The following is a 57,671-nucleotide window of genomic DNA, read 5'->3' as shown; positions in this document are numbered from 1 at the left end:
CGACGTGATTTTCGGTTCTATCATGGCGGTGATCTTTACCGGTATCTGGGCCCAACGGGCCTACACATTCTGGCGTATCAGATTGTCAGATGCCCTGATAGCATCACTGAAGATCTACCACACCGGGTTGTCTCCCAATTTGCTGGAAAAGCCGCGGCTGAATAAACCGATTCAGAAGTTACTGACTGAGGTTGTTAAAATGCGTTCGCTGCTGGAACCGGCCAATAAAGAGACCCGGATCCCTAAGTCAGTGTATGAAGCCATACAGACCCTTCAGCGTAATATGGTCTATACCCTGGAAATGCAAATCAATGCGTGGTGGGCCTCCCGCGAAAGTCATCTGCTATTGCTGAATGCCCCGACGATACGGAGGACGCACGCGCTGACCGAAAATCTGTTCCGGACGCTGGCTGAGATGCTGGTCAGTGGTATTCCGGAGAACGTTGCTGCCACTGCAGCGGAACTGGAAGAGGTTGACCGGGAACTGAAATTACTGCTTTCCAAAGCGGAACATGCGAATGCCGAGGCTGCTCAGGTGTATGGCTATGTGTGGCTGAGCCTCGAACTACACGGTCAGCTGGTCAGAATGAATGATCTTATCCGCATGGTGCTGAGAAAGTAATCGACAGTCTGAATGTGAAATGCAGTTGCTTTGCGCTAAGATAAGGCACTGAAAAGTTTTAGAAGTCACAGTAAAGCAGCAGAGACTTCATCTGAACCGATGGATTCTGAAACTCACACGCCTGCCAGAACGGGCGTCAAACTAAGGTGTTATCATGGAAAATGCCAAACAGTCATTCCAGGACGTACTTGAATTTGTACGCATGTTTCGCCGTAAAAATAAGTTACAACGTGAGATAACGGATAATGAGAAGAAAGTCCGTGACAACCAAAAGCGTGTACTGCTACTGGACAACCTGAGTGAATACATTAAGCCGGGCATGAGTATTGAGGCAATTCAGGAAATTATTGCCAGTATGCGTAGTGACTATGAAGATCGTGTCGACGAGTACATTATTAAAAACGCAGACCTTTCTAAAGAACGTCGGGAAATCTCGAAAAAACTTAAACTGCTGGGTGAACAGAAAGCACCGTCAGTGGATGAAAAGAAATAAACCGACAGTTCAGAATCAGCCCGGTACCCTGACCGGGCTTTTTTGTATCTTCAGGTAGCGGACTGGCGTTGAATCTGATAAACCTGCAGGTTCACCCAGACTGCATTCAGCAGTGGCACGGGGACAGAATGTGCCTGTGCACGTCCCACCAGATCGCCGATGATCTGGTCTGCTTCAATCTGAAATCCCTGATGCAAATCGCGATACATCGACGAAGTCATCGGGGTGGCCGGGTTGCTAAGGGTTTGCAGCGTCGTGGCAATGACCGCCGGACGCTGCTGATAGCCGCAGGCAGTGACCACCGCCAGAACTTCACTAAATAGGGTGTTCAGCAGTGTGTCGCCACCGGCAGACTGCAACACCTGTTGAGTATTGCCACGGGACAGACAGGTGACTGCGCCCAGAGTGCTCAGCAGCAGCCATTTTTCCCATAAATCACTTTGTACTGACAACGACAATTTGCTGTCAAAGCCACAATCAGTAAATACCTGATTAATTTCCCGGATCCTCGCCGAATCGCTGCCGTCCAGTTCGCCGAAGATAAGCTGGCTGAGCGCAGACATTTGCAGCACTTCGCCTTCGTCATTCAGTGTTGAGTGAATTTTACATAAACCACCAATCACTTTTTCTTCACCAAATGTCTGACGCAGTGTCGTGAGGTGCTTCATCCCATTAAGAATGGGCAGTATGACGGTATTTTCACCGACTGCCGGGGTAATATCACGGATAGCACCAGCCAGACCAAAACTCTTTACGGTCAGAATAATCAGATCATAAGGGGTGGTAATATCATCTGCGACAACAATCTGTGGCCGGAGGGAGAAGGTGCCGGAGTGTGCATGAACGACCAGCCCTTTTTCCCTGAGTTTTTCTGCGCGTTTCTCACGAACCAGAAAAGTAACATCACGGCCATGACGCGCCAGACTTGCGCCATAAAACCCGCCGGTAGAGCCAGCGCCAACAACCAGAATCCGCATTACCCGTCTCCCATCCCATCAGAATTAAGGCTACTACCTTAAAAGGCTGCGGACGGAAACGCCAGTCACTATAGTTAAAAAATTATGACAAATTCAGCTTGTTGCCCCCCTGAATTAGGAATGAGTGACAGAAAAGCCTGTCGGCAGCAGATTGTCGCTGTTGCCGGGTGAAAAAAGCCTTTTATCCCCGGCAGGAAACCTCGTTAAGATAGGGGAATATTCAGGAACACAGGAATAATAAACATGGACAAGACGCTGCCGCTGCTGGAATTAAGCAATATTTGTTTCCGCGCGGGCAATACCCCCATACTTAACGATATTTCACTCTCTCTCCGCGCAGGGGAATTTACCCTGATTACCGGCCCCTCCGGATGCGGAAAAAGTACCTTACTGAAAATCGCTTCTTCTCTGATTTCAGCCGACAGCGGAAGTATTCGCTTCGATGGTAAATCTATCGACAGTTATTCCCCGGAAGAGTACCGGCGTCAGGTTTCTTATTGCGCGCAGACGCCGGCATTGTTTGGTGAAACGGTCAGGGATAATCTGAGCTTTCCGTGGCTACTGCGGCAGAAAAAAGCCGATCCACAGCAACTTAAGCAGGATCTCCAACGGTTGGCATTGCCGGAAAGTCTGTTGTCTAAACCCGTGACTGAACTCTCCGGCGGCGAAAAACAACGGGTATCATTGCTACGTAATCTGCAGTTTTTACCCAGGGTCCTGTTGCTGGATGAAATTACCAGCGCACTCGATGACAGTAATAAGCGCCGGGTGAATGATTTGATTCAGCAGTATGTCAGAGAGAAAAACCTTGGGGTGTTATGGGTTACCCATGACCGCAACGAAATCAGCCATGCGGATAATGTTATTACCCTGACCGCCAGCCAGCCCCGGGAAACCGCTCATGAACCAGCATAATATTACCAACAGCTCACTGCTCATGTCCCTTGGACTGGTGCTGCTGGCCATTCTCATCAGCCACCGGGAAAAATTGTCGTTAGAAAAAGAGATCCTGTGGAGCATCAGCCGGGCAGTCGTACAGTTAGTGATAGTCGGCTATGTGCTCAAATATATCTTTGATGTGAATAATGCCTTACTGACCATACTGATGGTGCTGTTCATCTGTGTTAATGCGGCGCTGAATGCCAAAAAACGCAGCAAATATATCGACCGTGCATTTGTGATGTCGTTTGTGGCCATCACCAGTGGGGCGGTGCTGACGCTGATCGTCCTGGTGGGCACCGGATCCATCGGGTTTTTACCGATGCAGGTGATTCCGATCTCCGGCATGATAGCCGGCAACGGTATGATTGCGGTAGGGCTGTGTTATAACAATCTGGGACAGCGTTTTAGTTCCCATCAGCAACAGGTTCAGGAGATGTTGAGCCTGGGCGCAACACCCAAACAGGCTTCGGCACAGTTGCTGCGCGACAGCATTCGTTCATCCCTGATTCCGACCGTGGATTCGGCGAAAACGGTCGGACTGGTCAGTCTGCCGGGGATGATGTCTGGTCTGATTTTTGCGGGGATCGATCCGGTAAAAGCGATCAAATACCAGATTATGGTCACTTTTATGACCCTCTCTACCGCCAGTATTTCGACCATTATTGCCGGATATCTGGCCTGCCGCCGGTTTTATAATAACCGGCATCAGCTGGTGATTAAGAATACGAAGTAATCCTGCCGTCGGCAGAGCATCAGGTTCTGCCGACGACTGACTGGCCGGTTAAGTTTTTCTCCGGCATAACGACCGCCTCGATCCCAAATCCCAGTCTGTAGGGGTATAACCGGATTTCCGGGTCAGGTGCAACCCTTCACTCAGTTGTTAACCCACCATCGGGGGCATGAGCTTTGACTGTCATTGGTTTCCATTACGATTGTTTAACGACAGGATGAGTTAACGACGACACGGCAGAGTCATCCGGGGCGACACCGGCAACGTGGAGAGTTGAAAACAACCGCTGAATATCTCATTGCCTGGTCACCGGGCCGGTGGTAGTCTTCCAGGACTAAAACCGGATAAGTCACTCTACTATGCCCCTTATATCAAATCCGTCGCCGCAAGAGATTACCAGAATCAGAGAAAGTCTGGGTCTGGGACGCAGCGAATTTGCCAATGTACTCGGTATGTCAGCCAGCGGAGAACGCACGGTTCGTGGCTGGGAATCGGGCGAACACGTCCCGTCTGCCGGAAAGTGGAAGGCGATTCAACATCTTGAAGCCAGACTGAAAAAGCATCATCTGGAAGCCCCCTTCCGTCAGGGACCTAAACAACAAAGCCGGTTCACTTTCATCGATCTTTTTGCTGGCGTGGGGGGGATTCGTCTGCCATTCCAGCGACTGGGGGGACACTGCGTGTTTACCTCCGAATGGGATAAATTTGCTCAGAAAACCTACCTGGCGAATTATGGTGAAATGCCGGTGGGAGATATCACGCGGGTCAATGCCCGGGATATTGCTGATCATGATGTCCTGCTGGGCGGCTTTCCCTGCCAGGCATTCTCACTGGCGGGTCTCCGCCAGGGGTTCAGTGATACCCGCGGAACCATGTTTTTTGAAATACAGCGCATTCTGGCTGAAAAACGGCCCAAGGCTTTTCTGCTTGAAAATGTAAAACAACTCCAGGGCCATGATAAAGGCCGCACGCTGAAAACTATCATTGGAATCCTGGAGGGCACGCATGGCGGGGCTATTCCCGAAGATGTTCCGATGAGTGATGAGGCGCGCAGGGCACTGTCTGGCAAACTGAACTACCGTGTCGATTTTAAAGTGCTACGCGCCGGAGATTTTGGCGCACCGCAAAACCGGGAGCGGGTTTATATTATCGGTTTTGATAAAGATTATTTCTCCGGAGTGGATTTTGACCAACTGTTTCGCTGGCCGGAAGCTCCCTGCACGCCGACCCGGGTCGGGGACATTTTGCTGACACCGGAAGAACTAGCTCAGCAAATTGCGGCCAGGGGGAAAGACGCCTACACGCTGTCCGATAAATTGTGGATCGGTCATCAGAAACGGCTGGCCTCTCATAAACAGCGCGGCAATGGTTTTGGCTATTCTTTATTTAACGCCGACAGTGAGTACACCAATACCCTGAGCGCCCGTTACTATAAAGACGGTTCGGAAATTCTGATCGATCAGAGTGCCCTGGGTAAAAACCCCCGCAAACTCACCCCGGTGGAATGTGCGCGGCTACAGGGTTTCCCGGACAATTTTATTGTGAATGCTGTCTCGCACGGGCAAATCTATAAGCAGTTTGGCAATTCAGTGTGCATGAAGGTGATTGAGGCACTGGCGGGGCAACTGACCGAAACCCTGTATAAAGCAGAACAACTTCGCCGTTGCTAATTGCGGGCGACAACATGCCGCCCGGCAACCGTTAGTCCGTGGCGGGCAGTGTTTTCCCTTTGTGAGTCAGTCGGGATAACGTGGCAGCTGATGTCAGACGTTTTTCAGGTTGCAGCATCAGCATGGCAATCATACTAAACAACGCTACTCCGGCGGTGACACTAAACATCGAGTTATAGCCATAATTTTGTGCCATCCAGCCGGACAGAATTGGCGAAATGATCGATGCGATATTGGCAATAGCCAGTGTCATTCCGCTGTAGGTACCGACTGTGGCTTTCGGTGTCACATCAATCACTACTGACCAATAGACATTATTCACCATGGCATTGAGTGCATTGCCGGCGGTCATCAGGGCAATCACACTGGCGGGAGAGTGTACCCAGGGAATAGCCATAAAACAGCCGGCGGTCAGTAACAGCGCGGTGGCGGCAAACAGGTTACGGGCAAGACGAAGGTTGCCAAAACGGCGCAGCAGGGCATCTGAAATTCTTCCTCCTAACAGTACGGTAAAACAGGCGCCACTCCATGGGATCATGGCGACGTACCACAGGGAGTGCAGGTCGTAATGGAAATTGTCCTGTAAATATTTGGGTAACCAACTGGCCAGCGTAAAAGTGATATACAGGAAGCTAAAATATCCCAGCGCATTACAGACCAGAGTCCGGTGGGTAAAAAATTTCCACCATGGCAGCGGTTTTTCTCCGGAGATTTCGGCTTTCTGACCATTGGCAATTAATTCCAGCTCCTGTGAATTGACCCGGGGATGTAATTGCGGGGTATCGGTAAAGGTGCGGGCAAATAACAGCATTGCCAGCAATGAAAAAATTCCCAGTACGATAAACATAATGCGCCAGTCATGGGTTAACAGCAGCAAACCGACGGCGACCGGGGCGGTAAGTAATGCCCCAACCTGAGTACTGACCAGCCCAATACTTAAGGCAAAACCGCGTTCATTATCCGGAGCCCAACCGGCAATGGTTTTGTTCATCAGGGCATAGGCCGGGCCTTCAGAGAAACCGAACAGGATACGTAATGCCGCAAATCCGAGAATAGCGGATCCGCCAAACATGGCGACTCCCAGCTCACCGGCCCAGGCGGTCCCAATTTCCAGCACAGACCAGGCCACTCCGGCACATAACCAAATTTTTCGGGTACCGTACCGGTCAGCAAGATAACCGCCACACAATGAGCCAAACAGATATCCAAAACCGAAATACCCCAGGACCGCGCCCAGTTGTACTTTGTCCAGATGGTATTCCTGTGCGATGGCATTGGCTGAGAAAGAGAGTGCACCACGGTCAATATAGTTAATCAGAGCTATCAGGAACAGGAGAGAAAAAACATAGTAACGGACAGATGTTGCTTTCATAAGTTGGCTCCCTGGCTTTATCACCTGTCAGATCAAGCAAGATTAGTGCCACTCATTATTATGAGGGTAATAATTACCCACGAAATTATGAGTCAGCAAGACCCTGATGTAGCATGAAATATCAGGTATCATCATGATATTAAATTGCTTTTTTAATGTGACAGGGTCACAGGTGGCCGGTGGCGAGGAGTGTGAAATTCATTGGGCTTCCTGCTTAAGAATGACTTCGTACCCTAATGTCGGCACCTGTGTTGAAGCTTTTAACGGGCGGAGGATCAGATATATACATTGAAGTGACTGGTGGGGGGTAAAATTTATCCTTTAAAATCAGTAGACTGAATTATAAGCTAACCGATTCCTTTACTATGCTCCTTCAGAGTGCGTCCGGGCCACAGGGCCAATATTGCCCACAAGGCATGGCAAAGATATTGCCGGGCAGTATGCTCCCGGCAATCTGTCGTGATTAGTGATTATCTGCCGGAGGCGTGCCAAATACCGGCATCCCCTGGGGGTCCCACTCCAGTCTCTTTAGCCGGGTGTGGCGGTTGGGGTCATACAGCGGGTCACCTTCAATTTCTGTATAATTTCTGGCGTGATAGACCAGAACCGTTTCTCCGGATTCCGTTTCGGTAAAACTGTTATGGCCGGGGCCATACTGCTTATTGGCCTGGCTGGTGGTGAACACTGGCCGGGGTGATTTGTGCCAGTGGCTTAACTGTAACGGATCCGCATCCAAAGCTATCCACAGCAGCCCCAGACAATAATTCTGGTCAGTCGCACTGGCGGAATAACTGACAAACAAGCGTTCACCGTGTTTAATCACCGCCGGCCCTTCGTTCACCAGAAAACCTCTGCATTCCCAGTCATATTCCGGGCGTGACAACATCAGCGGAGTACCACGGAGCGTCCACGGGTTTTCCATTTCAGACAAATACAGGTTTGAATTTCCGGCGATATCCGGAGCTTTTTGTGCCCACAGATACCACTGTCTGCCCTGATGATGGAAGGTGGTGGCATCGAGAGCAAAGGTATCATATTGGGTCGTTACCTGACCTTTTTCGACCCAATCACCGGTCAGCGGGTCCTCTCCCTGGCATTCCAGCACAAACATACGATGCTGGAACATATTATCCCTTAGCTCCCGGGTCGGGGCCGCGGCAAAATAGAGATACCATTTACCGTTGATCAGGTGTAGTTCAGGGGCCCAGATAAGCTCGCTCATCGGTCCATGGTCGGGTTTACGCCAGACCACCACTGGCGGAGCCGACGGCAAATCTTCCAGCCTGGCTGCCCTGCGAATTTCCAGCCGGTCATATTCAGGCACCGAAGCGACAAAATAGTAGTACTGCTGGTGGCGGATAATAAACGGGTCCGCGCGTTGTTCTATAAACGGATTTGGCCAGTTCTGCATGTCGGCTCCTGTTAATGTTATGACAGCATTTGCGGCCGGACGGTGGTGACTGTCTGGCGCTCACGTTGTTCCGCTTTTACCTGACGATAAAGATCAGCAATACCGGAATAATTTCTTCTCCGTTTTTCCAGATCAGACTGGATCTGTTTCATCAGACTGCGGTCAACTTTCAGCAGTCTGACCACTCCGGCGGTCAGCAGATACCCGAAGGCAGGGATCAAAGTAAACAGCATGACAATACCTGACAGCGCCTGGGGGGACTGGGTGGCAGCGCTGGCGTTATATCCATAATGTGACAGCAGGAAGGCGACCAGTGCACCGGCAATTGCCAAACCGCATTTAAGAAAGAAAATATTGCCCGAAAAGCTGATTCCGGTCAGACGTTTACCGGTCTTCCATTCGCCATAATCATCCACATCGGCCATCAGCGACCAGTGCAACGGGGAAGGGATTTGGTGCAGGATATTCAGTAAGAAATAGAGGCAGGTTACCAGCCCCACCGCCTGCGGGTTAACAAACCAGAACCCGGCTGAAAACAGGGCCAGCACGATATTGGTCCAGAAAAAGACTTTCAGTTTGCACCAGCGATCGGTCAGAGGTCGTGCCAGCATACTGCCGATCATCATGCCGGCCACCCCAAGACTGATGAAGAAGGTGGCAAATCCGGCACTTTGCTGCATCACCCGGGTCACGTAATACATTACCGCGGCCATACGGATGAATCCCGGGCAGACATTACATAACGTCAGTGCCAACATTCTAATCCACTGGTCATTTTTCCATACATCCCGTAGATCCTTACGCCAGGCATCATGTGAAGGTACTGCCGCATGGATACGCTCCTTAACGTTGAAGAAGCAGAAGAAAAACAGGCACATGCCAATCAGCGACAACACGATCATCGCTGACTGGTAGCCTCTGGCCTTATTGCCGTCACCAAACCATTCGGTCATGGGTAGCAGTGACAGGGTCAGCAACAAGGTGGCTACGCCAACCATCACGAACCGCCAGGACTGACAAGCTACGCGCTCGACCGGATCATTGGTGATGACGCCGCCCAGTGAGCAGTATGGGATATTTACCATGGTATAGGTCATCGACATCAGGGCATAAGTGACAAAGGCATAGATGACTTTGGCCTGATAACTCCAGTCCGGCGTGGTAAACATCAGAATACTGGCTATCGCAAAGGGAACAGCCCCCCACAATAACCAGGGTCTGAAACGGCCCCAGCGGGAAACTGTGCGGTCAGCAATCACTCCCATTATCGGGTCAGCCACGGCATCGAGTATTCTTACCGACAGCAATAATATTCCCACCATCGCCGGTGATAAGCCGAAAACATCGGTATAAAAGAAACTGACAAACAACATAATCGTGCCAAAAATAATGTTACATCCCGCGTCTCCGGAGGCGTAACCTATTTTTTCACGCAAAGAGAGTGATGACGTTGACATGGGGTTCATCCTTTTCCTGGCCATCCCCGACAAAAGTTCGTGACTGTGGGCAGTCTGCCTGTCAGGGAAAACGGCAGATATGCAGCGGTGTACCGGTCACCGGCCAACAGCCTGGTGTGAGATTCAAACCTATGATTAACCATACCCTCAGGTGCAGGCAGCTAATCTGGAAGTTATCGCTTAGTCTATGGACAAAACAGCTACGCCTGTCAGGGATGTGAAGAGGATCAACTTTCCTGACAGCCGACAGTCAGGGGACTGCCCTTCCGGGCAGAGAAACCATGACTGAAGGATAACCCCCGGGATATGGAAAAAATCTCAGCGGTCTAACACCGTCTGCGGACCCGGAAGTGGATGATGCGACTCTGGTCAGTAAAGCACTGAGCCAGACAGACATAGCACAGCTAATAAAAACTTCTGCGCAGGGCGATAGTCGGCACCTTCAAGCGCAGGCGCCAGAGTCGCTGAACATTCAGGCGAACAATCAGTCAGCCAGGCACCTGACAGGTTCTCCGTCGAGCCAGCCCCGGATATTTTCAATCGCCTGACCGAAGTAGGTGTGATAATTCGTATCGCTGACATAGCCCAGATGCGGAGTGGCCAGCAGATTTCGGGTTTGGCGGTAAGCAGAGCCTGCGGGCAGAGGTTCCTGTTCAAAAACATCAATTGCGGCTCCTGCGATATCACCGTTCTCCAGTGCCTTGATGAGTGCACCTTCGGCGATCAGTTCTGCGCGGGAGGTATTGATTAACAGCGCAGTTTTTTTCATCTGTTGCAGGTCGGAATAACTAATCATGCCGTGACTACGAGGTGAACTGACCAGATGCAGTGTAATAACGTCCGCCAGTTGCAAAATCTGTTTTTTGGAAGCCACATAAGTGACCCCCTGTTGTTGGGCCTGTGCTTCGGTGAGGTTACTGCTCCAGGCGTACACATCCATGCCAAATGCCTGCGCATAGCGGGCAATGATTTTCCCGGTTTTCCCCAGCCCGATAATGCCTATTTTTTTACCCTGCAGGGTCATTCCCAGACTGCTTTGCCAGGGGCCATTTGTCGTTAACGCTGACGATTCGCTACAAATCTGCCGTGCCAGGGCCAGCAGGAGTCCCCATGCAAGTTCGGCAGGAGGCACGCTGCTGCTTTCGGTACCACACACGGTGATCCCCAGCTCAGTCGCGGCCGCAATATCGATGGACGCATTCCTCATCCCGCTGGTCACTATCAGTTTTAGCAACGGAAGCTGGCTGAGCAGTTGTCGGGTGATGGCGGTACGCTCGCGCATCACCACCAGAATGTTCGCCTCTTTCAGCAACACGACCAGTTGTTCAGGGCTGCTGACCGGCGAATGAAGAGTATGGACGCTGATACTGTCCGGCAACTGCGTCCAGTCGGCCATTTTCTTAGCCACGGTCTGATAATCATCAAGGATAAAACATTTATATGGCTGCATAGCCTGACCTTCCTGTGAATGTATAAACCGTGGAATTCCAGTGAGCGAAGCAAAATCAGTGTCCGGTCATTTAGCTTGATAATCGCAGTTTATTCCCCGGAACATCCCTTAAAACAACCTGGTCACCCCGGGAATATCTTCTGTAAATGGCACCTGACCCTGCAAGGTTACGGGTTTGTTACCTCAGAATAAAATTATAAGTCGCAAGTCAGGTATTTTCACTCCGACAGCCTGTTGTACAGAGTTCGTTTCAGCACAGCTTAGCCTGCTCCCCAGGGAAAAACGCCTCGTGGCGGCCCGGTACACGGTTATTTTGCTTGTTATATCTCATTTTGAGATTTATATTTACTACGAATTCCTATTTAGAGAATATAGTCAAAGTGACAGATACCCTTTTGGAGGCCGTGTGGGTTCGCTAAACAATGATAAGTCAGAGGCGAAAGCCAGAATGATGGCGTTGGCAGGCGCTGTAGTACTGGTTACAGGCATGGGGTATGGGCGTTTTGCCTTTACCGGAATAATGCCATTAATGATTCAGGAACATTTGATGACGCTGAGCCAGGGGAATCTGGCGGCCGCCGCGAACTATGCCGGATATCTGGCCGGGGCATTATTACTGGCGAAAGCCAGGCCCGGAGATGCCCGTCTGCTGTGCTTCTTCGCGGTGATCACCACCTTGTTATGCCTGTTCGCTCTCGCGATTAGCCACAGCGGCATGCAGGTGATTGTAGTGCGTGGAATTGCCGGCCTGGTCAGCGCGGTCAGCCTGATTGCTGCTTCGTTATGGTTGTTACAGCACCATAAACATAGCGGCGGGGCACCTTTGCTGTATGCCGGGGTCGGTGTGGGTATTTTCCTGTCAGCAGAAGTGATAGCCGTGGCAAAACAACTGCAACTGACCTCACCGATCATTTGGGTCATCTGCGGTATCAGCGCGGCTATTCTGTTTTTGCTGGTATTACGCTGGCTGAATCTTCCGGCTGATAGTCTGAGTTTTAAGGCCGAATCCGCACTCAGTCATGGCGCGCCTCGCCTGCAAGCCCGCAGTGCTGCCTACCGATTGTTACTGATCTATGCTCTGTCCGGCTTCGGTTACATCATTACCGCCACCTATCTGCCACTGTTTTTGTCCGGCTCGCCGGTCGACCCGATTCAGGTCTGGGCATTGTTCGGTCTGGCGGCGATACCTTCCTGCTTTATCTGGCATAAATGGATGGTGGTAAAAGGGGCTCGTCATGCACTGATTGCCAATCTGCTGGTGCAGGCGGTGGGTGTTGTGCTTCCGGCGTTTAGCCACTCACTCTGGCTGTGTCTGGTCAGTGCATTGCTGACAGGGTTTACCTTTATGGGCACGGTGACAATAGCTCTGCCCGAGGCAAGACGGCTCGCTCATCTGGTGAGTTTTAACATGATAGCAGCCATGACGGCGCTGTATGGCCTGGGCCAGATTGCCGGCCCGCTGGTGGCCGGAGAACTTTACCAGATCAGTGGTTCATTTAGTCCGTCGTTGTTTAGTGCGACCGCCGCACTGTTAGTGGCTGTGCTGCTTGCTGTCATCAGATAACAGCGACGGAAGAGGATGACAGGGCGTTTTAGTCAGCCACTTCCCTGGCCAGCAGATCCCCCAGATTCTGAACAGCCAGAGAGGTGGAGTGGTCCCGCCAGATAAACTGAGTGACAGCGATACCGGCGGGAACGATGGTGAGTTCGCGGGCCGGCTGTAGCAATCCGAATACGCTGGCTGGCAGCAGGCAGCAATAGCCTCCACCGGCCACACTGGATAGCATACTATGATAAGAACTGACTTCACTGATAGCCGGCAGTGGACCGCCGGATGCCTGAGACTGCAATGCCTGTACAGCGATCCGACGGTAGCTACAACCCTCAGCAAATGCAGCCAGTGGCAGAGGTTCCTGACAGTCCGGCTGGTATCCCGCAGGGTAAACCATCAACAGGTCTTCGCTAAATAGTGAGCGGAAGTTCAGTCCGGCAGGACATTCAGTCTGCTGCTGCCGGTTTACCGGCAGTGAAACCAGGGCACAGTCCAGCTCTCTGGTGAGCACCGCCTCGGTCAGTTGACGGGTAGGCAGAGTGACCAGCTGCAAATGCACTTCGGGAAAGGTCCGGCTAAAGTCAGATAATGGCTGATTCAGACGGCTGGCGACGGTGGACTCCATACTGCCCAGCCGTAAAATTCCTGAGGGTTGCTGTGGGTGCAGGGCTTGTCGTGCTTCATCTGCCAGGGTCAGCAATTGCCGGCAGTAGCTGAGGAATGTCTCGCCCTCGGGGGAAAGTTGCAGTTTTTTGTTATCACGCAGGAATAGTTGCACGTCCAGCTCCTGCTCTAGCTGCTGGATGCGGGTGGTGATATTGGACTGCACTCTGCCCAGACGTTTCGCGGCTTTAATAATGCTTAACTCTTCAGCCACCACCGTAAAGATTTTTAGTGACGTATGATTCATTTTTGATTCCCGAAACAGAAACAGAATTGCTTTTTACAGCTCATAAAGAGATTTTATGGTGTAGTGTGATGTGATGACAAGCAGGTGATGATGAAAAGTTTATTAGCTGACAGACTGGGACTCAGTTTCCCTTTGCTTCAGGCGCCGATGGCCGGCGTTTCCACACCAGCACTGGCAGCGGCGGTGAGTAATGCCGGCGCCCTGGGTTCAGTCAGTATCGGGGCAGTCGGCCCTGAACAGGCGCAGAAAATGATCAGCACTACCCTGGCGCAGACCCGCCATGCCGTCAACGTTAATCTGTTTTGTCATGCGGTGGCGGTACGCAATCTGGCACTTGAAACCGAATGGTTGCAGCGGTTCCAGCCGTTATTCAGCCAGTTTGGCGTGCCACTGCCTGCTGAGCTCACTGAAATTTATACCAGTTTTCTGCAACAGGAAAAGATGGTGGATATTTTGCTCGCGCAGGCCCCGGCGGCGGTCAGTTTCCATTTCGGGCTACCGGAAACCAGCGTGATTGAAAAGTTTCGGCAGCAAGGGATTGTGACGTTGGCTACGGTGACCTGTGTGGAGGAAGCCCTGAGAGCGCAGGCAGCAGGGGTTGAATTCCTGGTTGCTCAGGGGATTGAAGCAGGCGGTCACCGGGGAATATTTGATATGAATGCCCACGATCAGATGCTGACCACCCGTCAGCTGATACTGCAGCTGAAAAAGTCGGTCCGCTTACCGCTGATTGCTGCCGGAGGCATTATGCACGGTGCTGATATTCAGGAAATGTTAAATGTCGGAGCAGATGCGGTACAGATGGGAACAGCCTTCGTACTCTGTCCGGAATCCTCGGCAGACGCCGCCTATCGCCAGGCGTTAAAGCAGGAGACGGCGGGCAATACCGTGCTGACCCGCGCGGTGTCCGGACGACCGGCCCGTTCAGTGAATACACAGTTTTGCCGATTAACGGCGGATATTCAACCGCACCAAATCCCTGACTATCCGCTGACCTATTCACTGAATAAAGCGCTGGCTGCGGCAGCCGCCAGTCAGGGGAAAGTCGGTTTTGGAGCGCAGTGGGCGGGGGAAGGGGCGTGGCAGGCCAGAGAGATGCCTGCCGCAGCCCTGGTGGCAACGCTCATCAGAGAAGCCGAACAGGCGGGGTATTCAGCCCCCTGAGTCAGGGAGCCAGTACCGACTCGATTTCTGCTTTACACTGTTTTATGGCAGAGAGCAGCTCAGGCAGGTTTGGCATAAACCTGCCGGTCGGAACCGCCAGTGAAAGCGCATATTGTTCTTTCAGCCCGGTGTTCAGTACCATGCCAAGCCCACAAACCCCTTTTGCATGTTCTTCGTTATCCAGTGCATATTGCCTGTCACGGCATAGCCGGATGTCCTGCAACACTGCTTCGGGCGTTTTCAGCGTTTGCCTGGTTCTCTGTTCCGGTGGATTACCGGTCAGCGAGAGGATCTGTTCATCAGGCAGCAAAGATAACAGCGCTTTACCATGAGCGGTGCAGTGGCCCGGAAATGCAGTGCCTACCGGGGAAACCACCCGCAACTCACGGTCTGAGGTTATCTGACTGACGGAGATTGCATGGGTTCCACGAAAAATGCTCAGATCGACGGTTTCCCGGGTACGGCGGTTAAGTGTTTCCATTGCAGGCAGGGCCAGTGGAACAATATCGGTATGGGCTGCCGCAGCCAGCCTGGCCAGTGCCGGCCCCAGCCGAACCTCTCCCTGGCGAAAGCTCAACAACTGCTGTGACTCCAGAGAACTAACCAGCCGGTGCACGGTGGTTCGCGGAAGTCCGGTTTTCTTTGCCAGCAGTGCAATCGTCATGCTGCCTGGCTCAGTCTCGAGCACATTGAAAATCATGGCCGCCCGGGCGATGACCTGCGAACCGTTATTTTCAGGGATATCGGGCATAGCCGGGGATTCCTCACGTAACACGTAAATAGTGCCGACTATAGCATAATTTGTCCGGTGACCGCCCGGGAGGTTTGGCTTGACATCCGGCCAACAGATCCCGAGCATGACCGTATATCGGTCATTAAATCTCACTATGTGGACAATTATGCAAGCATCAACACTCTCCGCAGTTGGCAGTTTTACTCTGTTGGCCGTTGCCGGGCTGACCATCATGGTCGGCTGTATACTGGTGCCGGGTTTGCCTGAATCGCAGCAGCCCTGGGAATTTCCTCTGCGGCCGGCTGGCTGATCACACTGCCTTCACTGGGGGTGGTGCTTGGCGGCCCCCTGGCAGGAAAAGTTATCGACCGATGGGGCGCGCATACCGCTCTGCAGTATGGGTTGTTTATTTACGGCTTGTCAGGAATCGCCGGAATGTTATGTCATGGTTTGCCGGCAGTGATTATCGACAGGCTGATCCTCGGCGGAGCAACCGCGGTTGTGATGTCATCCGGTACCGCATTGCTGACGGCCTTCTTCCACGGGCAGGCCAGGCTGACGATGATTGCCCGTCAGGGTATGGCCATCGAGTTTGGCGGGGTGATTTTCCTGTTTATCAGCGGATTAATGGCGGTTCAGGACTGGCGATGGCCGTTTGTTCTCTATCTGCTGAGTTGGAGCATGCTGGTGATGGTCAGAGGTTGGGTTCCGGTTCCTGCGGAACAGGTTTCAGATGAGTTGTCGGAGAGTAGTATCGCCGGACGCAGAGCACCTTCACTTAAAGGCGTATTATTTGCGGCGTTAATGTCGATGATTTGCTTTTTTACTGCAGTGATTGTGATTCCCAAACAGTTTTCTCAGGCAGGCTTTGGCGCCAGTGATACCGGATACTTTTTGTCGATGGTGTCACTGGTGGCGGTTGCCGCTGCGGCCATGATGCCAGTGGTGGTTAAAAAAATATCCGAACCGGCGACACTCTGGCTGGCATTTCTCTGTTATGCCGCAGCCTTTGCACTGTTTGCGCTGGCGGCTAGCCTGAGCGAACTTATCCTGGCCGGGGTGCTGCTGGGAAGCGGATTTGGATTCTCTGTGCCCTTGGTGAACCATATGACGGTTAGTCGCAGCGAGCAGGGCAATCGAGGCCGGCGGCTGGCCAGACTGTCGATGGCCTTGTTCAGTGGTCAGTTCCTCGCGTCGTTTATGGCCATGCTGCCGGGTAACAGCAGCTTAATCTACGCGGTGACCAGTGTTTTCAGTATTGTGGTAGCGGTATTTCTGGTGTTAATCAAAAAAACGTTGGCGTAACCCTGTTGCTCAGCGTTTGTGGCTGCCGGGTTTTAATCCCCGGTGCAATTCATGCATTCGTCTCATCGACCTGATGGTCCGTTGGGAAGCCGAGGACGCGACCGCCAGCACCAGCATTTCCAGGCAGACCAGTACTGTTCCGTGCAGGGGAACTTTGCCGTTTTCTCCGCCACGCGGTACCTGAATGACAACGTCCGCTTGTTCGGCAAACCGTGAATCCATCGCATTGGTCAGCAGGATCACCGGAATGCCCAACCGGCGGGCCTCCCTGAGAGTCGTCATCCCTTCGCGGTGAGCTGACTTCTGGGCCATCATCAACAACACGTCACCACGCTGCAGGGCGAGCAGTTGTTCTGCCAGCCCAATGCCGGCCCGGTTGAGGGGAGTGCAGGGCAGGCCAATCCGGTTAAACAGTCGCGCTGCGTATTCAGCCAGAATTCCGGAAGCGTTGATACCGAAAATAGCCAGCTGTCGGGCATTAAGTAGTAAAGTGACTGCCTGTGACAATGCAGTGCGGTTTTCCTGGCCTGACAATACATCGCAGGTACGGCGGTGACCCTCCAGCACAAAATCGATACTCGAATTAATATCGCTGGTGAATTCATTCACCGTGCTGCTCATTTTATCGGACGAGTTGAGGACCGGTTCAAACCAAAGTTGCAGGGTCTTTTTCAGGTCACGAAGTCCGGCAAATCCCAGTGCCTGTACGGCGCGGACGACCGTGGCATCTGAGGTATCATTAGCGGCAGCAATCTCCAGAGCGGTGGACTCCAGCACCGTTGCCCGGTTTTCATTGATGTAATACAACACCGACTGTAACCCTGCGGAAAGCTGTGGAGCCCGGTGACGCAGGCGTTCGCCAAACACATCGACCCGGGTTTTATTTTTTTTTGTCTCAGTCATTTTTCTTTCCGCTCATCTGGCTGTCGGCACCCTTAGTCCGGCGACCTGCGATTGTACCATCGCTGTCATCAGACCCATTGCCGCAAACGAATTAGAGATAGCCTCTTCGCGGGAGACCATCACATAATGTCCGTTCCGGCAGGCAGAAAGGAAATGACACCAGCCTGGCATCACGCCATTCATCGCCGTAATCTCATCCTGCGGTGTGCCACTATTATCACCACGCCAGGTATCAAACACCAGATCAGCATCCAGCTCCGGAAGCTGTTCCGCGCTGACGTTGATCCTCCCGTCCTCCGGGATATTGTTAATCAGCGGAGGGAAAGTCAGCCCCGCATCGTGCAGTACTTTGCCCAGTGAGTGATAACTGTGCATCACGGTAAGTTTTCCGTTATTCGCCTGAATCACTGATACGGTGATTTTACGCTGACCGATCGTTTGTTTAAGTTGTCTTATTTGCTCCTGATAGCGGGCTTCCAGTCGTGACAGTTGATCCTGAGTCCCTGTCAGTTGAGCCAGTTTGCTGTAAATCCGCGGCGCTCCTCCTTTCAGATGATCGATACTGACGGTCGGGGCAATTTTCTGCAACTGTTCCACCGAAGCACTACGATTAGGCTCGGTGATGATGAGATCGGGTTTCAGTGCGGCAACGGCTTCGATATCAATATCTGCACTGCCGATAAATCTGATGTCTGAATTATCGAAATCAATCCCGGTGAGCAGCTTTGCCGAACGCAGAGTATGGCTGCCATCAGGGTTTGTCCGGCCATGGCTACCGACCGGGAAAACGCCCAGTTCAATCAGCGGGATGGTGATATCCAGGTCATGCAGTGAAACAATGCGTTTTGGATGCAAGGGAACCGTCACGGTCCGGCCCAGGTCATCGGTAAATTGCTGAGTTTCGGGGGCCGCCTGGCTACAGAAACTGAACAGTAACAGTAGTAGTGAGAAAATACGCATAACACTCCTTAACACTCAGAACCTGTCACGGCGTTGCCAGAGCAACAGCAGGAAAAACGGACCACCCAACAACGAAATAATGATCCCGGCGGGTAACTGTAACGGCGCAAAAGCCAGACGGCCGATATTATCTGCCAGCAATACCAGCACAGCCCCGCAGACCGCACTGCCGCTCAGTAATGTGGATTGTCCGCCACGAAACAGCATCCGTGACAGATGAGGGGCCATCAGGCCGACAAAACCGATACTCCCGACACAGGAAATACTGGTTGCGGTCAGAACGACCGGGGCAATAAACCGCAGTAAGGTCAGTTGTGATAACCGCACTCCCAGGCCGGTCGCGCAGGTATTACCCAGCATGGCAACATCCGCAGCCCTGGCGGTGATATACAGCAATACCACCGCCGGAATTGCCCAGCAGACCGCCAGTAGCATTAATGGCCAACTGACAGTATTCAGGCTACCCGCCATCCACAGCATCACTGTCTGGACCTGGCGGACATCCGCCGTAGTCATAAAGAAACCGATAGCCGCGGCGAAAATCCAGGAAACACCAATACCGGCCAGAATAAAACCGGGCCGTGAAAAATCGCGCGCCAACAGTACCACCAGCGCAGCCACCAGTAATCCACCCGCCATGCCGGTGACCGGTTGCCAGAGAATACTGACGGTCGGGAAAAACAGAATCTGCGCCAGCACTAAAATACTGGCCCCTTCTTTTACCCCCAGTAGTCCGGGGTCCGCCAGGCCGTTGCGGGTCACCGACTGCATGGCAGCACCGGCCATTCCCAGCATACCGCCGACGGCTGCCGCCATGAGTAGCCTGGGCAAGCGAACATCACGGATAATATAAAGGCTGTTGCCGGCTGAGTTATCCGGATAAAACAGTGCCTTTCCCACCGAAGAGACAGGAATCGGCAGACTGCCATGGCTGATGCCAAAGACGAGCAAAATCAGCAGCAGTAACATAAACAACCCCAGCCGGCACAGAATTTCCGGGCGTAACAGCAACGAAAAACGACCGGCACGCCAGACAACGGCCCGGCTGTGCGGTAACTGTCGACTCATTTAATCAGCCTCGATGCTATAAAGATAAATACCGGTGCACCCGCCAGCGCAGTCATCACGCCGGTTGCCAGTTCCTGCGGGGCGATCAGGGTACGGGCAGCAATATCGGCGACCAGCAGAATCAGCGCCCCGGCAAGCGCACAGCAAGGGATCGATTTCTGTAAATCACGTGTCACCAGCCGGCGGATGCAATTTGGCACAATCAGACCGACAAAACCAATCGGACCCGCCAGTGATACCGCCACCCCGCTCAGCAGGGCAATCGTCAGTACGGCCAGTGCCCGGGTACGGGTAATATTGACTCCCAGCCCCCGGGCCTGAGGGTCTCCTAAGGCCATAGCATTGAGTGCCGGTGCCAGCCAGAGAGCCAGTATTCCGGCCAGCAGTAGCGGAAGTGCCGCGGCACTGACCACCGGCCAGCGAAGTCCTGACAGGTCCCCGGCCAGCCAGGTGCGCATGTCCAGCAGTGTCTGCTCATCTAGAATCAGTATCGTGGCAGTCAGCGACGCGGTAAATGCCGAGAGCGCGACTCCACACAAGGTGACTTTAATCACCGTCATTCCGCTGCGACCGGCAGAGGAAAAGGCCATCACCAGGCTAAATACCAGCGCGGCTCCGCCGGCGGCGGCCAGCGGACGTAACAGCGGCGTAGTCACCCAGTTGACGCCAAAAGCCGTACAGGCGACCACGGCTAAGGATGCTCCGGCATTGAGGCCCAGAATATGCGGTTCTCCGAGTGGATTACGGATCACCGATTGCAGAAGCAGACCGGCAACCCCCAGTGCCGCACCCACCATCAGCGCCGCGACCAGCCTCAGTAACCGTAATTCGATCACCACATGATGACTGAAATTCATCGGGTCATAATGCAGCAGTGCCTGTAGCACCGTCGAAGGAGGAATAAAGCGGGGGCCAATGGCCAGTTCAAAGACCGATCCGGTCAGTACTGCCAGCAGCAACAGCAGCAGCGAAAACAGATAACGTGAGCGGCGCTGGGCAGTGTGGGTGAGTAATGCTGTCACAGAGTTGCACCCGCATTCGCAGGAAAGGGCATAAAAAAAGGTTTCCCGGTCAGCGGGTTTACCGACATATGTACCTCCAGATCGAACACCGAACGGATGAGTTCCGGGGTACATTGCTGTGGATCGTCGGTGACAGAACACAGCCGGCCCTGCTTCAGAAACACCAGGTAATCAGCATAATTCACCGCAAAGTTTAGATCGTGTAACACCATAATCACGGTGCGCTGGTGATGCAGTGTCAGGTCCCGCAGCAATTCCAGGATATCAATCTGGTAGCGCAGATCGAGAAAGGTTGTCGGTTCGTCGAGCAAAATCACCGGTGTCTGTTGTGCCAGCGTCATTGCAATCCAGCAGCGTTGACGTTGACCGCCGGAAAGGCTGTCTACCGGCAGACCGGCCAGGGCTTCAGTACCGGTCAGCCGTAATGCTTCCTGAACCGCCAGTTCATCGGACTCAGACCATTGTCGTAAAAAACCCTGCCAGGGAAAACGCCCGCGTGACACCAGTTCAGCCACGGTCAGACCTTCGGGAAGCAACGGGGTTTGTGGCAGGATGCCGAGCTGGCGGGCAAGTTGCCGGGTCGGTTGCCGGTGAATATCTTTACCATCAATAATAATCTGCCCGTCCACAGGGTTTATCATGCGGGCAATGGTGTTTAGTAGCGTGGATTTTCCTGAACCGTTTGGACCTGCCAGAATAGTCATTTTACCGGCGGGGAGTTGCAAGTTGATATCGTCAATAATGATATTTTTTTGATAACCGGCACGCACGTTCCTGAGGGTTAACCCCCGGTGATTGTCTTCAGTATCAGTCTGTTGCGACATTGGGTTTCCCGCGGTATACAGTACTGTTTAGTGCATCAGAAGTGAGCCTAAACAATAATAAGTATCATTCTCTGCCGTGATTTTGCGGGGGAGGTATGTAGTAGTCAAGCAAAAAGATCAGCTGATAATTGAGGGTTTTATTCACAAAGAACCGCTGTGTAATAATTTCTGTTAGCCGTGGATCGCAATTATTATCAGGATTTACATCAATTTAATCTGTTAAATCAACAGGCAACTAGCATTTCATTAATGTAGTGAATTATTTTTAATTTAAATTTACTACTACACTCCTCTATGTTTGAATGATTATCAATTAGATTTCTGTTCTCATGTGTCGCGATAGAAAAGGGCACATCAATCAGTGTGGTCGCGGTTGCCTGCCACAACAGAACAGACTCAGTCCCGAAATAGCACAATACGCAGGGAAATCTGACACAGGTACCCGTTTATTTTCAATTATTCGGCAAGGAACAGAAATTAGAAATGAAAACAGATTCGCAGCTATTGCCCCGGAAAAAGAGATCCCGGCAATTAATTATGGCGGTTTGTGGCAGTACCCTGGCCTTACCGGCTTCTGTAGTCGCGGCGACAACACCAGATAACAATACACTGACCGTGACCGGTAGCCGTCAGGCGGCTAATGCTGAAAGTAGCTATACCACACCAACGACTTCTGTCGGCAGTAAAATGCCGGTTGCCAGATTAGATGATGCTCAGTCAGTCAGTGTGGTGACTCAGCAACAGATGAAAGATTATCAGACCACCAATCTGTCCGATGCGCTGCGATTTGTCAGTGGAATTTCTCAGTCTAACACTCTGGCGGGGACCGAAGACGGTATTTTACGACGTGGTTTTGGCAGCAACTCCGATGGCTCCATTTACAGGGATGGTATTCGCAGTAGTCAGGGGCTGAATGTTGATGCGACCACTGACAAAGTCGAAGTACTGAAGGGCTCTGCCTCTTTACTGTATGGTATTCAGAACCCGGGCGGGGTGATTAATATCGTCAGTAAAAAGCCACAATATCAGTGGAATACCAAAGTTTTTGGCCATTACAACAGCACCGGTGGCGGGGCGGGCGGCGTCGATGTTACTGGGCCACTGGGAGATGGCTTTGCTTTCCGGCTAATTGCTGAAAAACAGGCCCAGAATTACTGGCGCGGATTTGGTAATGATAAACATAACCTGATTGCTCCGTCATTGCAGTGGATTGGGGATAAAGCCAGTTTCGGCATCAGCTATGAAAGCTTTGAATATGATATCCCTTACGATCGCGGTACTGCATTTATCAACGGAAAACCGGTTTCGGTGGGTTATAAGACAAGGCTGGATGATTACACCAACCATGCATGGGGACGTAACCAGACGTTTAGTAGCCACTGGGATTACCAGTTCAATGATATATGGAGTACCCGGGTGACTTTTGGTATGAACCAGCGTCGCTACAGTAACAACGAGGTCAGGGTAACGGCAGTAAATACCAGTACAGGCGCAGTGACCCGTCGTGCGGATGCTAACCGGGGTTATAACCATAAAACGAAGTACGTCTCATGGGATGTGATGGGAACCCCGCTTATTGCCGGGATGACGCACAATATTGTGGTCGGGACTGATTACGAGATGGATCAGACTTATCGTGCGCATGCCTATACCGGTAAAACGAACACTGTCTATAACCTGAGTAATCCGGTGTACGGTATGACGCCGGTGACAGACAGTAGCACAGAAAAAACTGCGAGCGCCAATTTACTGAACCGGATTCACAGTCGTTCCGTATACGCGAAAGACAGCATCGACCTGACTGATCAGTGGATTGCTGTATTAGGTGCCCGCTACCAGCATTACGAACAACGGGAATCTAAAGGTTTTAACCCGCAGACCGAGACCTACAGCGATGTCGGCAATAAATTTCTGCCGCAGACCGGGCTTATTTACAAGTTGACTCCGGAGGTCTCACTCTATGCCACTCTGAGTAAATCATTTACGCCGTCAACGACTGTGGATGATGATGGACATGTCGGGCTGCCGGAGCACGGCACCACCTATGAGACCGGGAGTAAATGGCAAATTACGCCTTCGTTGTTTGCCACACTGGCGCTGTATAATATTGAAGAACGTAATATCGCTTTGTCACTTAATGGTGATACCTATGAAGTCGCGAAAGCGCGATCCAGAGGCATTGAAGCTGAACTGAATGGCGAAATTTATCGCGGCTGGCAGATCAGTGCTAACTACAGCTACGGTCAGGCGATCATTACCGATGATCAAAACGACTCCTCTAATAATGGCAACCGTCTGCAAAACGCCCCACGCAATTCAGGAGCGGTTTATCTGAGCCATGCATTAGATATTCGTGCCCTGCCGGGCAGTGTGCGTGTTGGGGGTGGGGTACGTTATGTGGGCTCCCGTGCCGGAGATCCCGATAATAGTTTTACACTGTCTTCCTACACAGTGGCGGACAGTTTTATTGCCTGGGATAGTCATCTGCTGGGCAAAAATACGCATCTGCAACTCAACCTGAATAATCTGTTTAACAAGCATTATTACACGTCGAGTGGCGGTAACCTGCGGGTAGAAGAAGGTGAGACCCGTAATGCAGTGCTAAGTGCCAGCATCGAATTCTGATAGCCGGTCAGGATCACTGAGTCCGGGAGGTCTGCCTTTGAGGCTGGCCTCCCGGAATGCTTACCTCAGCTTCATTAATAACGGAACGGGGTTATGATGCTCCTGCTGCCACATCTACGGGGTTCTGTTTCAGCCATCCGTGATGACAGCAATACGCGGCAAATTCCGGTCCGGATAATCACAAAGTACACTTACTTTGCAGCAAGACAGGCATTTTGCTGTGACTCTTGCAGCTAGCCGAAAGATGTTTCCTGGTCAACGTGCCCATTTGGCAGGTGGTGGGGTATAGCTGACAATCTTTTCGACCAGAAGCGCCGGATCATCAGAAACAATCAGCATATCTGCATAGGTCTGTTTCATAAATCCTTCGGCAATCGTCCGTTCAAAAAAGGACAGTAGCGGGTCATAAAAGCCATTGACGTTGAAAAATGCACAGGGCTTATTGTGCAGACCCAACTGAGCCCAGGTCCAGGCCTCAATAATTTCTTCCAGGGTACCGGCCCCGCCAGGCAACGCGATAAAACAATCTGCACTGGCAGCCATCTGAGATTTGCGCTCATGCATATCACGAACGACCTTAAGTTCACTGAGACCCGGATGTGCCAGTTCGTGACTCACCAGTGCTTCCGGCATGACTCCAAGGATATCCATTCCGCAATCAAGCGCTGTGTCAGCCACACAGCCCATTAATCCGACTTTTCCGCCGCCATACACCAGGCTGAACTGTTGACTGGCCAGTTGCTGTATCAGACGTCGGGTTTCACTGACAAAAATGGAGTCATTTCCGCAGGCGGATCCACAAAACAGTGCTGCACGCATTTAAAGATTACCTTTATTCATCGGATTAAACAGAGGGCGACCGTAGCAGACTACACTGCTACGGTCGAGGCAGCGAAATCTTATTCGCCGCCAGTCGGAGATGGCTCAGGAGACTATTGTTGAGCGGCAATAACATCCACCAGCACTAACGGTTGTTTACCGTTATTGGTCAGTCCGTGAGATTCTCCTTTACGCACAATGGTGATATCTCCGGCACTGACCGGATAATCTTTACCGTCGGCATCTTTGAACAATCCACTGCCGGAGACAATAATGTAGGCATCTTCGTTATCAATATGTTTGTGGTAACCGACAGAAGATCCTGGTTTCAGAGTCAGCCAGCTAATCTCTTTAATCGCCTGGCCGGCGCTGGCTTTATCACGGGTAAACGCAAAAGCAGCCCCGACAGCGCCTTTACCACCCCCTAAACCCTGTTTTTCCATTTTCTGTTGCTGAGCACGGGTAATAATCTGTGCATTGGCCAGCGATACTGGCAGTAACACAGCGGCACATACTAAAGCAGCGGTCAGTTTACGCATTATTTTCACCTGTGGATGGGCTGTTACCAGGACTCGCCGGAATGGCTGGCCCGAACGGGTAAACAAAGTTTACTCCGTTGCAGAGAAAACCCAAGGCCAAAACGAAAATCTGTCTTTATTTTCTGACCGTTAGCGCAAAATTTGTCTTCAGACCACCGCGACGTTCTCCGGGGCTGACCTGAGAAAACGCTGTGCAAAAATGCCACCGGTCAGTGCAAACAGTGTCAGCAGCAGGGCAAACAGCATGGCACTGACAGATAAGCCCTGTTTATCGGTCAGGTAACCTGCCACCACGGGCAGAATTCCTGCGGGCAGATAACCGCCAATATTCAGCAATGCATTGGCCTGCGCCCGACGTCGATCCTCCACCTGTAAAGCCAGCAGTGTCAGCCCGCCAAACTGGCCTAACCCCTGACCCGCCCCGGCCAATAGTACCCCAAAAATCAGCCACGGATATTCATGCAGGGTGATGGCAACCACGACAAGAACCATCGACAGCACCGTAGCCAGCGAACTTCCGAAGAATACACGGGATAATGGCCAGCGGCGAGCCTGTACCTGAGTCAAGGTCGCGCAGATAAACATGCCACAGGTCATTATTCCGGCCAGTAACGGATTGTAGCTGTGAGCGAGTAAGGTTAGCAGCGACGGCCCGAGCGCCAGTATAAACGATGTTGCGGTAATCCCCGGCGCAAAGGCACCTATACCGCAAAGCAGCGCACTGATATTTTTAGCCGGCAGGAAAGGCAATGTCAGACGTAAACTGCCCGATGTGGTGGCGCCGCGTGGTGCAAAGGGCAGGCGGACAGCGATGATGATGGCGACGAGCAGCGCGCAGAACAACAGTAAAAATAATGGAATCACCGGATGTGTCAGCGTCTGTATCAGCATACCGGAGATTAAAGGACCTGTTCCTGCGCCGGTCACCATCGCCACTGAAGCCAGTAATGCCGCCTGCTTCCGTAATAGCGGACCGGAAAGGTCGGCAACACCTGCCATCCCGGCGGACACCATAATCCCGACAGCAATGCCTGTCAGTAACCTTGCCACAGCCAGTGCTGCCACAGATTCCGCAGTAGCAAACAGCAGGCTGGCAATCATTGCGGCGGCCAGACCGGGCAATAGCAAAGGTTTACGCCCGTAGCGATCGGATAACTGCCCGGCGAACAACAAGGTACCCAGCAGACCTGCGATATACAGTGCAAAAATCACGGTCAGCATGCCGGACGAATATCCGAACTGATGCTGCCAGAAACTGTATAAGGGAGTGGGTGAATTGGAGAGCATAAATACCGCTGTGATCAGCCAGGAAGCCCCGGTGACCGTCATTTTAGATGAAGATTGCATGAACTGGCTCCTGTGTCGGAATGATGCTTTGGCACAGAACGATCTGTACCACTAATAAATACTCCCGGGAGTACGCGGATTAATGCTCTCGTACTAAGGGGGGGTGGTTCCGGCGCTGGCTGAACAGCAGGAAAATAAAAATTGCAGTGACAGCAGACCCGGCAGATAACACGTACATCACAGTGCTGAGTTGGATCAGATACAGGGACGTCAGCAGGCTGCTGTTACCCGGTAGCAGTTCGGTGGCTGATGCCAGTTCCCCCAGGGCCAGGTGGCTGGCTGCGGCCTGCAGGAATTGAGGTTCAACGGCTGGCAGAACGGTAGCCAGGGAATGGTTGAGTAGTGTGGCCAAAAGTACCCCGACGATGGCAATCGCAATGCCATCTGCCGAGACTCTGACACAGTTAAAAATACCGGTGGCCATTCCCGCTCTCTCAGAGGAAACCACGCTGACAGCCAAAGCATCCATCAGCCCCCAGGGTAAGCCAATACCTGCTCCGACGGTAAGCATGGCTAATGTCAGACCACTGTCAGTACCGGAAGCGAGGACGCTACCGGCATAACTCAGTCCGCCAGCAGTTAACAGTAATCCTGCGGCAGACAGTACTCCGGGTGATAGCCAGCGGGTCAGTGAGCCCGCCAGAAAAGGGACCACCAGCAGCGGTGCGGCCAGTGCAATCATCTGGCGTCCGGCGATATCCACAGGCAGATGGATGACGCCAATCAGGTATCCGGGCAGCAGGACAATCAGGGTGACAAAGAAAAACGCCGGAGACGCTGCCAGTAACTGGACTCCACAAAACTGTGCCTGTCGAAACAACGACAAATCAAGCATTGGATGACGGGCTCGCCGTTCTCTGACTACAAACAGGATAAATAATAATAAAGCTGCGGCAGAAGTCATCAGCACCGTCGGACTGTCTGGAGGGGAAACCGGGGCCTGCAGAATAGCGATAGTCAGTAATGCCAGCGCTCCGGTAAAACTGGCAGCGCCGGGCCAGTCCGGTGTCAGGGCTTCCGGTTGCCGTGATTCTTCGGCAAACAACATCACCAATAGCAGCCCGAACAGACTAATACATGCAGTGGCAATAAATACGGGGCGCCAGCCTGCGAGAGAGGTCAGCCAGCCCGCAGCCAGCGGACCGAAAGCCAGTCCGATCCCGAAGGTAGTCCCGAGCAAACTGAATCCCCGGGTGCGCTGTGAGCCACTGAAGGTTTGTGTCAGTGAAGACATGGCTCCGGCAAACGCCGCAGCACCTCCGGCGCCCTGCAACAACCGCAGAATATCTATCCAGCCAACGGAGGGTGCAGCCGCAATCAGGCTGGTAAACAAGGTAAACAGGATCAGTCCGCTGAGCCACAGCCTCTTGCGGCCATAAATATCCGCCAGACTCCCGGCAGCCATCATGCTACTGCCATAGGTCAGAATATAGCCGTTAACGACCCAGTTAAGCAGCAGGGTACTGCCACCTAACTCATGGCTTATGGCGGGTAAAACCATAGCCGGGCCGGTAAAACAAAGGGGGATCAATATTCCTGTCAGGCAGGCTGCAATCAGTTGCAGCAACTGCCTGGCAGTGACCGGTGAATTTACAGACAGGGTAGTCATGGCTTATTTCTCACTGAAAGTTACAAATGTCCCGGAAGCTGACAATCTGCCCGGCGGGCAAACCACCGCACAATACAAGGCGACAGAACGGAGAAAAATAGTCTATTGTTCCTGACATACCGGACTAAAATTCACAGGTGAGTGTGATGGAAGCCTTTACCGGCATCACTTTTTTTGTACAGGCGGCTGAATGGCGCAGTTTCTCTGAAGCGGGGCGGGTATTGGGTGTTTCTGCTTCAGCGGTAGGGAAAAGTATTGCCAGGCTTGAGGAAAAGCTGGGGGTCAGCTTATTCAACCGCAGCACCCGTAGCATCACCCTGACAAACGAAGGAGCCCTGTTTCTTGAACGTTGTCGGCGGATTTTAAGTGAACTGGAAGCGGCAGAGTCAGAACTAACCGGGGCACGTAGCGAGGCGAAGGGCAAACTTCGGGTGAGTTTACCGTTGGTCAGTCGTCTGGTGATGCCGGTGATCAGTGGCTTTATGCGCCAGTATCCAAAGATTGAGCTGGATCTTGATTTCACGGACCGGCTGGTGGATGTAATTGAAGAAGGTTTTGATGCAGTGATCCGCAGTGGTGATAATGCCGATTCGCGACTGAAATCACGTACTCTCGGGTATTTTAGCCTGCAACTAGTGGCTTCACCGCGTTATGCGGAACAGCATGGATTACCGGAACGACCTGAACAGCTGACAGCACATGCCTGTTTACAGCATAAGTTTCCGGAAACCGGCAAATTTGAGCCATGGCCGCTGCTTCAGACGGAAGGTAAACCACTACCAGCTCTTCCTGCCACCATGATTTGTAATACCACGGAGGTCTTACTGGATGTGGTGAGGGAAGGATTCGGAATTGCTTGTCTGCCGGATTTTATGGTGAAACGGGCAATTCAGCACGGAGAATTGCTACCGGTTTTGCCAGAGGCGACCTGCCATCAGGGGGTATTCCGTATTCTCTGGCCTTCTCACCGTTATCCTGCGACCAAACTGCGGGTTTTTATCGACTATATGGCTCAACATCTGTTGCCTGAGACGGCTCGCCAGGTTTTGAAGTCACCAGCAAACTCAGACAAAGAGTAACCTGTTAGCCCCTGAAGTTAGTTAACATGGTTAACTAGATCAGGTATGCTTCGTGGCAATTACTCCACGCGGATCCTTTCTATGGACAATCAACAGGTTCGTCAGTACCGCGCATTATTGCGCGACATGGTCAGAGAATTAGGTATGCTGAGCCGTAAAGCCAGCGGAACAGAATTATCCCCTCTGCAGAGTCATATCCTGATTGAGCTTAACCGTCAGCCAGCCGGAGGGACTGAGCTGGCTGCACGCTTATGTGTTGATAAGGCTAGCATGAGCAGGACGCTGCGTACGTTGAGCGAGGCGGGATATTTGCTGAAACAGTCCAGCAAGCTCGACGGCAGAGCTTCCACTTTCAGTCTGACGGAGGCAGGGCGGGAACGCTTGCTAACGCTGGAAGCAAATGCCGATCGTTTTACTGAAGAGGCGCTGGCGTCTTCCTCCGCTCAGGAAATAGACGATTTTTTTGCCACTATCAGCCGTTTTTCAGGTTGTCTGCGCAATGCCCGTCGACAGAGGGAAGCCGGGGTGGTTTTCCGACCAATAGAATCCCGGGATAATGCCAGGATGGCTGAACTAATCCGCAATAGTTTTCGTGACAACAAAATGACCATCTGGAAGGGGTCAGCATGCATGATCCTGAACTCGACTGTTTAAGTGAGGTTTATCAGCATCCCGACAGTGGTTACTGGGTAGCGGAGGCCAACGGTAAAATTGTCGGCGGTGGCGGGCTGGCGCCTCTGCCGGGTGCATCCGGGGTCTGTGAACTACAAAAACTCTATTTTAGCCGTGAAATGAAGGGGATGGGACTGGGCCGACGCATGATTGCTTTTGTCCTTGCCGAGGCCAAAAAGCGGGAATATCAGGCGTGTTATCTTGAAACCCTGGATGAGCTGAGAGATGCAGTGGGGTTATACAAAGCCTTTGGTTTTACACATCTGAACAGTCCGATGGGTAATACCGGGCATAACAGCTGCGGAATCTGGATGATTAAACATCTGTAATCTGCTGATACTGGCAGGTATAACATCAGCCTGTGGTGGCCACAGGCTGATGACGAATTTCCCTGGCAGAACGCTGTCGTGGTCCGTGGTCCTGTCTGTCCGGCTCCGGACGGACCCGCGGGCTGTCAGCATGGATTATTCGTTACCCCATTGATTCAGAAATTCAGCAATATCATCAATTCGGTGAGTTTCGATGCCGGCTTCTGCCGCCATCTGCTGCTGGTCTTGTTCGCTGATTTCAGGGTTTTCTGACAAGCGAGTCAGCAGTAGCTGAAAATAGTGAGCCAGGGCATCGGATTCAGATTCTTTAACCGGCTTCTGGCACTCCTCCGCATACTCTTCCACCATGTCGTAATATTTAAAGTGTATTTGCTTCATAACCGTTTTCCTGAATGTGCGGGCAGATAGTGCGCAAGGGCGTTGGCGACAATTATACGGGCTATTGTTTACCGGGGGGAAATGGTTATTGTCTGTCATTGCCGGATACCCCGATCCATCGACGCCCGGGCATCTTTTTTCATTCCTGATGCTAAGAACTCATGCTTCCCGGATAGGGGAAGTGTGGTCACATCTGGATGAGGCTATGGGTAACAGCAGGAAGTATGCCCGGTCCGGTCAGTGAAGGGGTTGTCATGCAGGCAAAAATTCTGACTGGTGATTTAACCCGTTTCTCTCTGGCTGGCCGTATTGCGGGTTAACCGGCCTTGTGACCGGTTAACCAACGTTGATGAGTTAACTGAAACCCATGATCGGATGAGCAATATAGTGCTTTTCAAGCAACGTAATTTCTTCATCGGTCAGCTTCACATTGAGCGCCGCAATGGCATCATCAATTTGTTCAGTTTTTGAGGCACCGATAATCGGGGCTGAAACTTCGGGTTTCGCCAGCACCCAGGCCAACGCAATCTGTGCCATAGGCAAACCACGCGCCTGCGCTATTTTTTCGACCGCAGCAATCACTTTGTTATCCGCGTCTTCCGTCTGGCTGTACAACGCTTTACTCACCTTATCGCTTTCTGAACGGGCGGATGTGACCCCGACAGGGCGGGTCAGTCGCCCGCGCGCCATTGGGCTCCACGGCATTAAACCCACCGACTGGTCAGCACATAAAGGAATCATTTCCCGCTCTTCTTCACGGTAGAGCAGGTTGACATAGTTTTGCATCGATACAAAAGGTGTCCAGCCTTCACGGCGGGCAATTTCCTGCGCTTTGGCAAACTGCCAGGCATACATAGAGGAGGCACCAATATAGCGGGCCTTACCTGCTTTCACTACATCATGTAATGCTTCCATCGTCTCTTCAATCGGTGTGGAATAATCCCAGCGATGGATTTGATACAGATCGACATAGTCGGTTTGTAGTCGCTTAAGGCTTTTATCGATTTCGGTCATGATCGCTTTACGGGACAGACCCTGACCGTTCGGTTTTTTTTCGCCGTCACTGGATCCCGGTGGAAAGAAAACCTTGGTCGCAATGACAATTTCTTCCCGGCGGGTCAGTTCTTTGAGTATTTTTCCCACAATCACTTCGGACGTTCCGGCGGAGTAACTGTTTGCTGTATCGAAGAAAGTAATGCCGTTATCGATGGCATGAGCAATGATCGGGCGGGATTTTTCTTCATTCAGAGTCCAGCTATGTGCGCCGGCATCCGGTTCGCCATAGGTCATACAACCGAGGCATAACGCAGAAATATCCAGCCCGGTAGAGCCTAGTTTCTTGTATTGCATGGGTGTTTCCTCTGAGCGGCCAGTTCTGAAAAACTCTCTGACTGGCGGTATAGGGGGGGAGATTAAGATATAGCTCCCTTGTTACCTTAGAACGCTGCGGGCAGATGTCAAGGCCAGGCGGTCAAGTACGGCTTGCGGTGTTAAACTTACATTATCCATACCAAAGCTCGTTCTGAACGATATTCCTGAGAAAAAATTGTCCCGGCGGACGGCTAAGTGCGGAAGCATTTGTCCCCGGGCAACGGGTAACGAAACCCTGTGTTCAGACAGAAAGGGCACGGCTCTGTTGAGACTGCAATATGAGAGTAAATTCTCATTGAGCGGTGGTTGTCATATCATCAGCGACCTGATGTATGTGCACTTATATTGATACAGGGGGAGGTCCGGACAGCGGACAAGTGTATAACCCGGCAGGCTCATTGATTAAACTGATGATGACAGGTTCAGGCCTGAGTTGAACTTATTTTCCGCTCAGTAAAGTAGTGCGCAGGAGTACTGCCCATTGCCTTTTTGAACATGGTGATAAAGGCATTCACCGATTCATATCCGAGATTTGCGGCCACATTCTGGACCGACACGCCGCTTGCCAGTTCCCGAAGCGCGATAATCAGTTGCAGTTGCTGGCGCCAGCGTCCGAACGTCAACCCGGTTTCGCGCAACATTAGTCTTGCGAGAGACCGTTCACTCATTGCCAGCCTTTTTGCCCACGTTTTAAAAGTGCTTCGATCGTCAGGCTGACTGACCATCGCATCGGCCATGGCACGGATTTTAGGGTTCGACGATACCGGCAGACTGAGTTTCTGTTGCGGCATAGTGGCTAACTCATCAAGTGTCACCCTGATCAGTCTGGCAATATGGCTTTCCGGTGAGTATTCCAGGCCTTCATGGGTTAAACGGGCAACGAGTTCCTTGATCAGACCGGAAATAGCCAGCGTGCAGCATCGCTCCGGCAGCGCTGCAGCTCCGGGCTCGATAAACAGATAGTTAAGGTGTGCGTTCCAGGTCGCTTTGGCGCTGTGTGGCACTCCGCCCGGGATCCAGACGGCACAATCCGGCGGCACGATCCAGATATCATTTTCGGCGCGACAAATCACCGCCCCATAGAGCGCAATAATCAATTGTCCTTTGCGGTGCGTATGCACCGGCACTTCAGCGGCATAATCGACGAAATCCAGATGCCGCGCGACTGCGGCGTTAGAGGTAGAATCCGGATCAAACAGTGTATTGGCGAGTGGCGGTAACATAGGATTGGCAACATTTAGGTATTTTTTGACAGAATAGAGTATTTAAGTGGATATACAAGCCGGTAATAATTCCCGGCATGAGAAAAATCAATGCTACTTACTTTCATTTTTTAAATACGTTACGCCATCCGCTGCGTGGCAGGGTCTCGCCTTCGCTATTGAATGATTCGAATGCGCTACTCTTTTCTGTAAAGAGTTTTATCGCAGCGATGCTCGCATACTACATTGCACTGTCAATTGGCCTCGATCGGCCGTCCTGGGCAATTATCACCGTATATATTGTTTCGCAAACCTCTGTCGGGGCATCGCTGAGCAGAAGTGTGTATCGGCTGGTGGGAACTGTCGCTGGCGCGGGTATGACGGTATTCATCGTGCCAACTTTCGTTAATTCCCCCATACTTTGCAGCGTGATACTGACGGGCTGGATCACATTCTGCCTTTATTTGTCCTTACTGGAACGAACACCCCGTGCTTATGGTTTTGTTCTTGCCGGTTATACTGCAAGCCTGATTGGTTTCCCTGAGGTCTCCGATCCTGGTGCTATCTTTAACGTGGCCATCATTCGGGTGCAGGAAATCATGATTGGTATCCTGTGTGCAGCACTGATTCATCGTTATGTATTGCCTGCGCGTCTCACAGGGCAGTTCAACAGTAGATTGTTGCAGACGCTAATCACGGCAAGGCAGAGTATCGCGGATACTTTGGCAGGTAAAACCGATGCTGTTTCTTCGCCTTTACATATGGCACTGGCGTTGCAGTTCCTGCAGGGCATCAGTCATCACATTCCTTACGATTTTTCGCTGTCTGTTCCGGCCAAAAATGCCAGAAAAGGGCTTCACGATAAACTTGCGAGGTTAGTTATCGTTAACTGTGAGTTGCGTGATCGTGTCGCGTTGACTGAGAAGGTACCCGGTGATGTGCGGAAGTTGCTGAGTGACGTTTCTCTCTGGCTAAACAGTAAGGATGAAAGCCACTTTAAACACAGGGGCGAAGCGCTTGAAAGTCGAAGTGAAAAATTACTGCAGCATTATGTCGTCAATCAGCTGACGTTTGAAGAAGCGCTGCAGGTGAGTCTTCTACGCTACCTTACCGAGGCCATTGTTCTCATACAGCAGTGTTATCGTCTTACCAGGGGGATTCATCTCGCTCAGCAGACGCCTGACCTCCGGGATAACACCAGCGTAAGAGGCTATGTATTCCATCGCGACCCTCTCACTGCTGCCCGCACTGCACTGGGGGCATTCATTATCATTTTGAGTGGTTGTCTGCTGTGGATTTATACGGCATGGCCAGATGGCGGAACGGCAGTTTCTATCCTTGGTGTCTGTTGCACCTTGTTTGGCAGCTTTGATACACCGGCCCCACATATTGTGAAATACATTATCGGCTCCTTGTGGGGAGTCGTGATAAGCATGGTCTACAGCTTCGCTCTGCTGCCACAAGTCAGTGATTTTATTGTGCTGGTCGCGGTATTAGCTCCGGTATATCTGCTGGCCGGATCACTTCAGGCCAGACCGCCCACCACGTTTATGGCGATGGGAATCACGCTCACGCTGCCTATCCTGTGCGAACTGGGTGCTCATTATAGCGGTGATTTTGCCGGGGCGGTGAATACTGCAATCGCACTATTTTTAGCGACCGGTTTTGCGGTGTTCGGCATGAGCCTGCTTCAAACTCTGCAGGCAGACAAGTCGATAAAAAGGTTGCTGGCATTATGCCAGCGAGACATTAACCGCAGCATAAAAGGTGTGCTGAATTCAGATGAAACCCTGTGGACTAACCTGATGATTGACAGGGCAGCGTTGATACTGCCCCGATTACAGCGCAGCAGTCAGTCGGCGGGGGCGCTAAATCAGTTATTGCATACCCTGCGTAAAGGCCTGTGTGTCATGCGATTACGCCAGTCAGATGCACATGCCAACCAGGAAGTTACCGAAATACTCACTCTTATGACATACGCGACTGAAACAGTCCCCTTACTTCAACGTATCGCCAGACTGACTGAACGCAGCCTGACCCTGGCAGATGAATTATCCCGGGAAGATATCGGGCAGTTGGTTGACCTGTACTGTGCGTTGAGCGTACAGAACCCGGGGATTGCGAATGATTAATGATTTCAATTTTGCAGGGGTTTTTGTGCCTGGTCTGCTGATCACAGCCCTTGTCGCGCTTATCTGTACTCGTCTACTTATTCAGTTTTTCTCGCTCAGTAAGAGTTACCAACGCCTGCCTTTTCGACCAGTCATCGACATTTGCGTGATGATGATTATGTTTTACCTGCTGTTGCAGGGGCTGAACTCCCCGGGGATATTTAAATGAAATCATTACTTTCTCTAACGGGCCGCTATGTTTTGACACTTAGCGCTGTAGCGGTAGCCGGACTGTTGGCGTTTATTCTCTGGAAACATTATGCGCAAACGCCATGGACACGCGATGGCCGGGTTCGTGCTGATGTGGTACAAATAGCACCTGATGTCTCCGGACCGGTGGTTAATGTGACCGTCCACGATAATCAGTGGGTTAACCGGGGCGATGTGCTCTATTCCATCGATCCGCACTGGTTAAGCCTGGCAGTGGTGAGTGCACAGGCAGATGTTGAGGCTAAACGTCATGAAATGCTGATGCGTCAGGATGCGGCGCGACGCCGTTCTCAGATTAAAGGGGTGATTTCCAGCGAAGATTTACAGCAAACTTCCAGTGCCGCCAGCGTTGCTGCAGCCAATTACCAGGCATCACTGGCAGCACTGGATCTTGCAAAGCTTAATTTATCCCATGCTATTGTCCGGTCTCCGGTGGCCGGCTATGTCACCCATTTATGGCTTCGCCCCGGCGATTATGCTACCGCGGGAGACACTAATGTCGCGATTATCGATGCCGATAGTTTTTGGGTGGTTGGCTATTTTGAAGAGACAAAGTTGCGCCATATTCGCACAGGAGATAGTGCACAGATTTCGTTGATGGGATTTCAGCCAGTAATCACGGGTCATGTGGAGAGTATCGGACGCGGAATCGATGATAATAATGACGAGGCCGGGGGACTGGGACTGCCGAATGTCGAGCCTACATTCAGCTGGGTGCGACTCGCGCAGCGTATCCCGGTCAGGATTCATATAGACAAATTACCGCAAGGTATTGAGCTGGTCGCGGGTATGACCGCCACGGTATCTGTTTCACCATAAAGATAACTGGCTCTGTTTCTGTATCGTTAAGGGTTATCTGACGGCCCCATCATTGAACCGAAATGATTTCACCTGAGGGAAGCATCTTCACTACGCGAGCCTGAAATAAAAATATCGATATTATTTTAATATAACTCGTTGAATAAGATGGAAGTTCCACTTTACACCGGGACTGAACAAAGGGAAGAGATCAGTTCTGGCGTGCGCAAGGAGTTTATGGATACCAGATTGATCGATTCTGGCGACTTCATCAACGGCATCAATTATCAGTGAGCTATTTTCTTTATTTGCGCCAACATAAGCAAAAACGCTGGCATTTAAGACAGGGGTGTTAAGTTTCAGAGCGATACTTTTCATCAGCTCTGTTTTCCCGCCGCCGGGTTCTGCTAACACAACAATGTGCGTTGATTCAGCCAACAACTCTGTCTCAGTGTACGTCTTGCCATCGTGTGTAAAATTACGTTCAAGATAGAAGGTTGAATTCATAGTTGCAAAATGCTTCGTATTGAATAGCCCAAAAATTTCAGCAGAAAGGAAAACTGCGCCTGAATTTTCTTGCTTCTGTCAGCGATAGTACGACTTTTTTCTTTATCGGGGGACTGTTTTATCAACTGCCGGACACATTATACATCTTATTGACATTCATCACATTTTACATTCGCGATATGCAAGTGATCTTACCCACCAATAGTGGATTCGTGACTAATTGAGTAAAATTTAGGGGAGAAGGTCATACTGCCAAAGAAGGTCTGAGTGAATACCTCTATTTAACCCCAAACCGATTTCACCGCTGCGGAGCAAGGGGCGCTATGTCTGGCTCCTCAAAAACAAAATTTTCTAAAACCAGAACGGATATTTATCAGACCGTTACCGACAATATCATTGCAGCACTTGAAGCAGGCGTTAAGCCCTGGGCGTGTCCGTGGAAGCGTGTTGCGGGGATGTCTGGATTACCTGCCAATTACGACACCGGCGCAGCTTACAGCGGAATGAATATCATGTTGTTGTGTTGCAATGCGTCAGAACAGTGATTCAGTAATTAGTGCTGGATGACCTACAAACAGGCGCAGGCTGCGGGTGCGGGCGGCAAAGAGCCGGGCATCCCGCAAACGGCGTTTATACATAGGTGATTGCTGTAAACGACGGCTCAGGTATGACGACTGACTGTGAAGTTTGCAGGACTGCAACGGTAGCAGAGCCTGTTTTTGGTGTTACAATAAGTGTATTGTTCCGTGTAATGCGCACGTATTTCATACAGGAGAGAAACCATGACCGCGAAACAACGCAACACGCAGAGCGTGACCATGACAGTAGAGCGTGCCTTACTGGTAAGAGCGCGTGAAGCGGGCATTAATCTGAGTGCTACCCTGACAACCGCCCTGGATGCAGAGCTTCGCTATCATGAAGCGAAAAAATGGCAAGAAGAAAACAGGGAGGCTCTCGCAGCACTAAATCGTTTTCATGATGAGCAGGGTTGTTTCAGCGATGAATACAGGACGTTTTAACCATGCAATTCACTGTATACGGTAATACCGGGAAAAGCGTCGTTTACCCGCTTTTGCTCGATGTCACGAGCGATATTATTGGACAATTGAATCGTCGGATAGTGATCCCATTGCTCCCGATTGAAAAGTATCCGGCAGGCCGCCGACCGGATCGCCTTGTCCCCGTCGTCAGGCTGACGGACGGCAAAGAATACGCCGTAATGACCCACGAGCTGGCAAGTATCCCTGTCCAGTCCCTTGGTGCGGTGTTTTGTGATGCTTCGCAGTACCGTTCTCAGGTAAAGGCTGCAATAGATTTCCTTATTGACGGAGTTTAACGTTTCTTACTTTAGCTGGTGGCCTGTCCGGGCAATGGCACAATCTACGGCATGCGCATTTTTATTCCATGTGATGAATAGCGGATACCGCTGATGACTGTACCGTCAGGGGAAATGGGGCTGAAATTAATTTCTGTTTGTTGGGCAATACGCCGTTCGCCACACCGATAAACAGATGGAGCGAGCTATGTCGGCATATGGGTTAATTGCAGGGCCAGGTGATTAATAACAAAAAACCCGCTTAAGTTTCCTTAAGCGGGCTTCTCTAAAATGGCTCCTCTGACTGGACTCGAACCAGTGACATACGGATTAACAGTCCGCCGTTCTACCGACTGAACTACAGAGGAATTGTCTTGGATACGGGGCGCATAGTAACGGGCTGACGCTGGCTTGTCAAAACAGTTTTACCCCCTGACGCACCGACTGATGATAAAAGATACAACCGCTTCAAAAAAAGCAGAAAACTGCCGGTAATTCACGCAATTGATGATAACGGAGGGTGATCCCCGGCTTTCACCGGGGGAGTCGATAAACCGGAATCATTGTCAGAATGGGGCATTGATATCGACGATATCGATCAGTTTATGGTTGACAAACTCTTTCAGCCCCAGGCCCAGCAATTCACGCCCATAGCCTGAACGTTTTACCCCGCCAAACGGCAGGTCAGCTTTCACCATGGTCGGGTGATTAACAAACACCATTCCGGTGATGATTTTTTTCGCCAGTTGATAACCATAGTCCGGATTAGCGGTAAATACCGAACCTCCCAGCCCAAAGTGACTGTCATTGGCTATCCGGATGGCGTCTTCATCGTCTTTGGCTTTGATAATCATAGATACCGGGCCGAAAAACTCTTCGTAATATGCCGGATTATCGGGGGTAACATTGGTCAGAATCGTTGGCTGTACAAAAGCCCCTTTGGTGGGAACTTTTTCCCCCACTTCAACGGCGGTAGCACCATGTTCAATCGCCTTAGCGAGTTGAGTTTTCAGGTTATCGGCAGCACGCTGAGAAGAGAGGGGGGCCAGTTGCGTCTGGCTGTCCATCGGATCACCGGCTTTCAGTTTAGCCACGGCAGCGGTATATTTCTCCAGAAACGCATCATAGATTTTTTCATGAATGATCATCCTTTTTGACGAAACACATACCTGGCCGGCGTTCCAGTGCCGGCCGAAGACTGCCCAGTCGACGGTTTTGTCTAATTCAGCATCCGCCAGTACCACAAACGCATCGGCACCCCCCAGCTCAAGGGTCGATTTTTTTAGATATTTTCCGGCAATGGCCGCTACACTGGCACCGGCGGCTTCTGAACCCGTTAATGCCACACCATGAACCCGTGGATCTTTAAGTACAGTCTCTATCTTGTCATGAGGCAGGAACAGGTTGGTAAAGCCACCTTCAGGGAGCCCGGCATCCCGCATTAACTGTTCAAAAGCCTGAGCGCATTGCGGAACATTCGAGGCATGTTTCAGTAACAAGGTATTCCCGGCCGCCAGTTGCGGGGCCAGGATACGGGCAATCTGATAGAACGGGAAATTCCACGGCTCAATGGCCAGAATCACGCCAAGAGGTTCATGTACCAGCACCGCCTTACCTTCCTGTGGATCCGTGACAGGCAGAGGTTCATCAGCCAGTAATTTTTCGGCATTATTAACGTAGTATTCAAGAATACTGGCAGATAATTCTACTTCTGCCCTGGCTTCACCGATAATTTTTCCCATTTCCAGCGTGATAATTTCTGCAAAATATTGCGTTTTGTCCCGCAAAATATCGGCTGCTTTTTGCAGTACCACGGTACGTTGAGCGATGGTTAACTGCCGCCAATGGGAAAATGTCTGGTCTGCACGGCTGATAGCCGCCGCAATTTCGCTGTCAGTTGCATCTTTAAATTGTTTTAAGGTTTCACCGGTGTAGGGATTAATCGTTGAAAATGGCATAATTAAAATCCTTCCTATTTCCGTTCGAAAACAAAAAATGTCAGCATTTACGCGGGTCAGGATGCTGACAGGTGCAGGTAAAATTATAAGAAATTATTATCATTCTGATAACAGAAGGCTGGCAGTGCGGCATGTCACATTTTTGTAGCCTGGTTTTAAATTTACTGTCTGTTTTGTAAATATGCTTAAACAGGAAGGGAGAGGATTGCACTTACCGAAATTACCATGGCAGGTACAGGCAGAAAAAAGGACTGAGTAACCTCAGCCCTCTGATAAATCATAAAAAAAGTTAACCTGAAATCGCAAGCGCTTGCGGATCGGTTAGCGTTATTTCAGATCGATACGAACCACACTGTCAGGTCCTTTGGTCGACATATCTTTGTTGAAATCCTGCTTCAGCGTTACGTACAACGTCTGGCCGTCCGGAGAGACCAGCAGGCTGTTTGGATGAGTCGCGAAGGACCAACTGTGTTTCACCGCATAAGTCGTGGCGTCCAGTACCAGTACTTTTTTCGACCCACGCTGACTGATATAAATCTCGTTGCGTGTCGGATTAAACTTAATACCCAGCGCATCGCCGTCGATACGTTTAATCACTTTACCGGTATGTTCATCAAAGACCAGCGTGGTTTTGGCTTTGGAGTCATCAGTCACAAACAGGCGCCCGGTCGAGGGATCTTCCGCCATATTCAGGAACAGATATTCTTTGCCATCCGCCGGAGTCCAGCGTTTTTCGATTTTATGGGTGTGCGGGTTAATGACCAGGATTTCACCGCCGCCGTTAGAGGCGTAAATACGGTCAGTGGCCGGGGAATAGATAATTCCGGTAACCCACTTACCGGCATTTTTGATGGTCGTTTTCAGACGGAAGGTTTTAGTATCGACCACGGAAATAAAGCCGGGATCAGCCACGCGTCCGACATAGAGTTCGTTGCCGTGCTCAAAAATTTCACGTGCGCCAACCGCATCGCCATCTTTGTCTTTTTTACCCGGGAACATCAGGCGTTGCAGTACTTTCCCGGTTTTTGCGTCAATTTTAGAGACTCCGCCATCCAGGCTGTTGGTCGCATAAATAATTTCGCCGCTGGCATCGGTGGTCATACCGAAGTTTTTCAGGTCAGTATGGGTTTCGCCAACTGTCTTCAGAGTCCGTGGGTCAAGGCGGTACAGCATGCCACCATTCACGTTTTTAAAACTCTGAGCACTCGCCACGTATATATCACCGGCAGAAGATGACCAGGCCATTTCATATAAACCATCACCTAATACCTGTTGAGTCAGTGCATTATCCACCGGGGCTTTGACAGGTGCCGTCACTACCGGAGTGGCGGCTTTTTTGGCCGGTGCCTGGCACGCAGTCAGACTGAAGGTAGCGATAATGGCAACACCAAGTGCTGCTTTACGCGGGCTGAAAAACGATCTCATTCTTAGCTCCATGGGAATAAAAGGCGTAGCTGAGCAGGCCTTAACGGATGGTATTTAAAAAAAGAATGAGAAGCATACGCATTAACTTTCTGGTTGTAAATCTGCGTGTGCAGTCTGTAAAGTAACTCTTAAAAATTAAACTGAGTAAAATCATTAAGATAGGATTAGTCTTTGTTATTTTACGCAAAAAAACACAAATAGTTATATTTTGAAATGAAACTTTTTGGTAAATCTAAAAGGCAATAATTATCATTAAGTTTATCGTTACATCGCGCAGGGTTATTTTTATCCGCGGGCTGAATAGTCATCAGAACCGGAAAACTCTGTTTCTGCGTAATAAAACAATAAGCCGCTAAATCAATCTTGTCAGGGGATCGTCAATGTCTTTCAGTGACCGTGGGGCTGTGAGAGCTTCCGCTATTTCTGCGCGCAGTAAAAACTTTCGTATATCGTTACTGGCTCTGGTCGTTCAGGCCGCGATTATGCCATTGGCCGGTTATGCCGCCGATAATACGACAGTCAGAACCACGAACGCTCCCCATACTGCAACGAGCAATAATACCGCCAAGGCGAAAGCCAAACTGTCCTCTGCCAGCAAAGCAAGCGCAAGTAGTGGCAATAATCCGTCGGAATTAGTGGTGACCGCGGCACCGGGGAACTCACCTGGCACGGCGAAAAAGACCGACTATACGGTGCAGACCACCCGGGCGGGCACTAAACTACTGATGACTCCGCGTGATATTCCCCAATCCTTCAGTGTTATCACTCAGGCAAGAATGAAAGATCAGGATCTGCAATCGGTAGGGGATGTTCTGGCTAATACTACCGGTATTACTCAGAATATGGATGACAGCGAGCGCTCAGAATATTACTCCCGTGGGTTTAAAATCAGTAGTTTCACCTACGACGGAATTCCTACCTCGGTTAACGATTCCTGGAACTTCGGAGATGCGGCATCAGATACCGCGATTTACGACCGGATCGAAGTGGTGCGGGGAGCGACCGGCTTGATGACCGGAGCCGGTAACCCAGCTGCATCGGTGAATATGGTCAGAAAACAGGCCGACAGTAAAACCCCGCAAGGTTCGATTACCGCCAGCTATGGCAGCTGGAATAATCAGCGCTATGTCGCCGACGTGCAGAGCCCACTGAATGAGTCAGGCACACTTCGTGGCAGGATTGTCACCGGCTACCAGGATCAGGACAGCTGGCTGGATCGTTATCATAAAACCAGTAAATTCTTCTACGGGGTACTGAATGCCGATCTGGGGGATAACACGACGGCATCACTGGCCTATGATTATCATGACAGTCAAACCGGAAACCCGACCTGGGGCGGTCTGCCAGACTTCTATAGCAATGGTAATTCTACCCATTATCGCCGCAGTCTTAACAGTGCGGCGGACTGGACTCGTTACAATACTAATTCTCATAAGATACTGGTCGATCTGGTACATAACTTTGATAATGGCTGGATATTTAAAATTAATGGTACCCATGCCATTAGTACCTTTAACGATAAGTTGCTGGATTTGATGACATACCCTGACGAAGATACCGGCGAAGGTGTGACGGGCTGGGGAAGTTTAGACCGTGGTCGCCGTGAGCTTAATTCAGTAGATACCTACGCCAGTGGGCCGTTCAGCCTGTTTGGTCGCGAACATCAGTTAATGGCAGGTGTCAGCTACAGCCGCCAGCACAATGCCACCTATAGCCAAAATGGGATCACTGACCTGGTTGATTATGATATTTCTTCTGATTTTATCGGGGCCTTTAACAACCACTGGAACGGCAATATTCCTGAACCAGAGTGGCAGGGCTGGTATCTGAATGCTGATGATGTGGTTCGTCAGAAATCAGCATATACCGCGGCCCGTTTTTCGCTGGCTGATCCATTGAGTCTGATCGTCGGGGCCCGCTACACTCAGTGGAGTACCGTGGGTTCCAGTGGTGATATGAGTAAGAATAACATTACTCCGTATGCCGGACTGGTGTATGACATTAACGATACGCTGTCTGCCTACGCAAGCTATACCTCGATCTTCCTGCCCCAAAGTTACCGGACCAGTGCGGGGCAGTATCTGAAACCGGTGACCGGCAGAAGTTATGAGACCGGGCTGAAATCCGACTGGCTGAATGGTCGTCTGACCGCCACGCTGGCGGTATTCCGTATCGAGCAGGAAAATGCCGGTCAGGAAGAGAACGGCGTTTTTGTCAATAACAGCAGCGAACAGGCCTATATCGCGACCAAAGGTGCGGTCAGTAAAGGGGTGGAGTTTGAGCTGAACGGTGCAGTTACCGATAACCTTGAAATGACGTTCGGTGCGACACGTTATGTCGCCACCGACTCTGATGGTCGTTTTAACCCGGAAGAACCGCAAACATCGTTCAAACTGTTTGCCCGTTACAATGTACCACAGCTTCCAGCCCTGACGGTCGGCGGTGGCTTTAACTGGCAGAACCGAATCTTTGATGATGTCTCCGGGGCGGATGGTAATACGGTTCGGGTTTACCAGAGTAGTTATCCGCTGGCCAGTCTGTTTGCCCGTTATCAGGTGACCCGCCAGGTGTCGGTACAGGCTAACGTGAATAACCTGTTTGACCGGAGTTACTACAGCTATCTGAACAACTATGTGTACGGCGCACCACGTAATTTCTCTGTCAGTCTTTCTTATCAGTTCTGATAACGCCACTGCCGCCGTCTGGCGGCAGTAATCTTTGGTGGTTACACAATCTTAGATTGTGCAACCACTTTGCTGCTATATTACTCTTTGTGGCTATAGTCAGGGCTAACAGATCTGCAGTTTAGCCGTGGAATCCTCCGTCGGTGAAAGCCGGTGCCCGGTTAATCTGTTGAATGATTCCGGGAAGTGGTCAGATCGGTGGGTCTGCTTCTTGTGTTGCCGGACCGGTAAACCAGCCAGATACCGGCAAATATTGCCGCCATGCCCGCACAGGCTGCCGGAGACAGGCGGTTACCCAACGTCAGGTAGTCGAGTAGCGCTGTAATCACCGGTACCAGATAAAACAGGCTGGTCACATTGACCAGGCTGCCGGTATTCAGCAGCCGGTAAAACAACAGTTGCGCCACCACTGATATCAGTACCCCAAGAAATAATACTGAAATAATTAACGGCAGGCTGAAATGCAGCTGAAATCCTGAAAGCGGTGTCAGGCACAGACATAACAACAGGCTGACGGCGTATTGTAATGGCATAACATCTGCCGGTGGCTGAGCAATTTTCTTCTGCATCAGTGTCCCCGTCGTGATAAACAACAGGGCAGCCAGCGCATACAGCATTCCGCTGGCTGCTAAGTGTGATGAAGAAAGACTGCGCCAGACCAGCAGAACCAGTCCGCTCAGAGCAATCATCAGCCCGGCCAGCCGCATTCCGGTAAACCCACGTTCGGTCATGCAAAGCGTCAGAATCGGCTGAATACCCAGTAAAGTAGCCATCAACCCGGGGGTAATGCCAAGAGCCATAGCACGGAAATAACAGACCGAATAGCCACCGATAAAAATCAACCCTGTCAGGGCGACACGGCATCGGCTGCCTTTGGCCGGCAGCCAACGGCCACGCAAAAAGCCAATAAGTAACAGGACCGACAAAGCAACAATAAAACGGCAAATCAGCAGCGCCAGTGGACTGGCATCGTTCAGGCCCAGACGGGTAAAAATCGCGGCACTTCCCCATAGCAATACAAACAATGCTGTGCCGGCCTGGGCTGTCAGCGGATGTTTTCTCTCAGGCATTCTTTTCTCTCCCGTTGCCGGTTTCAGGGCGAAACGCCTCCGGGCCGGTAATGATGTTGATTGGTTCTTTTATGAAATAGCTGACGGTGGGTGTAAGGCTCCATATTTATAAAACCCTGCAAACAGAAGCAGCATCACAGTCAGGCGGATGGAAACCATTCTGGCAGCAGACTTGTGATTACAAAAGCGAGAGTTTAGCATGCTTGGCATGAGTAAACCGGATGGCTGAAAGATGATGGATAAGAACATTCAAAAGTACAAAGCTTTTCTCAGCGTAGTGGAACATGGCAGTTTTACCCGGGCGGCAGAAAAGATTTTCTATTCCCAGTCAGGTATCAGCCGGATGATTAATGATCTGGAAAATGAGTGGGGAATCTCGCTGTTTGAAAGAAGTCGCAGCGGCGTGAGTCTGACGGCAGAGGGTAGTCACCTGCTACCTTTTGCAAGGCGCGTGTATGAGGAATACCAGAGATTACAGATGGAGGTCGATGCAATAAACGGTTTGCAGTCAGGTACTGTCAGGATAGGGACTTTTTCCAGTGTCGCGGTTCACTGGTTACCGGAAATGCTGAGTCGTTTCCGCACCCGTTATCCGGATATTCATTTTGAACTGGTGCCGGGGGATTACCACGAAATAGAACAATGGATAATTGAGGGCAGTGTGGATTGCGGATTCACCCGTTTACCCGCAAGGCAGCCACTGGAAACCTTGTTTCTAAAACGTGACGATTATCTGGTGGTGATGCCGCAGGATCATCCGCTGGCTGACAGGGAGGCAGTGCCTTTACAGGCGCTGTGTGACTATCCGTTTTTGTTACTGGAAAAGGGCAATAATGACGAAATATCGGAGATTTTCCGCCAACATCATTTAAGGCCTCAGGTTCGGTATACCTTATGGGATGATTATGCGGTGATGGCAATGGTTGGAAAAAATTTTGGCATAAGTCTGCTGCCGCGGCTTATCCTGCAGAATATTCCCTACCGCCTGACGACCCGGGAAACCATGCCCTCAGTAAGCCGGGATATTGGTCTGGCTTACCGGGACAGTCTCAGCCTGTCACGGGCAGCCAGACAATTTATTGATGATCAACTCTCTTCCCGATTGCCGGATGCATAGCCGGTGAGTGCCTTTTTCTGGTTGCTATTTCTCCGCTGTGGTTCCAGACGACATTAACGGGGCAGGGGCAATATTCAGCTGACGGGATAAATCGGGTCGCGATTATCAGGCCAGGTACTTTTCAGCATCAGGGGAATGACACTATTGTCATTCCGGTGCCGGAAGCTATTTTTACTTCACTGATAAAGTTGAGTGAGATGAGCATCAAATGGAACGGCAGCTTATTCTACGTCCAGCTTCGGCTGCAGCTGATAAATCCAGGCACTGACCTTGCGGTTATCATGGGTAGTCACTTGGGTCAGAATCCGGTCATAACCCTCTTCGAATTCATCCAGCATTGGCCAGTGATCTGCCAGCCGGTCAGAGATAAACAACCAGCCATCAATTCGCGCGCCGGCAGCATCAAGAATCACCCCGGGAAATCCGGTCGCCGCTCCCCAGCCACTCTCATAGAACTTACCGGTGACATAACCGGCCAGCCATTCTCCGCCGATATTTTCCAGCAGATGGGCATTGCTCTGGCCCGGACGTAAGGTGCCGTAGACAAATAATGGTGACATATTTCCTCTTTAGTCAGTCGTGCCCACAGGGCTGAAAACAAGTGACTCAAATTAACGGGTTATCCCGGCGCTGGCAAGAAGTCAGCAGGAAGCGGGCAGGTAAAACAGCATTGATATGTCTTCATTTACGAGGCTGAAGTTTTTTCCGAATCTATGCTTAACGAGGGAACTCTGTCATCCCGACACTAAATGCCACAACAATGCCAACAGTGAACAGAATCCTGATAATCGCTGAATCTTCCGGATAGAACAAAAATGGTTCATTTAGTATTAAATGTTATTAAGATCCGAGGAACATGGCCGGTTGTGAAAAAATCAGATAAATAGTCGGCAGGGAGCATAGAGTTGAGATAAAGCACGTTGTCGGTATTCTGGCCTTGATGCTATTTCCCTTTTTTAACTTTAGTAATCCAAAAAGAGTATTTGTTTTAGCGCCGGGGAATGAATACAAGTAATTCAGAATCCGTATTCAGTGCTGGTCAGCAGGAGTGGTTATTATGCAGGAACCAAAGGAACAGTATTTTAGTGAGCAGGGAGTCAGTGACTGGCAGTTATCTGATGTCGTCAGTGAGTTACGCAAGGTGCGTGAGGCATGGCGAGAGGAATATTTGCAGGGACGATATCTGGATAAACGTTTATTACCTTCCCGCACAAATATCAGTGAAATCACCGAAGCTCTGTTTAAAGTATTATATCCAATGCGGCTCGGTACCTCTGAAATAAAAAAAGAGGGTGAGGATTTTTATGTCGGTCATCTGCTGGCTGTTTCTCTCGATAAACTGACCGAAGAGGCGCAGCTGGAATTACATTATCAGTCTGCCGGTAAAGATATCGGCGTCTCTGATATTACGGAGGTGGCGCAACAGCGTATCCGACAATTCGCCAGTCGCTTGCCGGTCATCCGTCAGCGTATCGATAAGGATATTTTTGCGGCCTGGCAGGGTGATCCCTCCGCCCGGAGCCTGGATGAAATACTGCTTTGCTATCCCGGTATCCATGCCGTGATCCATTACCGACTGGCCCATGAACTCTATGATCTTGGTCTGACGCTGCTGGCCCGGATTATCACGGAAAAGGCACACGGCGAAACCGGGATTGATATTCATCCTGGCGCACAGATCGACAGTGGCTTTTTTATCGATCACGGGACCGGAGTAGTGATTGGAGAAACCGCAGTTATCGGTAAACGGGTTCGTTTATATCAGGCGGTAACTCTCGGGGCTAAACGCTTTTTAACTGATGATGACGGACAACTGAAAAAGAATTATCCGCGCCATCCGGTGATTGAAGATGATGTGGTGATTTATGCCGGCGCTACGCTGTTGGGACGAATAACTATCGGTGCCCGTTCCAGTATCGGCGGAAATATCTGGTTAACCCATGATGTTCCCCCGGACAGTAACGTGCGTCAGGCACAAGCCAGACAAAATAAATTTAATGATGGTGACGGTATTTAATCAATGGCCGGATTAACTCAGGGCAAATAAGGAAGCATTAATAAAAGACCAGGTAACAGACTTCAGAGTGTGAGTATGAGCACGCTTGCAGTGATGCATCAGGCTGGTGACTCGCTTGTGCTGTGTTTGTTGTGCATATTCCGTGAATACGTCGTTGTTTGATATGGCTTAGATTTTATCCGTGCAATTTGGAAAATGCCGGAACCAACAGGAGTTGCCAGCGAACTGTCGATCAATGTATTCAGTGTTTGTTCGGTAGTGGCACCGTGGCGTAAAATATTGTCTGAAAGCAGCAGAGGGAGCACAGGTTTACTAGCCTCTAATGCTGCCTGACCTGGAATAGGTTTGGTTCAATCATAGCGACTGAGTTGCAGGCTGATCACCGGTTCCGGTAATTGTGTTTCGGCAGCAATCAGTTGAACCGCTTGCTGTGGATTAGCGATAATCCACCGACGAGCCCGATCGTAGGCCTTAATGACGGTAGCAACGGCCTCAGGGTGATCATGCAGAAAATTTTTCCGGGTATTTAAAAAGAGGCAACACCGAAGTTCTTATTTTCATACAGGATTTTATCGCCGGCTAGCTGGCCCGCTGCCATAAAAGGATCCAGCCCAGGCATCCACCCGGCCTTGCTCAAGCGCTGCCCGGCCTTCAGGATGATGAAGATGGACGATATTGACGTCTTTAACGTTAATGTGGCTGCTACTGAGTGCACGCAATAAAAAGAAGTAAGGATCGGTCCCTTTGGTTGCTGCGATTTTCTTCCCTTTCAATTCCTGTAATGAAGTATAAGGGGCATTTTTCTGTACCAGGATAAGACCCGGAACATACCACAGATAGCTGTAGATGGCTTTAACAGGCTGGCCGATGGCTCTGCTGACAAAAGCCGAAATACTTGAGGTCAATGCAAAATCAGTCGCACTACTATTCAGGAACTCAAGGGAGTTATTAGAGCTGCGTGACAGTACCCATTTAACGCTGGTATGGCTTTTATTAAAATCATCTTCGAGCCAGTGATTCTTCTTTATCACCAGACTTTCCGGGGAGTAATAGGCGTAGTCCAGGCTGATTTGTTTCAGTGCTTCGGCGTGAAGTGGAATAACAATAAAAAGACTGGCGACAATCGTGGCTTTGATCTTAACTTTGTGCTTAGGCAACATCGTGCTCTCCTGGCAGTGGTATCAGTTATTTCAATGACTACGGTGGCTGATTCAGGTTAAGTCCGTGGTATTAAGAAAATGAATGTTGAGAGGTTGCCCGCAGACTAAAAAGTCATTGAATCTTACGAGTGTACATTCTGTAAAATAAATAAAATCAATTAACTTTTCTTTAATTTATAAAGTAAAGCCTGTCGTGTGGTTTTTGGTGGTTGTCAATTAAAAATCGAACGGTCTGTAAAGCTTATGTGCTGTGAAATCCTTAACGCGATTTCTGGCAGGTGAAATTATTTATAAGTATATTTATATTATTTTAAAAGTGAGTTTTCTGGCTTGTGCTAAGAAAATTTAAGTGCTTATTCGTGATATATTTATCATTTGTTTTTTATTTTAAGTTGACTGGGTGTGGTTATTGCTGGTTCATATTTTTTTGAATGTGATGAGATGATGATTTGTTTAAATGTTAAGTTATTACAGATATGCCACTATTAGTATTTACCTGACGAACACTTCTTTGGTAAGATAACTTATTTCTTTGTTTTCATTACCTCTCATTCCGGATAACGTATTGTATTTAATTGTTACGTTTCTGTCATAGTATTTCTGGTAGCATGCAGTAAAGCTGGAATTAGACTGATTTTACTCAGGGTTTACGTTCGCAGACAGGCCCGGTAATGGATGTGTTTACTCATGTTTATCGACACATTTATTCTGCCACGATACATCCCTGTGATAACGTAGTAGAAATTGCTCTGTTAAATATTTTTTTTGGCGTGTTTTTGAACAGAAAGTAAAAGAGATACTATGTTATTTCGTGATTACAAGAAAGAAGAGGTGTTGTTTTTTAAACGGGCAATTATGTCTTTTCTTATTGTTGCTGCCGGATTCACTGCATTAGTGGTAAATTTATACCATCTACAGATTGATGACTATAATGAGTATAAGCTGCGATCTGCAGATAACTATATAAGATTAATTCCCATCGAGCCGGTGCGCGGGATTATCTATGACCGTAATGGCATTCCTCTGGTTGAGAATATTAAGTCTTATGATTTAGATATCATGCCCTATAAAGTTGAACATCTTAAAGCGACAGTTTCGGGGGTTTTAAGTGATATTGGCGATTCTCAGGATGATATTAATGAAAAACTAAAAGAAATCTCTGTTGCCAGTAAATTTAAGTATTTTACCCTGAGAGAAGGATTAAGTGACGTAGATATCGCTAAGTTTTCTGTTGATGAATTTAAATATCCCGGGGTGTCAATATCCACCAGCCGTTATCGTCATTATATCTATGGGGCAGATTTAGCTCATGTCATTGGCTTTGTGTCAAAAATAAATAGCAGTGATTTAAAAAGAATCGATAAAGAAGGTCAGTCAGAAAACTATTTAGCCGATAAAGATATCGGCAAGCAGGGTATCGAGGCATACTATGAAAACGCACTGCACGGACAAACCGGTTTCAAAGAAGTTGAGGTTGATAACCATGGTCGTGTAGTTCGGGTTATCAAAGAGACGCCGGCGATTGCCGGTGAAAATATTCATTTAACTATCGATCTCAAGCTTCAGCAATATATAGAGAAGTTACTGGTCGGACAGAATGCCGCCATGATAGTGGAAGATCCCCGTGATGGCTCTGTTTTAGCTATGGTGTCCAATCCCAGCTATGATCCTAATCCGTTTGTCAAAGGCATAAGTTATAAAGCCTATAAAGCATTACTGAACGATCCGAATCGTCCTCTGATCAATCGTGTGACCCAGGGATTGTATCCGCCCGCCTCGACGGTAAAACCCTATATTGCATTTTCTGCGATGTATAAAAATATCATTAAACCGACGACAACATTATACAGCGGGCCCTCCTGGACATTACCCGGAACCAAAAGAAGTTATCGGGACTGGGTGAAAACCGGGCACGGGACAATTAACTTTAAGCAGGCTATTGAGGAGTCGGCGGATACTTTCTTTTATCAGGTAGCTTATATGATGGGTATCGACACCCTTCACGAAATGTTGAGCAAGTTTGGCTACGGGAAAATGTCGGGTATTGACCTGAATGAGCAATATGCAGGTTTGCTGCCCAGCCGTGAATGGAAAATGAAAGTGCATAAACAACCCTGGTATCAGGGGGATACAGTACCCGTAGGGATAGGGCAGGGTTACTGGCTGGCTTCGCCGATACAAATGGAAAAAGCCATGGTGACCCTGATTAATAATGGTAAAGCCCTGAATCCGCATCTGATGATGAACGAGCAATTTGGTAATGTGGTTGTTCCTTATTCCGGTAATGATAAGGTCGGTTATATTGCCGATAAAAACTCGCCATACTGGGGACTGGTTCAGGATGCCATGTTTGGTATGGCGAATTCAAAGAATGGTACCGGTTATCGTTTTTTCCATACGGCACCTTATGGCATTGCCTCGAAAACAGGGACCTCACAGGTATTCAGTCTGAAAGAGCATCAGATATACAACGCTAAAAATATCCCGCTCAGGCTGCATGACCATATTTTCTATACCGCTTATGCGCCGTATAAATCGCCGACAGTGGCTATAGTATTGATCCTCGAAAATGGCGGGGTCAATGGCATTATGGGGGCTAAAGTGATCAGGAATGTGATGGACCATATGCTGTTACCCGCAGATGAGCAGAGCATGCCTTACATCTATGGTGGCCATGTGGGGGATATTCTGTAACCTGCGCCAGGGTCAGCAGCGATCATCCATTTTTGGCTCTGCTGAAGGTTCAGATTGTTCGACCACCTGAAGTCAGGGCCGCAGTATGCAGTATTGAGAAAGCCACGGCCCGGCGCAACCGCAGTGTGGCGTAACTGATTTTCTGGCATACCTTTAGAGGTATAAAGAATCTCATTAATAGTATTGGAATGAATTTCCTGACTTTCATTAACATTCTGTGATGATCAGCAGTGGTGAACTGTGAGCGAGTCGGGGTGACCAGCAATGAGTAAATCATTTATCAAAGTTCAGGATTCAAATGCCCGTCGGGGTGGTGATGTGTTGTTGGAGGTTTTGGAAAGCGAAGGTGTTGAATATGTTTTCGGCAACCCTGGCACTACCGAACTCCCGTTTATGGATGCACTACTGAGAAAACCGGCCATCAGCTACGTGTTAGCGTTACAGGAAGCCAGTGCGGTGGCAATGGCAGATGGTTATGCGCAGGCTGCGCGGAAACCCGGGTTTCTGAATCTGCATACCGCTGGTGGATTAGGTCATGGCATGGGAAACCTGCTAAATGCGAAATGCTCACAGACTCCCTTAGTAGTGACCGCCGGTCAGCAGGATTTACGCCATATGACCTCCGATCCGCTATTGTTGGGTGATCTTGTGGGGATGGGAAAAATCTTTGCGAAATGGTCACAGGAGGTGACGCATGTTGACCAACTGCCCGTACTGGTCCGTCGTGCGTTCCACGATGCCGATGCCGCGCCTAAAGGTTCCGTTTTTCTGTCACTGCCGATGGATGTGATGGAAGCGCTCAGCTCCATAAGCATCGGAGCACAGAGCACAATTGACCGGAACCCGGTCGCGGGTTCACTGCCATTGTTAGCCAGTAAATTAGCTGCCTTTACCCCTGGAAAAGTGGCGCTGATTGCAGGTGATGAAATTTATCAGAGCGAAGCCGCGGATGAAGTTGTTGCCTTAGCTGAGTTGCTTGCTGCGGATGTTTACGGTTCAACCTGGCCGAATCGTATTCCCTATCCTACTGCCCATCCCCTGTGGCGGGGAAATCTGTCCACGAAAGCTACTGAAATCAGCAAAGCACTTGGCAGGTATGATGCTATTTTTGCGCTGGGTGGTAAGTCACTGATTACCATCCTTTACACGGAAGGTCAGGCGGTACCTGATGATTGCAAAGTGTTCCAGCTGTCAGCGGATGCCGGGGACTTAGGACGCACTTACAGCAGTGAACTTTCCCTGGTGGGTAACATTAAATCATCATTAAAGGTCTTGTTACCTGAACTGGAGAAGGCCACGCTGAATCGTCGGGCAGATTATCAGCAGCGATTTGCACTGGCAGTCAGTGAATTCAGGTTTATCAAAGCAACCCTGTCAGAACAGGTTGCAGAGCAACAATCTGCGTCCGTGATCACCCCACTGGTGGCTGCATTTGAAGCGGTCCGAGCCATTGGACCCGATATTCAGATTGTCGATGAAGCTATTGCTACCAGCGGTTCGCTGCGTAAATCACTGAATAGTCAGCGTGCTGATCAGTACGCTTTTTTACGGGGCGGGGGTCTGGGGTGGGGGATGCCTGCTGCTGTAGGTTACTCACTGGGTCTGGGAAAAGCACCGGTGGTTTGTTTTGTCGGTGATGGTGCGGCAATGTACTCACCGCAAGCACTCTGGACCGCGGCTTACGAAAAATTGCCGGTCACTTTTATTGTGATGAATAACACCGAATACAACGTGTTAAAAAACTTCATGCGCTCTCAGGAGGATTATACCTCCGCACAAACCGACAGATTTATCGCCATGGATTTAATTAACCCTGCGATAGATTATCAGGCACTGGGGGCCTCTATGGGATTAGAAACCCGTAAAATTATCCGTGCAGCCGATATTGCACCGGCAGTTGAAGCCGCACTGGCCAGCGGCAAGCCCAATCTTATTGAAATTATTATCAGCAAAAATTAACGACTACTCCCCGGACTCTGTGCTGCATCCGTATTCTGTTTAATGTTGCGGCACAGGTTCAGAAAATGTCGTAATGACGGGTTTTTATTCTTCGCTGACCACATCAACACATTTTCAATCTGATTAGCATTTTCCAGAGATTTGTAGACTACTCCTCTGAGCTGGCCATTTTCCATGCTTGCCGGAATCAGTGCTACCCCGGCACCGTGGGCGACGAAATTCATCACAGTCTGTTGTACCGTCACTTCCAGTCCTATATGAGGGCTAAACCCCGCCTTCAGGCATTGCTCCAGAATGGAATCATAGAGTACGGGTGCACTCTGGCGTGGAACGGTGATAAAGGGCTCATCACTTAATAATTCGAGGCTAAAATGACTGGCTTTCGCCAACGGATGGCCTGCCGGAAGTGCCGCGATTAACGGTTCACGCAATAGCACCATGGAATCGATTTCCGGATTGGCGGGTTCTGAGAAGCTGATTGCTACATCCAGTCTTCTATCTAATAAGGCCGCCTTTAGATCTGCCGGGATCATCTCCTGAAACTGCAGTCTGATTTCCGGGTATCTTTTTCTGTGCTGCATGGTGACATGCGGAAGGACGCTATAGCTTGCGTACATCGTTGCACCTAACCTGACAAATCCTTTGTGACCGGAGTCTAGATCGCGGATGTTGTTACATGCCTGCTCCAGCAACCCCAGGATAGCGTGGGAATCACTCAGGAACTGTTTACCGGCAATAGTCAGGCTGACACCATTAGCATTTCTGTAAAATAATTTTGCACCTAACGTCGATTCGAGTTGAGCGATTTGCCGGCTCAGCGGAGGCTGGGAAATATTCAGTCTGTCAGCCGCTTTAGAAATATTCCCGGTTTCAGCCACGGTACAAAAGCTGATTAACTGATTAAGTGTAGGCTTCATATTTGTACTCAGTCAGAGTGGCAATTCTAATGGTGTCCTGGAGTATCAAATATGCATGGTGGTCATGTAGATTAAAAGTGATTATAGTAACTTATTGTTGTTTAGCTGCTTTATTATCCACAGCACCAGGCTTCCCTGAGCAAAGGGTTTACTGACAGTTCAGAAAGAGAAATTTTCTCCATCTTCTCCCTGATATTGATAAGTGATGTTTTTCAGTTCCAGACCGCTAAAGGTATCTGGTGTCTCAGCCCGTTATGTACTCCGGATTATCACCAGCCAGGGGACTGTGACGCTGGGACCGCACCGTGGGTTATTATTACTGCGCGTACTACTCATGAACTCCAGGCCTCCGGTGACGCTCTGATGCACAGTAACTATATTGAACCCGACGTCTGGCGTGATCCGGATATGCAGGTTCCCTGAAACAGCTAAATCCGGATCCTGTTGTGCCACCTGTATTTTTGTCAGGCAACCTCAGGTCTTTATCGCTTGCAGGCAGTCGCCTGATTTTAGTCTGGTCATGATGTTACCCGTCATCGTTTTGAAAAACCGATTGTGCTGCCGTTCAGACTGCTTCCTCTCTGTTCATACCTGACTTTTTTCGGTCCGGATCGTAAAACGGTGAATAGCGTGCCTGCTATTCACCGAAATACTGCAATACATTTCCAGCTTTCCAGTAACAGCAAATGAATCCTTAGTCACTGGTCTTATCATCCATTCATAGCTTTACACCTATATAGTTTTTTTTTCTATATTTTTCCGGAGGCATTGTGTGGAAGATTGGAACAACGGATAGGTTCGACCACTGGTTGTGTTCACTTAATGATAGTGACAGGGCCAGCGTACTTGCCATGTTATTAGTTCTGCGGGAAAAATGACCTGCTCTATCCAGACCTTATGCCGATACGGTGAGAGGCTCTCGTTATAACAACATGAAAGAGTTGCGAATTCAGCATCGCGGAGAACCAATTCGAGCCTTTTACGCTTTTGATCCGTCCCGTAACGGCATTGTGCTTTGTGCCGGAAATAAGGACGGAAATGAAAAGCGCTTTTATGCTGAGATGCTTCCGGTCGCTGACCGGGAATTTACTCACTGGCTGAGCAGATTAAAAGATGAAGAGTCATTTGATGGTCAGAACACTTGAACAGATTATTGCGGATGAAAAGCCCGATGTCGTGGCGCGTGCTCAGGTGATGGCAGAAGATATTCTGCTCAATATCCATCTTGCCGGGTTGCGCGAGAAAGTACAGAAAACACAAGTGGAAATGGCGCAGGCTTTGGGCGTCAGGCAACCCACCGTAGCCGTAATGGAGAAACCGGGACGTGACCTGAAACTCTCCACACTTAAACGCTATGTCGAAGCGACCGGCGATAAGCTGCGTTTTGATGTAGAACTACCAGATGGTTCTCACTATGGGTTTGAACTGTAAGTTGCTGAGGAGCCGCCTGAAGGTTTCCTCACCATGCAGGTAAAAGCTTATCCGCCCCGGTTTACAGGTGTTTTTTTAGTAGCAGGGGAGGGATAGCAGATGATTGCAGTGACAGATAACAGGATTATCAGGGGATAAAAAGCAAAAAACCAGACGTCTGTGGACATCTGGTTTCTTTAATATGGCTCCTCTGACTGGACTCGAACCAGTGACATACGGATTAACAGTCCGCCGTTCTACCGACTGAACTACAGAGGAATTGTCGTGAAGACGGGGCGCATAGTAACGAGGTAGTCCCGGCTTGTCAAAACAGTTTTGTCGTTCTGCGAACTGATTGCTGATAAAAACGACAGATTCTAAAAGGCATAGGGCGGGATGTTGAATCTTATAGTGAGCTTTTTAGCAAAGGTTATTTTGTACAGTTGATAAATGCAGGTGAGGTTATCTGGTAAAATCTTGCGGTGATCTATGGTGCAATTATTGCAGGCTCTTGAGTTTTGGGGGGAACTGCCTGTTTAAATAAATCCGATTTAGGTTAAGGATCCCCATAACCAGTTTCTGTTGTCAGGCAGCAGGCACGTTTTATGGTATTCCGTCCCTGGCTATTTAATTCAGCACAGATCCCAGGGTAATCCCCCCTAAAACCCGGTGTGTTCATAAGTAGAATTTTCTCGTAATCTGAACTGAGGAGAATTCTATGAAA

Annotated in this window: 50 protein-coding genes, 2 tRNA genes and 2 pseudogenes (1 of these 54 running past the window's edge); 26 read left to right on the top strand and 28 right to left on the bottom strand. The window is 50.2% G+C overall.

Annotated elements, in window-relative coordinates:
- Positions 1–622, top strand: the 3' portion of a protein-coding gene (locus B3Z23_RS05335; protein WP_294902714.1) for an FUSC family protein. The gene continues 437 nt to the left of window position 1, outside the view; the window shows 622 of its 1,059 coding nt (coding positions 438–1,059); the start codon falls outside the window, past its left edge; it ends in the stop codon at positions 620–622.
- A gap of 154 nt (positions 623–776) precedes the next feature.
- Positions 777–1,115: a DUF496 family protein gene (locus B3Z23_RS05330; protein WP_087488905.1), complete on the top strand. Its 339-nt coding sequence runs from the start codon at positions 777–779 to the stop codon at positions 1,113–1,115.
- 50 nt (positions 1,116–1,165) lie between these two features.
- Here B3Z23_RS05330 and B3Z23_RS05325 read toward each other — a convergent pair whose 3' ends face one another.
- Positions 1,166–2,092, bottom strand: coding sequence for a ketopantoate reductase family protein (locus B3Z23_RS05325; protein WP_294902711.1), 927 nt, complete (start codon positions 2,090–2,092; stop codon positions 1,166–1,168).
- A gap of 243 nt (positions 2,093–2,335) precedes the next feature.
- On the opposite strand from B3Z23_RS05325, the gene fetA reads away from it, so the two are divergent.
- From fetA to dcm, 3 genes are all read left to right on the top strand, one after another.
- Positions 2,336–3,007 (top strand): iron efflux ABC transporter ATP-binding subunit FetA, encoded by a 672-nt coding sequence (gene fetA / locus B3Z23_RS05320; RefSeq protein ID WP_294902710.1) that lies wholly within the window; start codon positions 2,336–2,338, stop codon positions 3,005–3,007.
- Positions 2,994–3,767 carry an iron efflux ABC transporter permease subunit FetB gene (gene fetB / locus B3Z23_RS05315; protein ID WP_294902708.1) on the top strand — a complete coding sequence of 258 codons (774 nt, stop codon included), beginning with the start codon at positions 2,994–2,996 and terminating at the stop codon, positions 3,765–3,767. The genes fetA and fetB overlap by 14 nt, the downstream gene beginning before the upstream one ends.
- A 356-nt stretch (positions 3,768–4,123) precedes the next feature.
- On the top strand, positions 4,124–5,434 hold the full coding sequence (gene dcm, locus B3Z23_RS05310; RefSeq protein ID WP_294902705.1) for a DNA (cytosine-5-)-methyltransferase: 1,311 nt from the start codon (positions 4,124–4,126) through the stop codon (positions 5,432–5,434).
- Between the two features lie 31 nt (positions 5,435–5,465).
- Here dcm and B3Z23_RS05305 read toward each other — a convergent pair whose 3' ends face one another.
- The 4 genes from B3Z23_RS05305 to B3Z23_RS05290 all read right to left on the bottom strand — a co-directional run bounded on the left by B3Z23_RS05305 (position 5,466) and on the right by B3Z23_RS05290 (position 11,124).
- A complete protein-coding gene (locus B3Z23_RS05305; RefSeq protein ID WP_294902702.1) occupies positions 5,466–6,806 on the bottom strand; it encodes an MFS transporter in 1,341 nt (446 codons plus the stop codon).
- 463 nt (positions 6,807–7,269) lie between these two features.
- Positions 7,270–8,217, bottom strand: a complete 948-nt coding sequence (locus B3Z23_RS05300; RefSeq protein WP_294902699.1) for a family 43 glycosylhydrolase — start codon at positions 8,215–8,217, stop codon at positions 7,270–7,272.
- Positions 8,218–8,234: 17 nt separating this feature from the next.
- On the bottom strand, positions 8,235–9,674 hold the full coding sequence (locus tag B3Z23_RS05295) for a glycoside-pentoside-hexuronide (GPH):cation symporter (protein WP_294902696.1): 1,440 nt from the start codon (positions 9,672–9,674) through the stop codon (positions 8,235–8,237).
- 484 nt (positions 9,675–10,158) lie between these two features.
- A complete protein-coding gene (locus B3Z23_RS05290) occupies positions 10,159–11,124 on the bottom strand; it encodes a D-2-hydroxyacid dehydrogenase family protein (protein ID WP_294902693.1) in 966 nt (321 codons plus the stop codon).
- A 448-nt stretch (positions 11,125–11,572) separates the two neighbouring features.
- On the opposite strand from B3Z23_RS05290, the gene B3Z23_RS05285 reads away from it, so the two are divergent.
- Complete coding sequence (locus B3Z23_RS05285) at positions 11,573–12,688, top strand: YbfB/YjiJ family MFS transporter (RefSeq protein WP_294902848.1); 1,116 nt, start codon at positions 11,573–11,575, stop codon at positions 12,686–12,688.
- A gap of 28 nt (positions 12,689–12,716) precedes the next feature.
- Here the strand turns inward: B3Z23_RS05285 and B3Z23_RS05280 are convergent, their stop codons facing one another.
- Positions 12,717–13,586 (bottom strand): LysR family transcriptional regulator, encoded by an 870-nt coding sequence (locus tag B3Z23_RS05280; protein WP_294902690.1) that lies wholly within the window; start codon positions 13,584–13,586, stop codon positions 12,717–12,719.
- Between the two features lie 90 nt (positions 13,587–13,676).
- On the opposite strand from B3Z23_RS05280, the gene B3Z23_RS05275 reads away from it, so the two are divergent.
- On the top strand, positions 13,677–14,750 hold the full coding sequence (locus tag B3Z23_RS05275) for an NAD(P)H-dependent flavin oxidoreductase (protein WP_294902688.1): 1,074 nt from the start codon (positions 13,677–13,679) through the stop codon (positions 14,748–14,750).
- Position 14,751: 1 nt separating this feature from the next.
- Here B3Z23_RS05275 and B3Z23_RS05270 read toward each other — a convergent pair whose 3' ends face one another.
- Positions 14,752–15,501: an IclR family transcriptional regulator gene (locus B3Z23_RS05270; RefSeq protein ID WP_294902685.1), complete on the bottom strand. Its 750-nt coding sequence runs from the start codon at positions 15,499–15,501 to the stop codon at positions 14,752–14,754.
- Positions 15,502–15,649: 148 nt separating this feature from the next.
- Here B3Z23_RS05270 and B3Z23_RS05265 point away from each other — a divergent pair, with 148 nt between their 5' ends.
- Entirely contained in the window at positions 15,650–15,793 is a 144-nt protein-coding gene (locus B3Z23_RS05265) for a hypothetical protein (RefSeq protein WP_294902683.1), read from the top strand.
- A 20-nt stretch (positions 15,794–15,813) separates the two neighbouring features.
- Positions 15,814–16,788, top strand: coding sequence for an MFS transporter (locus B3Z23_RS05260; RefSeq protein ID WP_349677210.1), 975 nt, complete (start codon positions 15,814–15,816; stop codon positions 16,786–16,788).
- A gap of 9 nt (positions 16,789–16,797) precedes the next feature.
- Here B3Z23_RS05260 and B3Z23_RS05255 read toward each other — a convergent pair whose 3' ends face one another.
- Genes B3Z23_RS05255 through B3Z23_RS05235 form a run of 5 tightly spaced genes read right to left on the bottom strand, consistent with a single transcriptional unit; the run spans position 16,798 to position 21,565 of the window.
- Positions 16,798–17,691, bottom strand: coding sequence for a MurR/RpiR family transcriptional regulator (locus tag B3Z23_RS05255; protein ID WP_294902676.1), 894 nt, complete (start codon positions 17,689–17,691; stop codon positions 16,798–16,800).
- A gap of 12 nt (positions 17,692–17,703) precedes the next feature.
- The gene (locus B3Z23_RS05250) at positions 17,704–18,651 is read right to left on the bottom strand and encodes an ABC transporter substrate-binding protein (protein ID WP_294902673.1); all 948 of its coding nucleotides are present in this window, start codon (positions 18,649–18,651) and stop codon (positions 17,704–17,706) included.
- 15 nt (positions 18,652–18,666) lie between these two features.
- On the bottom strand, positions 18,667–19,719 hold the full coding sequence (locus B3Z23_RS05245) for a FecCD family ABC transporter permease (RefSeq protein WP_294902670.1): 1,053 nt from the start codon (positions 19,717–19,719) through the stop codon (positions 18,667–18,669).
- Entirely contained in the window at positions 19,716–20,741 is a 1,026-nt protein-coding gene (locus tag B3Z23_RS05240) for a FecCD family ABC transporter permease (protein ID WP_294902667.1), read from the bottom strand. The genes B3Z23_RS05245 and B3Z23_RS05240 overlap by 4 nt, the downstream gene beginning before the upstream one ends.
- Complete coding sequence (locus B3Z23_RS05235) at positions 20,738–21,565, bottom strand: ABC transporter ATP-binding protein (protein ID WP_294902664.1); 828 nt, start codon at positions 21,563–21,565, stop codon at positions 20,738–20,740. The genes B3Z23_RS05240 and B3Z23_RS05235 overlap by 4 nt, the downstream gene beginning before the upstream one ends.
- 483 nt (positions 21,566–22,048) lie before the next feature.
- Between B3Z23_RS05235 and B3Z23_RS05230 the strand changes: the two genes are divergently transcribed.
- The gene (locus B3Z23_RS05230) at positions 22,049–24,190 is read left to right on the top strand and encodes a TonB-dependent siderophore receptor (protein ID WP_414716461.1); all 2,142 of its coding nucleotides are present in this window, start codon (positions 22,049–22,051) and stop codon (positions 24,188–24,190) included.
- Between the two features lie 255 nt (positions 24,191–24,445).
- On the opposite strand, the gene B3Z23_RS05225 is transcribed toward B3Z23_RS05230, so the two are convergent.
- The 4 genes from B3Z23_RS05225 to B3Z23_RS05210 all read right to left on the bottom strand — a co-directional run bounded on the left by B3Z23_RS05225 (position 24,446) and on the right by B3Z23_RS05210 (position 28,504).
- A complete protein-coding gene (locus B3Z23_RS05225) occupies positions 24,446–25,009 on the bottom strand; it encodes a TIGR00730 family Rossman fold protein (protein ID WP_294902661.1) in 564 nt (187 codons plus the stop codon).
- Positions 25,010–25,122: 113 nt separating this feature from the next.
- Positions 25,123–25,548: a cupin domain-containing protein gene (locus B3Z23_RS05220; protein ID WP_294902658.1), complete on the bottom strand. Its 426-nt coding sequence runs from the start codon at positions 25,546–25,548 to the stop codon at positions 25,123–25,125.
- Positions 25,549–25,695: 147 nt separating this feature from the next.
- Complete coding sequence (locus B3Z23_RS05215) at positions 25,696–26,895, bottom strand: MFS transporter (RefSeq protein WP_294902655.1); 1,200 nt, start codon at positions 26,893–26,895, stop codon at positions 25,696–25,698.
- A 79-nt stretch (positions 26,896–26,974) separates the two neighbouring features.
- Positions 26,975–28,504, bottom strand: a complete 1,530-nt coding sequence (locus B3Z23_RS05210) for an MFS transporter (RefSeq protein ID WP_294902652.1) — start codon at positions 28,502–28,504, stop codon at positions 26,975–26,977.
- A gap of 146 nt (positions 28,505–28,650) precedes the next feature.
- Between B3Z23_RS05210 and B3Z23_RS05205 the strand changes: the two genes are divergently transcribed.
- The 3 genes from B3Z23_RS05205 to B3Z23_RS05195 all read left to right on the top strand — a co-directional run bounded on the left by B3Z23_RS05205 (position 28,651) and on the right by B3Z23_RS05195 (position 30,584).
- Complete coding sequence (locus B3Z23_RS05205; protein ID WP_294902649.1) at positions 28,651–29,583, top strand: LysR family transcriptional regulator; 933 nt, start codon at positions 28,651–28,653, stop codon at positions 29,581–29,583.
- 81 nt (positions 29,584–29,664) lie between these two features.
- Positions 29,665–30,237, top strand: coding sequence for a MarR family winged helix-turn-helix transcriptional regulator (locus B3Z23_RS05200; RefSeq protein ID WP_294902646.1), 573 nt, complete (start codon positions 29,665–29,667; stop codon positions 30,235–30,237).
- Positions 30,210–30,584: a GNAT family N-acetyltransferase gene (locus B3Z23_RS05195; RefSeq protein WP_294902643.1), complete on the top strand. Its 375-nt coding sequence runs from the start codon at positions 30,210–30,212 to the stop codon at positions 30,582–30,584. Before B3Z23_RS05200 ends, B3Z23_RS05195 begins: the two co-directional genes overlap by 28 nt.
- Positions 30,585–30,719: 135 nt before the next feature.
- On the opposite strand, the gene B3Z23_RS05190 is transcribed toward B3Z23_RS05195, so the two are convergent.
- From B3Z23_RS05190 to B3Z23_RS05180, 3 genes are all read right to left on the bottom strand, one after another.
- A complete protein-coding gene (locus tag B3Z23_RS05190; protein WP_294902640.1) occupies positions 30,720–30,962 on the bottom strand; it encodes a DUF2543 family protein in 243 nt (80 codons plus the stop codon).
- 354 nt (positions 30,963–31,316) lie between these two features.
- A complete protein-coding gene (locus B3Z23_RS05185) occupies positions 31,317–32,312 on the bottom strand; it encodes an aldo/keto reductase (RefSeq protein WP_294902638.1) in 996 nt (331 codons plus the stop codon).
- A 443-nt stretch (positions 32,313–32,755) separates the two neighbouring features.
- Entirely contained in the window at positions 32,756–33,556 is an 801-nt protein-coding gene (locus B3Z23_RS05180) for an AraC family transcriptional regulator (protein ID WP_294902635.1), read from the bottom strand.
- Positions 33,557–33,633: 77 nt separating this feature from the next.
- Between B3Z23_RS05180 and B3Z23_RS05175 the strand changes: the two genes are divergently transcribed.
- The 3 genes from B3Z23_RS05175 to B3Z23_RS05165 are packed head-to-tail and all read left to right on the top strand — an operon-like array spanning position 33,634 to position 36,735.
- Positions 33,634–35,667, top strand: a complete 2,034-nt coding sequence (locus B3Z23_RS05175; RefSeq protein ID WP_294902632.1) for an FUSC family protein — start codon at positions 33,634–33,636, stop codon at positions 35,665–35,667.
- Positions 35,660–35,875: a DUF1656 domain-containing protein gene (locus B3Z23_RS05170; RefSeq protein WP_294902629.1), complete on the top strand. Its 216-nt coding sequence runs from the start codon at positions 35,660–35,662 to the stop codon at positions 35,873–35,875. The genes B3Z23_RS05175 and B3Z23_RS05170 overlap by 8 nt, the downstream gene beginning before the upstream one ends.
- A complete protein-coding gene (locus B3Z23_RS05165) occupies positions 35,872–36,735 on the top strand; it encodes an HlyD family secretion protein (RefSeq protein ID WP_294902626.1) in 864 nt (287 codons plus the stop codon). Before B3Z23_RS05170 ends, B3Z23_RS05165 begins: the two co-directional genes overlap by 4 nt.
- A gap of 120 nt (positions 36,736–36,855) precedes the next feature.
- Here B3Z23_RS05165 and B3Z23_RS05160 read toward each other — a convergent pair whose 3' ends face one another.
- A complete protein-coding gene (locus tag B3Z23_RS05160; RefSeq protein WP_294902623.1) occupies positions 36,856–37,221 on the bottom strand; it encodes a hypothetical protein in 366 nt (121 codons plus the stop codon).
- A 326-nt stretch (positions 37,222–37,547) separates the two neighbouring features.
- On the opposite strand from B3Z23_RS05160, the pseudogene B3Z23_RS05155 reads away from it, so the two are divergent.
- The 3 genes and pseudogenes from B3Z23_RS05155 to B3Z23_RS05145 form a co-directional block, all read left to right on the top strand.
- Positions 37,548–37,763: pseudogene (locus B3Z23_RS05155) on the top strand (ArdC-like ssDNA-binding domain-containing protein); the annotation flags it as partial.
- Positions 37,764–38,003: 240 nt separating this feature from the next.
- Positions 38,004–38,240, top strand: coding sequence for a type II toxin-antitoxin system CcdA family antitoxin (locus B3Z23_RS05150; protein WP_014699357.1), 237 nt, complete (start codon positions 38,004–38,006; stop codon positions 38,238–38,240).
- A 2-nt stretch (positions 38,241–38,242) separates the two neighbouring features.
- Positions 38,243–38,557, top strand: a complete 315-nt coding sequence (locus B3Z23_RS05145) for a CcdB family protein (RefSeq protein WP_294902616.1) — start codon at positions 38,243–38,245, stop codon at positions 38,555–38,557.
- Positions 38,558–38,828: 271 nt separating this feature from the next.
- Here the strand turns inward: B3Z23_RS05145 and B3Z23_RS05140 are convergent.
- The 3 genes from B3Z23_RS05140 to B3Z23_RS05130 all read right to left on the bottom strand — a co-directional run bounded on the left by B3Z23_RS05140 (position 38,829) and on the right by B3Z23_RS05130 (position 41,919).
- Positions 38,829–38,904 (bottom strand) — tRNA-Asn (locus B3Z23_RS05140).
- A gap of 198 nt (positions 38,905–39,102) precedes the next feature.
- Positions 39,103–40,494: an NAD-dependent succinate-semialdehyde dehydrogenase gene (locus B3Z23_RS05135; RefSeq protein ID WP_294902613.1), complete on the bottom strand. Its 1,392-nt coding sequence runs from the start codon at positions 40,492–40,494 to the stop codon at positions 39,103–39,105.
- Positions 40,495–40,821: 327 nt separating this feature from the next.
- On the bottom strand, positions 40,822–41,919 hold the full coding sequence (locus B3Z23_RS05130) for a YncE family protein (protein ID WP_294902610.1): 1,098 nt from the start codon (positions 41,917–41,919) through the stop codon (positions 40,822–40,824).
- Between the two features lie 380 nt (positions 41,920–42,299).
- On the opposite strand from B3Z23_RS05130, the gene fhuE reads away from it, so the two are divergent.
- Entirely contained in the window at positions 42,300–44,603 is a 2,304-nt protein-coding gene (gene fhuE, locus B3Z23_RS05125) for a ferric-rhodotorulic acid/ferric-coprogen receptor FhuE (protein WP_294902607.1), read from the top strand.
- Between the two features lie 161 nt (positions 44,604–44,764).
- Here the strand turns inward: fhuE and B3Z23_RS05120 are convergent, their stop codons facing one another.
- On the bottom strand, positions 44,765–45,673 hold the full coding sequence (locus tag B3Z23_RS05120; RefSeq protein WP_294902604.1) for a DMT family transporter: 909 nt from the start codon (positions 45,671–45,673) through the stop codon (positions 44,765–44,767).
- Between the two features lie 232 nt (positions 45,674–45,905).
- Here B3Z23_RS05120 and B3Z23_RS05115 point away from each other — a divergent pair, with 232 nt between their 5' ends.
- Entirely contained in the window at positions 45,906–46,790 is an 885-nt protein-coding gene (locus B3Z23_RS05115) for a LysR family transcriptional regulator (RefSeq protein ID WP_294902601.1), read from the top strand.
- Between the two features lie 221 nt (positions 46,791–47,011).
- Here B3Z23_RS05115 and B3Z23_RS05110 read toward each other — a convergent pair whose 3' ends face one another.
- The gene (locus tag B3Z23_RS05110) at positions 47,012–47,350 is read right to left on the bottom strand and encodes a gamma-glutamylcyclotransferase family protein (RefSeq protein WP_294902598.1); all 339 of its coding nucleotides are present in this window, start codon (positions 47,348–47,350) and stop codon (positions 47,012–47,014) included.
- 497 nt (positions 47,351–47,847) lie between these two features.
- Here B3Z23_RS05110 and epsC point away from each other — a divergent pair, with 497 nt between their 5' ends.
- Complete coding sequence (gene epsC / locus B3Z23_RS05105) at positions 47,848–48,807, top strand: serine O-acetyltransferase EpsC (RefSeq protein ID WP_294902595.1); 960 nt, start codon at positions 47,848–47,850, stop codon at positions 48,805–48,807.
- Positions 48,808–49,376: 569 nt separating this feature from the next.
- Here epsC and B3Z23_RS05100 read toward each other — a convergent pair.
- Positions 49,377–49,967, bottom strand: coding sequence for an ABC transporter substrate-binding protein (locus tag B3Z23_RS05100; RefSeq protein ID WP_294902592.1), 591 nt, complete (start codon positions 49,965–49,967; stop codon positions 49,377–49,379).
- A gap of 801 nt (positions 49,968–50,768) precedes the next feature.
- Here B3Z23_RS05100 and mrdA point away from each other — a divergent pair.
- Both mrdA and B3Z23_RS05090 read left to right on the top strand, forming a co-directional pair.
- Positions 50,769–52,661 (top strand): penicillin-binding protein 2, encoded by a 1,893-nt coding sequence (gene mrdA, locus B3Z23_RS05095; RefSeq protein WP_294902589.1) that lies wholly within the window; start codon positions 50,769–50,771, stop codon positions 52,659–52,661.
- Positions 52,662–52,925: 264 nt separating this feature from the next.
- Complete coding sequence (locus B3Z23_RS05090; protein WP_294902587.1) at positions 52,926–54,620, top strand: thiamine pyrophosphate-binding protein; 1,695 nt, start codon at positions 52,926–52,928, stop codon at positions 54,618–54,620.
- Here B3Z23_RS05090 and B3Z23_RS05085 read toward each other — a convergent pair.
- Positions 54,617–55,537 (bottom strand): LysR family transcriptional regulator, encoded by a 921-nt coding sequence (locus B3Z23_RS05085; protein ID WP_294902585.1) that lies wholly within the window; start codon positions 55,535–55,537, stop codon positions 54,617–54,619. The two genes, B3Z23_RS05090 and B3Z23_RS05085, sit on opposite strands and share 4 nt — an antisense overlap.
- A 770-nt stretch (positions 55,538–56,307) precedes the next feature.
- Between B3Z23_RS05085 and B3Z23_RS05080 the strand changes: the two are divergent.
- Together B3Z23_RS05080 and B3Z23_RS05075 are read left to right on the top strand one after the other, a co-directional pair.
- A pseudogene (locus B3Z23_RS05080) lies at positions 56,308–56,682 on the top strand (type II toxin-antitoxin system RelE/ParE family toxin).
- Entirely contained in the window at positions 56,666–56,968 is a 303-nt protein-coding gene (locus tag B3Z23_RS05075) for a helix-turn-helix domain-containing protein (protein ID WP_294902581.1), read from the top strand. The pseudogene B3Z23_RS05080 and the gene B3Z23_RS05075 overlap by 17 nt, the downstream one beginning before the upstream one ends.
- Before the next feature lie 182 nt (positions 56,969–57,150).
- On the opposite strand, the gene B3Z23_RS05070 is transcribed toward B3Z23_RS05075, so the two are convergent.
- Positions 57,151–57,226, bottom strand: a tRNA-Asn gene (locus B3Z23_RS05070).
- Positions 57,227–57,671 lie beyond the last annotated feature (445 nt).

This window comes from Tatumella sp. UBA2305 (assembly GCF_002345795.1).
GTDB lineage: Bacteria > Pseudomonadota > Gammaproteobacteria > Enterobacterales > Enterobacteriaceae > Tatumella > Tatumella morbirosei.
Note: the sequence above shows the minus strand (reverse complement) of the source record. Positions and strands in the feature narration are given on the sequence as shown.

Coding starts and splice junctions, on each gene's coding strand:
- B3Z23_RS05115 (WP_294902601.1), top strand. CDS start 45,906: ATGATGGATAAGAACATTCAAAAGTACAAAGCTTTTCTCAGCGTAGTG.
- B3Z23_RS05120 (WP_294902604.1), bottom strand. CDS start 45,673: ATGCCTGAGAGAAAACATCCGCTGACAGCCCAGGCCGGCACAGCATTG.
- B3Z23_RS05325 (WP_294902711.1), bottom strand. CDS start 2,092: ATGCGGATTCTGGTTGTTGGCGCTGGCTCTACCGGCGGGTTTTATGGC.
- fetB (WP_294902708.1), top strand. CDS start 2,994: ATGAACCAGCATAATATTACCAACAGCTCACTGCTCATGTCCCTTGGA.
- B3Z23_RS05245 (WP_294902670.1), bottom strand. CDS start 19,719: ATGAGTCGACAGTTACCGCACAGCCGGGCCGTTGTCTGGCGTGCCGGT.
- B3Z23_RS05100 (WP_294902592.1), bottom strand. CDS start 49,967: ATGTTGCCTAAGCACAAAGTTAAGATCAAAGCCACGATTGTCGCCAGT.
- B3Z23_RS05190 (WP_294902640.1), bottom strand. CDS start 30,962: ATGAAGCAAATACACTTTAAATATTACGACATGGTGGAAGAGTATGCG.
- B3Z23_RS05230 (WP_414716461.1), top strand. CDS start 22,049: ATGAAAACAGATTCGCAGCTATTGCCCCGGAAAAAGAGATCCCGGCAA.
- B3Z23_RS05180 (WP_294902635.1), bottom strand. CDS start 33,556: ATGTTACCGCCACTCGCCAATACACTGTTTGATCCGGATTCTACCTCT.
- B3Z23_RS05075 (WP_294902581.1), top strand. CDS start 56,666: ATGGTCAGAACACTTGAACAGATTATTGCGGATGAAAAGCCCGATGTC.
- epsC (WP_294902595.1), top strand. CDS start 47,848: ATGCAGGAACCAAAGGAACAGTATTTTAGTGAGCAGGGAGTCAGTGAC.
- B3Z23_RS05295 (WP_294902696.1), bottom strand. CDS start 9,674: ATGTCAACGTCATCACTCTCTTTGCGTGAAAAAATAGGTTACGCCTCC.
- B3Z23_RS05205 (WP_294902649.1), top strand. CDS start 28,651: ATGGAAGCCTTTACCGGCATCACTTTTTTTGTACAGGCGGCTGAATGG.
- fetA (WP_294902710.1), top strand. CDS start 2,336: ATGGACAAGACGCTGCCGCTGCTGGAATTAAGCAATATTTGTTTCCGC.
- B3Z23_RS05290 (WP_294902693.1), bottom strand. CDS start 11,124: ATGCAGCCATATAAATGTTTTATCCTTGATGATTATCAGACCGTGGCT.
- B3Z23_RS05175 (WP_294902632.1), top strand. CDS start 33,634: ATGAGAAAAATCAATGCTACTTACTTTCATTTTTTAAATACGTTACGC.
- B3Z23_RS05235 (WP_294902664.1), bottom strand. CDS start 21,565: ATGTCGCAACAGACTGATACTGAAGACAATCACCGGGGGTTAACCCTC.
- B3Z23_RS05145 (WP_294902616.1), top strand. CDS start 38,243: ATGCAATTCACTGTATACGGTAATACCGGGAAAAGCGTCGTTTACCCG.
- B3Z23_RS05210 (WP_294902652.1), bottom strand. CDS start 28,504: ATGACTACCCTGTCTGTAAATTCACCGGTCACTGCCAGGCAGTTGCTG.
- B3Z23_RS05220 (WP_294902658.1), bottom strand. CDS start 25,548: ATGCGTAAACTGACCGCTGCTTTAGTATGTGCCGCTGTGTTACTGCCA.
- B3Z23_RS05185 (WP_294902638.1), bottom strand. CDS start 32,312: ATGCAATACAAGAAACTAGGCTCTACCGGGCTGGATATTTCTGCGTTA.
- B3Z23_RS05255 (WP_294902676.1), bottom strand. CDS start 17,691: ATGACTGAGACAAAAAAAAATAAAACCCGGGTCGATGTGTTTGGCGAA.
- B3Z23_RS05250 (WP_294902673.1), bottom strand. CDS start 18,651: ATGCGTATTTTCTCACTACTACTGTTACTGTTCAGTTTCTGTAGCCAG.
- B3Z23_RS05110 (WP_294902598.1), bottom strand. CDS start 47,350: ATGTCACCATTATTTGTCTACGGCACCTTACGTCCGGGCCAGAGCAAT.
- B3Z23_RS05280 (WP_294902690.1), bottom strand. CDS start 13,586: ATGAATCATACGTCACTAAAAATCTTTACGGTGGTGGCTGAAGAGTTA.
- B3Z23_RS05285 (WP_294902848.1), top strand. CDS start 11,573: ATGATGGCGTTGGCAGGCGCTGTAGTACTGGTTACAGGCATGGGGTAT.
- B3Z23_RS05225 (WP_294902661.1), bottom strand. CDS start 25,009: ATGCGTGCAGCACTGTTTTGTGGATCCGCCTGCGGAAATGACTCCATT.
- B3Z23_RS05275 (WP_294902688.1), top strand. CDS start 13,677: ATGAAAAGTTTATTAGCTGACAGACTGGGACTCAGTTTCCCTTTGCTT.
- B3Z23_RS05085 (WP_294902585.1), bottom strand. CDS start 55,537: ATGAAGCCTACACTTAATCAGTTAATCAGCTTTTGTACCGTGGCTGAA.
- B3Z23_RS05135 (WP_294902613.1), bottom strand. CDS start 40,494: ATGCCATTTTCAACGATTAATCCCTACACCGGTGAAACCTTAAAACAA.
- B3Z23_RS05305 (WP_294902702.1), bottom strand. CDS start 6,806: ATGAAAGCAACATCTGTCCGTTACTATGTTTTTTCTCTCCTGTTCCTG.
- fhuE (WP_294902607.1), top strand. CDS start 42,300: ATGTCTTTCAGTGACCGTGGGGCTGTGAGAGCTTCCGCTATTTCTGCG.
- dcm (WP_294902705.1), top strand. CDS start 4,124: ATGCCCCTTATATCAAATCCGTCGCCGCAAGAGATTACCAGAATCAGA.
- mrdA (WP_294902589.1), top strand. CDS start 50,769: ATGTTATTTCGTGATTACAAGAAAGAAGAGGTGTTGTTTTTTAAACGG.
- B3Z23_RS05130 (WP_294902610.1), bottom strand. CDS start 41,919: ATGAGATCGTTTTTCAGCCCGCGTAAAGCAGCACTTGGTGTTGCCATT.
- B3Z23_RS05300 (WP_294902699.1), bottom strand. CDS start 8,217: ATGCAGAACTGGCCAAATCCGTTTATAGAACAACGCGCGGACCCGTTT.
- B3Z23_RS05165 (WP_294902626.1), top strand. CDS start 35,872: ATGAAATCATTACTTTCTCTAACGGGCCGCTATGTTTTGACACTTAGC.
- B3Z23_RS05195 (WP_294902643.1), top strand. CDS start 30,210: ATGCATGATCCTGAACTCGACTGTTTAAGTGAGGTTTATCAGCATCCC.
- B3Z23_RS05150 (WP_014699357.1), top strand. CDS start 38,004: ATGACCGCGAAACAACGCAACACGCAGAGCGTGACCATGACAGTAGAG.
- B3Z23_RS05160 (WP_294902623.1), bottom strand. CDS start 37,221: ATGAATTCAACCTTCTATCTTGAACGTAATTTTACACACGATGGCAAG.
- B3Z23_RS05170 (WP_294902629.1), top strand. CDS start 35,660: ATGATTAATGATTTCAATTTTGCAGGGGTTTTTGTGCCTGGTCTGCTG.
- B3Z23_RS05090 (WP_294902587.1), top strand. CDS start 52,926: ATGAGTAAATCATTTATCAAAGTTCAGGATTCAAATGCCCGTCGGGGT.
- B3Z23_RS05265 (WP_294902683.1), top strand. CDS start 15,650: ATGCAAGCATCAACACTCTCCGCAGTTGGCAGTTTTACTCTGTTGGCC.
- B3Z23_RS05215 (WP_294902655.1), bottom strand. CDS start 26,895: ATGCAATCTTCATCTAAAATGACGGTCACCGGGGCTTCCTGGCTGATC.
- B3Z23_RS05330 (WP_087488905.1), top strand. CDS start 777: ATGGAAAATGCCAAACAGTCATTCCAGGACGTACTTGAATTTGTACGC.
- B3Z23_RS05270 (WP_294902685.1), bottom strand. CDS start 15,501: ATGCCCGATATCCCTGAAAATAACGGTTCGCAGGTCATCGCCCGGGCG.
- B3Z23_RS05200 (WP_294902646.1), top strand. CDS start 29,665: ATGGACAATCAACAGGTTCGTCAGTACCGCGCATTATTGCGCGACATG.